The organism is Streptomyces sp. CB00455 (assembly GCF_001905445.1).
Lineage (GTDB): Bacteria > Actinomycetota > Actinomycetes > Streptomycetales > Streptomycetaceae > Streptomyces.
Genome location: NZ_LIVQ01000001.1, coordinates 392,492 through 448,013 on the forward strand (window position 1 = coordinate 392,492; position 55,522 = coordinate 448,013).

Below are 55,522 nucleotides of genomic sequence, written 5' to 3' on the forward strand. Positions count from 1 at the left end.
CGCTGTTCTCGCCGATGTCGTACACCCAGGCGCTGGGGTCGCACTGGTTCGCCTCCGGCTTGGGCCCCAGGCGCCCCAGGTGCCGGGAGAGGTGGGCGATGATGCGCTCGATGTTGGTGAAGACGGTGATCGGGTTGGCGTAGCCCTTGCGGCGCGGGACGTAGCAGTAGGCGCAGGCCATCGCGCAGCCGTTGGCGGGGCCGGGGGCGATCCAGTCCGCGGAACGCCCGTTGGGCCGGGTGGTGAGCGTCCTCTTCTCCCCCAGGACCAGGACCTCGCTCTTGATCCGGACCCACCGGTCGAGGTTGCCCTCGTTGCCGTGGAGCTCCGGGATGCGCCAGTGCGAGTCGACGGCGATGACTTCCGCATCGGGGAAGCGGGCGAGGACCTGGCGCCCCCGGGGGGAGGCGGCGGCGCCCGGTTCGGCGTGGATCTGGCGTACGGAGAGCAGCCGGCGCGCGGCGGCGGTTTCACGGAACAGCGCGTCCTCGCCGGGCGGGGGGCGGCGCCGGTCCCCCGTGTCGAGGTCCTCCAGGCCGAACAGGGCGTCCGCGTGGTCCGCGGGTTCGGCCGCATGCGGCTGGGTGCCCATGTGCGGGTGCTCCGGTTCCTGGAGGGGGCGACCGACGGGGACGGGCCCGGCGGGGAGGGGGACCTTCCACTGTAGGTGACCCGGGGCGGCCCCCGCCGAGTGCTCGCCCCGGCGCGGGGGCGGGGTCAGGGAGTGAAGAGCACCTTGACCGCCCCGTCGTTCTTCTTCTGGAACATCTCGTAGGCGGCGGGGGCCTCGGCCAGCGGCAGGCGGTGGGTGGCGAAGTCGTCCACACCGAGCACGTCGCCGTCCGTGAGCAGCGGCAGGAGGTCGTCGACCCAGCGCCATACGTTGGCCTGGCCCATGCGGAGCTGGATCTGCTTGTCGAACATGGTCAGCAGGGGCAGCGGGTCCGCCACGCCGCCGTACACGCCAGACAGGGAGATGGTGCCGCCGCGGCGCACCAGGTCGATGGCGAGGTGGAGGGCGGAGAGCCGGTCCACGCCGAAGCGCCGCATCATCCTGGCGGCCAGTGCGTCCGGCAGCATCGTGGTCAGGTGCTGGGCCCCCTTCGCCACGGGAGCGCCGTGGGCCTCCATCCCGACGGCGTCGATGACGGAGTCCGGTCCGCGGCCGTCGGTCAGGTCGCGCACCGCGTCGGCGAGGTCCGCGCCGTAGGTGGTCAGGTCGAGGGTGTGGACACCGTGCGCCGCGGCGCGGCGCAGCCGCTCGGGGACGAGGTCGATGCCGATGACGCGCCCCGCTCCGCGGTGGGCCGCGATCCGCGTGGCCATGTCCCCGATGGGCCCGAGGCCGAGCACGGCGACCGTGCCACCGGGCGGGACGGCGGCGTACTCCACGGCCTGCCAGGCGGTGGGCAGGACGTCGGAGAGGTAGACGAAGCGGTCATCGGGCCCGTCGCCCGGTACGGGGATGGGCAGGGTGTTTCCGAAGGGGACGCGGAGGTATTCGGCCTGCCCTCCGGGCACCTGTCCGTACAGCTTCGTGTAGCCGAAGAGGGATGCGCCGCTGCCCTGCTCGCGCACCTGGGTGGTCTCGCACTGGGAGTGCAGGCCGTGCCCGCACATGTAACAGGTGCCGCAGGAGACGTTGAAGGGGATCACGACGCGGTCACCGGGCCGTACGCGGGTCACTTCGGAGCCGACCTCCTCCACGATGCCCATGGGCTCGTGACCGAGGATGTCGCCGGGGTCGAGGAACGGACCCAGGACCTCGTAGAGGTGCAGGTCCGAGCCGCACAGGCCGGTCGTGGTGATCTTCACGATCACGTCGGTGGGGTCTTTGATCGCAGGGTCGGGCACCGTGTCCACGCGGACGTCGCGCTTACCGTGCCAGGTCAGGGCCTTCATGGGAACTCCTCGTACCGTCTGCGCGGCCGGCTTCCCTGTGCGCCCCCGGGCGCGGGGCGGGGGCGGCCGCTCACTGTCGCATCATCGGTCCCTGAGTCGGCTACCCCGTGTCGCGGCGCGCACCACACGCCGGATGCCGCCGGTGAGGGACCCGTACGGGCCCCGGGCCGGGACGGGGCGGGATACGGGAGGGACGGGCGGGTACCCGCAGTCCATGACCACGACAGGAAACACCCCGCTTCGCGCCGTAGCGCTCGTCTGTACCCTTTCGCCCTCCCCGTCCCCTTCGAGCTCCCAGCTGCTGGCGGAGCAGACCATGGCCGCCCTCGCCGGGCACGGGGTGACCGGGAAGACCATCCGGATCGCCGACCACGACGTGCGGCCGGGGGTGGAGACCGACATGGGCGACGGCGATGCCTGGCCCGGTATCCGGGAGACGATCCTGGCCGCCGACATCCTGGTCCTGTCGACCCCGATCTGGCTCGGGCACGCCTCCAGCGTCGCGCAGCGCGTCCTGGAACGGCTCGACGCGGAGATCTCCGAGACCGACGACGAAGGGCGCATGCTCACCTACGGCAAGGTCGCGGCGGTCTGCGTCGTCGGCAACGAGGACGGCGCCCACAAGGTCAGCGCCGACCTCTTCCAGGGCCTCAACGACTGCGGCTTCTCCCTGGCCCCGAACGCCGTGACCTACTGGGTCGGGGAAGCCATGCAGGGCACCGACTACCAGGACCTGGAGAAGACGCCCGAGGCAACGGCCGGCACGACCAGGACCCTCGCCGCCAACACCGCCCATCTCGCCCGTCAGCTGAAGGCAGCCACCTATCCGCCCTCCTCCTGACCGACCACCCCGGCCCCCGCACGAACTCGGCACGACGGAGAATCCGATGTCCTCTCAGGAAACCCCCCGCGTCCCCGACCCGGTGACGCGCTACCCCCGGCCCCCGTTCCCCGACCAGCAGCAGGACCATCCCGGCTCGACGCCCCGGATGGATCCGGCCCCCGACCACGGCGAGGCGAGCTATGAGGGGCACGACCTGCTCCTCGACCGGGTGGCGGTCGTCACCGGCGGCGATTCGGGAATCGGCCGGGCCGTGTGCCTGGCCTTCGCCCGGGAGGGCGCCGACGTCGTCTTCACGCACCTGCCCGACGAGACGGACGAGGCGGCGCAGACGGCGCGTCTGGTCCGCGAGGCGGGCCGCAAGGCCGTTCCCGTGAGCTGCGACATCCGGGACGAGGAGCAGTGCGCGGCCCTGATCGACCGGGCGGTGCGGGAACTCGGGCGCATCGACGTCCTCGTCAACAATGCCGCCTACCAGATGGCCCAGCCCGACGGGATCGAGGCCATCACCACGGAGCAGTTCGACCGGGTGATGAAGACCAACCTGTACGGGATGTTCTGGCTCTCCCGCAAGGCGCTGGCGCACATGGAGCCCGGCGGCTGCGTCATCAACACCACCTCGGTCCAGGGGTACCAGCCCAGCCCCCACCTGCTCGACTACGCGATGACGAAGGCCGCGATCATCTCCTTCACCCACGGGCTGGCACAGATGGTCGCCGAGCGGGGCATCCGTGTGAACGCGGTCGCCCCGGGGCCGGTCTGGACGCCGCTGATCCCCGCGACGATGCCCGACGTGAAGGACTTCGGCCGGCAGTCGCCCCTCGGGCGGCCCGCCCAGCCGGCGGAGATGGCACCGGCGTACGTCTTCCTGGCCTCGCCCCAGGCGAGCTACATCACCGGGGAGATCGTCAACGCCACCGGAGGCACGCCGCTTCCGTAAGCCGCTTCCGTCACGTCCCGGTCCGGCCCTCCCCCGCGGAGGGCCGGACAGCCGGGCTGCGGACAGCCGGGCTGCGGACCGCCGGGCTGCGGACCGCCGGGCTGCGGACCGCGCCCGCGGAGCCGTGCCCCGACGGCGGGTGCGTACGGTGGCATCGGCCGGCCGCCGGCAGTGCCGGGGCCGGGCAGTGCGCGGCATCAGCCGGTCAGGGGCGCGGCGTTGATCAGGTCCATCAGCCCCGGCAGTCCGCCCTCGGCCATGGCACGGCGCTGGCGGTCCGCGGGCGTGCCCTCCTGCAGCAGCCGGTGGACGAGGGAGCTCACCTCCCGGAGGTCGCCGGCGTCCTCCAGGGCGGGCGTGATGTGGAGCAGGAGCGCGCACAGCACGTCACCACTGCTGCGCGGACGGCCCTGCGGGTCGACCAGTGTGCCGTTCAGCCCGTGCCGGGCGGCGTGCCAGTTGGCGGCCTGCAACAGCTCCGGGGTGCAGGCGATCCGGGGGAGCCCGGCCTTCTCCTCGTCGATCGCCGTGGCGACCAGCGCACGGACGACTCCGGCGAGCAGGACGGCGTCGTCCGCCCGCAGCTGCACGTCCAGGCACCGGACCTCCACGGTGGGGTACCGGTCGGACAGCCGGGCCTGCCAGTACAGCTGTCCCGCGTCCGCGATCGCCCCGGATGCCAGCAGGCCCGCCACGCGCTGCTCGTAATCGGCGTGGCCGTCGAAGGACGGCGGCGGACCGCTGACAGGCCACCGGCCGAAAACGATGGTCCGCCAGCTCGCGAAGCCGGTGTCCCGTCCGTCCCATATGGGCGAATTGGCCGACATGGCCAGCAGCGTCGGCAGCCAGACCCGGATCCTGTTCAGCACCGCGACGCCCGTCTCCTGGTCGGGAATCGCGACGTGGACGTGCATGCCGCTGATCAGGTGCTCGTCGACCAGCTGCCGCGCCTCCCCCTCCATCTTCAGGTAGCGCGGGGTCGGGGTCACGGGTACGGGGCTGCTCCCCCGCACCGGCGCCGCTCCGGAGGCGACGATGCGGCAGCCGTTCGCCTCCGCGGCCGACGCCACGGCATGCCTCAGGCGCAGGAGGTGGCCGCCGACCTCCTCCAGGCTGGAACACACGGGGGTGGCCACTTCCACCTGGGCCTGCAACAGCTCGTCCTGGACCTCGTCCCGCTCCGCGAGCGGGCCGAGACCCGCGGTGCGGCGGACGTCCTCCGCCAGGGGCAGGGGCAGGCCCGTCACCGGATCGACCAACAAATACTCTTCTTCGACACCGACTGTGATCACGTTCTGCGGCTACCCGGTTCCCTCATGATCACCCTCCGGACGGATGCCGTCCCCTGGTGCTGTGCACGGCCTGTCCGGGCCGGGTCGCGGGGCGGTACGCGGACGCGGCAGCACCCCGGCGCGATGCCGGGGTGCTGCCGCGATCGGGCGGGACGGGTGGGGAAGCGGCCTCTGCGGTCGTGCCGGCTCCCTCACGCCGCACTGGCTCCCTCGCGTCGTGCCGGTTACTTCGGGTCGCGCTGGAACCTGGAGGCGGCCCAGAGGTAGCCGAGCACGGCCAGGCCCAGGCACCAGGCGACCGCGAGCCATCCGTTGTAGCCGATCTCGCTGCCGAGCAGCAGTCCGCGCAGGGTCTCGATGGCCGGGGTGAACGGCTGGTAGCGGGCGACGGGCTGGAACCAGCCCGGCATGGCGTCGACCGGGACGAAGGCGCTGGACAGGAGCGGCAGCAGGATCATCGGCAGCGCGTTGTTGCTGGCCGCTTCGGCGTTGGGGCTGATCAGACCCATGCCGACGGCGATCCAGGTCAGGGCCAGCGCGAAGAGCACCAGCAGCCCGAACGCCGCCAGCCATTCCAGCACCGTGGCGTGCGTGGACCGGAAGCCGATGGCCACGGCGACGGCGCCCACCAGGGCCACGCTCATGACCGCCTGCAGGACGCTGCCCGCGACGTGTCCGATGAGCACGGAGCCCCGGTGGATCGCCATCGTGCGGAAGCGGGCGATGACGCCTTCGGTCATGTCGTTGGAGACGGAGACCGCGGTCCCGACGACGGTGCCGCCGATGGTCATCAGCAGGATGCCGGGCACGAGGTAGGCGATGTACGCGGAGCGGTCCGCGCCGCCGCCTTCGATGCCCGCGCTCATCACGTCGCCGAAGACGTAGACGAAGAGCAGCAACAGCATGACGGGGGTGAGCAGCAGGTTCAGGGTGAGCGACGGGTAGCGCCGGGCGTGCAGCAGATTGCGGCGCAGCATCGTCGCGGAGTCGCGCACGGCCAGGGAGAGGGAACTCATCGGACTGACTCCTTGGGCTGGTCGGTGCCGGTCAGGGCGAAGAACACGTCGTCGAGGTCGGGGGTGTGCACGGTCAGTTCGTCCGCCTCGACGCCGGCGCGCTCCAGCTGGTCGAGGATCGCGCGCAGTTCGCGCTGGGTGCCGTCGGCGGGCACGTGCAGGGCCAGCGCCTCGTCGTCACGGGTGGCCTCGCGCAGGGCGCGCGCGGCGCTCCGGTAGGCGGCCGGGTCGCAGAAGCGCAGCCGCACGTGGCCACCGGGCACGAGCCGTTTGAGCTCCCCCGCCGTGCCCTCGGCGGCGATCCTCCCGTCGTGGAGGACGGCGATGCGGTCGGCGAGCTGGTCGGCTTCCTCCAGGTACTGGGTGGTGAGGAAGACGGTGACGCCGTCGGAGACGAGCTCGCGGATGATCTGCCACATCGTGTGGCGGCTGCGGGGGTCGAGGCCGGTGGTGGGCTCGTCGAGGAAGATGACGCGCGGACCGCCGACCAGCGTCATCGCGATGTCCAGGCGCCGCTTCATACCGCCGGAGTAGGTGGAGGCCGGCTTCTTCGCCGCCTCGGCCAGGTCGAAGCGCTCCAGCAGCTCGGCGGCGACCCGGCGGCCCTCCCTCTTGGACAGGTGGTGCAGGTCGGCCATGAGCAGCATGTTCTCCTCTCCGGTGATCAGGCCGTCGACGGCGGAGAACTGCCCGGTGACGCCGATCGCCGCACGTACCGCCTGCGGGTCCGCGGCGAGGTCGTGGCCCGCGACCTGGGCCTGCCCCCCGTCGGCGGCGATCAGGGTGGAGAGGATCTTCACGGCGGTGGTCTTGCCGGCGCCGTTCGGCCCGAGCAGTGCGAACACGGACCCGGCCGGGATCCGTAGATCGATGCCGTCGAGCACGGTCTTGTCGCCGTAGGACTTGCGCAGGCCGACGGCGGAGACGGCGACGGCCGGCGACGGGCGACCGTCGCCCTGCCTGGACGTGGGCATGACAGATGAAGGCATGGAACCCTCCTGTGAGAAGGCTGGACCAGCAGGACGATGAAAGTGGCGTGAGGGCGCGGTTCTCGCAGGTCAGGACCTGGAGCGGCGGACGTCGATGTTGCCGTGCCGGGTGCGGGCGCGGACCGTGACGGTGTCATCGGTCCCCGCGGGGGCCGCGGACGAGGTGAGCGTGTTGCGCACCTGCCCGGAGCCCGAATGGACGTCGAGCCAGGCGGCCGTCCCCTCGCGGACGCCGACCTCGATGGCGCCGTAGGAGGTCTCCAGGTCGATGGCGCCGCGGGCCACTTCGTCCACGCGCAGGGTGCCGTGGGCGGTGGTGGCGGTGACCGAGCCCTCGGCGCGCCGGATCTCGATGTCGCCGTTGGCGCCGCGCACCCGCAGCTCGCCCGTCGCGACGCCTACGGTCGTGGTGCCGTGCGAGTTCTTCAGGACCGCGGGGCCCTCCACGAGGCCGACGCGCAGGCTGCCGGAGCTGGTGGTGATCTCGGCCGCGCCCTCGACCCGGTCCACGGTGATCGAACCGTGCGACGCAGTCAGCTGGAGCGGCCCGGTCGTGTCGAGGCGGACGTCACCGGACGAGGTCTTCACCCGGACCTCGCCGAGCCGGCCCTCGCCGAGCACCTGGGCCCAGGCACCGGTCATGTCGACCCGCGAGCCCGTGGGCAGTTCGACCGTCACGTCGACGGTGCCGGTGCGTCCGAACAGGTTGGACTTGGGCGTCCTGATGGTCAGTACGCCGCTCGTGTAGGTGACCTCGGTCTGGTCGGCCGCCCGTACGTCCTGGTCCCGCTTCGGGTCGCGGGGGCGCACCTCGACGAGCGTGTCGAGGCGGTCGCCCGCGATGAAACCGATGGAGCCGGCGTCCACGTGGGCGGTGGCCGAAATCGGTTCGGGCGTGTCGAAAGAAGGCATGGCTGTCCCGTCCTCATGAGTCCTTGGAGCGTCCCCGCTGGTGGGACGTGGTGTGGGTGAAGTGGGGCGACCGGGCGCGGCTAGCGCACCCAGCCCGTGAAGCTCTGTCCGATGGTGCGGGCCCGCTCCGCCGGACGCGGCGCGCCACCGCCGTCGACCGCGGCCGACACGGCGCGGACCAGCCACGCGTTGACCGACAGGCCCTCGCGGCCGGCGGCCTCCTCGGCACGCGCCTTGAGGTGGGCCGGCAGCCGCAGATTGACGCGGGCGGTGCCGCCCTCGTCCCCCTCGGCGGGCGCCTGCGCCTTGAGCGGTTCGAGGGGCGCGGCCGGCTCCGCGGGGCCGCTCTCGGCGGCCGCCGGCGTCACCACGAAGTCCGGGTCGAGCCCGCGCAACCGTACGTAGACCGAGCCGGGTGCCAGCTCGCGGGTGATTTCGTCCATCGCCGCGGAGAGCACGTTGAGCATGGTCAGCCGCGTCGCCGACTCCAGGGGGGCGACGAGCCGTTCGGCCAGCTCGCGGGCGTCGTCCCCGCCGGCTTCGGCGGCCACCGCCAGTTCGCGGCGGAGGGTGTCGACATACGGGGTGAGGTCCATGACGCCATCATGGCACCACAACGACACCATTCGCAAGCCCCTTGGCACCACATGGCACCGAGTGGCACCACCAAGCGCCACACGGCGCCACTCGACGCCACGCCGGGCCACGCACCACAACGGGAGGCGACAGGGAGGCATGGAGGAGGCACGGCGGGAATGCGCCCCACCTCGCACAGGTATTCGAACACCTGATTGAATAAGTGGATGGAGTACCTCCCCTTCCCCGACGACCTCATCCGTCTCCAGCAGCGCTGGACCCGCGCCTACCACCTGCTCGCCGTCCGGCGCGAGCGGAGCGTGGCCGGGCTGCGCAGGGAACTGATCGACTTGTCCTGCCGGATCAGCGCGCACCCGTACTGGCGGGCCGCCGGCTACCGGTCGGTGCGGCTGGTGGAGCTGAGGCGGGCGGCCGCCGCGGTTCCCGCAGCGCGGGAGCCGTTGCCCTGCGTCGACGGGGAGTTCGTGATGTCCGGGCCGCTGGAGACGGGGACGCGGTCGGAGTGAACGAGCTGGAAGCCAGGCTCGCGAGCTGGCGGTCCGTCCGGGCCTGGCTGATCTGGCAGCAGCGGCAGGCCGAGCGGGCCATCAGGGCGCTGGAGGCCGAGCTCGCGGCCGCCCAGGCGCGCCGGCCCCCTCCCCCGCCGCCGGAGTGGAAGGTCGAGTCCATCCGGACGGGCGCCGGGCCCAAGGCCCTGCGGATCCACGTCGGCGACTGCGCCATGGGCAAGGGCAGGGCCACGGGCACCGAGCAGGTGCGCCGCATGCTCGCGGAGGGGGTGGAGGCGTGCCCCTACTGCAACCCGGACAACGCACTCGGCATGACCGGCTGAGCCGTCGCCCCGGACCCCCGGCGCCGGGCGGCGGGCCCCGGGCAGCGGGCGCCGGGCCGGACGCCGGGGGTCCGGGGCGACCGGCGGCGGGCAGCGGAGGTCCGGGGCAAACGGGGCGCCTGGCGCCGGGAGAAACGGGGGCCCGGCGCCTTGCGGAACCCGGTCCCGAGGGGACGGCGGCACCGCGCCGCCGGCCTCGTGGACCTCACGCCTCTGCGGCCCCCTCACCTTCCTCGGGCTCCCAGCCCAGGAGGTCGCCCGGCTGGCACCCGAGCACCTCGCACAGTGCGGCGAGCGTCGTGAAGCGCACGGCCTTGGCCCGGCCGTTCTTCAGCACCGCCAGGTTGGCGGGCGTGATCCCGACGCGTTCCGCGAGCTCCCCCACCGACATCTTCCGCCGGGCCAGCATCACGTCGATGTTGACGGTGATCGGCATCAGATCACCTCGTCCAGCTCCGCCTGCATCTGCGCCGCCTCGACGTCGCGCGCCACGGCCTGGGCGAGCAGCACGCGCAGCACGAGCACGATCAGCGCCACGCCCAGGAGCCCCACCCCGACCCCGCCCAGCAGGAGGACCGCGCCCGGCGGGACGGCCTCTCCCGGCGCGAGGACGACTCCGAGGGCGAACACCAGGAGGGCCGCCGTCACGACGGCGCCGATCACGACGTGCACGTACCGGAACGCCCCGTGGGAGAACACCGTCCCGCGCCTGACCATGCTGACCAGCCGCCACACGCAGACCAGGACGACCTGGGCCGTCAGGATGCCCAGCACCGTGATCAGGAGGATCGGCATGCGCAAGTACGCCAGATCCGCGTCCAGTTCCTCCAGGTCCTTCGCCAGCAGCGCCACCATCACCGTCTGCACGAACACCGAGCCGGCGAGCAGCGCCACGAGCACGGCGCGCAGTCCAAGCACTGTCAGTCTTCCCACTGCCCCTCCTTGACCAGGACACATCCGTCGCACCTATCGAACGACGACAAGAATCTATTGAATATCGATAGAACCCACAAGGTGCGGGATGCAAGAAGGCGGACCAGGTCCACGACCGGGTGGGCGGGGCCGGGGCGGGGCCGGGGCGCGGTCAGCCCTGCTCTTCTCCCGCGGAGCGGGGCACGCCGACCGCCAGGACGGCGGTGTCGTCGTCCACACCGGCGCCGAAGGTGTCGAGCAGGTCGCGGACGGCGGCCACGGCGTCCAAGGCGGTGGTGGGCGCCAGCGCCTCGGCGAACGCGAGCAGCGCCTCGTCGCCGTAACGTTCCCCGTTGCCGGCTGCGTGGGCCTCGGTGAGGCCGTCGGTGTACAGGAGCAGGGTGTCGCCGGGGTCGAGGCGGACCCGGGTGGTGGCGATGTAGGCGTCCGGCAGGACTCCGATGAGCTGGCCGCCCGTGGTCGGCAGGTACTCGGCCCGGCCGTCCGCTCGCAGCAGCAGCGCGGCGGGATGGCCGCCCCCGGCCAGGACGACGCGGAAGCCGCCCTCGTCGCCGTCGGGGGTGAGCAGGCCCGCGATGACGGTGCAGAACCGCGGGTCGTGGCCGTTGTACTCGTGGTTCAGGACGGTGTTGAGGTTGGCGAGTACGGCGGCCGGGTCCGGGTCGTAGACGGCGGCCGCCCGCAGGGTGTAGCGGGCCAGGGAGGTGATGGCGGCGGCGGGCGCGCCCTTGCCGCACACGTCGCCGAGGAAGAGTCCCCAGGTGCCGTCGGCCAGGGGGAACAGGTCGTAGAAGTCCCCGCCGACCTCGTCGGTGGAGGCGACGTGGTAGTGCGCGGCGACGTCGAGGCCGGGCACGTTGGCCAGCGCGGGCGGCAGCAGGGTGGCCTGGAGGACGGCGTTCAGCCGCTGGAGGCGTTCGCGCTCGCGTTCCGCCTGCCGGCGGGCCCGCAGGAGCTCGATCTCGTAGGCGCGGCGGTCACGGGCGTCGAAGACGGTGGTGCGGATGAGCAGGGGCTGCCCGTCGGCGTCCGTCCTGACGGTGGAGGTGGCCAGGACCGGCAGCCGGCTGCCGTCGGCGGCCTTGAGTTCCAGGGCGATGCCGCTGATCTCGCCCTGCATGAGCAGCAGCGGCGCGAAGTGGGTCTCGTGGTAGAGGCGGCCGCCGACGGTGAGGAGTTCGGAGAACTTGCGGCGTCCCACCAGATCGCCGCGTTCGTAGCCGAGCCAGTCCAGCAGGGTCGTGTTGATCTTCGCGATGGTGCCGTCGAGGAGGGTGGAGAGGTAGCCGCAGGGTGCGTGCTCGTACAGATCCTCCGCGCTGTCCGCCGGCAGCGCCGAGAGCATCGCCTCCTCGCCGGCCGACGGCCGCTGCGGGAGCGCTCCGCCCTGGTCGCCACCATCGGCGGCCCCGCACGTCATCGGCCCGCTGCGGCCGGGGATGCCGCCCGGGCGGCCACCGGGCCGCCGGGCCCGCCGGTCGCCCTCATGCGCTCCCCGCTCCGTACGTCCATAGGACTCATCCTCGCAGACCCGCCCCGGACCTGCGATGATCCACGGCCCGGGGTCGGCCGCTCTCGTGGCTCCGGGGGCCGGACCCGGGTCCGGACGCCGCTCGACCCGGTGAGCGGGGGCGCTCGCGTCGCACCGGCGCTGCGACCGCTGGTGGGGAGCACGGCGCGCGCCGGTCGGGCCACAGCCCGCGCCGGGTCCGGGGGGAAGGGACCAGAGTCCGGCAGCGGGGCCCGTCGAGCAGAGGCGGTGACGGCCGGGGGCTCGGCAACGGGGCACGTTTCGCTTCCACTTGTGACGGCGTCCGGCAAGCCGGCGGGTGAGGCCGCCGCCAAGCGGTCCGCGAGGCGGCTGCGTTGACCGGATATCGATCATCCGTGGAGCGGGAAGTGTGGGCGGTGTCCCCGCGGGGAAGTCCGGGATGCCACCGCACCACCTCTGCTGAAAGCAGGTGACCATGCACCATCCGCCGATGGCCGCACCCGCGGCCTCGCGCTCCACCGACCGGTTCCGTCGCACCCGGCGCAGGGGGTTCCGGTTCGGCGCCTTGCTCGCCGCCACGGCGCTGGCGGTGCTCGTCCCGGCCCCGGCCGCCCATGCCGATCCGCCGCACAACCTCCCGCAGAACGCCGACGGTTGGGAACAGACCTTCTCTCCCGCCTTCGACTACGACGGCGACGGCTGCTACGCCACGCCCGCCATCGGCCCGGACGGCACCCTCGCCCCCGGGCTGAAGACCTCCGGGGCGATCAACGGCAGTTGCCACGACCGCTCGGACCTCGACAACTCCCAGACCTACGCCCGGGCCAGGTGCAACAGCGGCTGGTGCGCGATCGTCTACGCCGGCTATTTCGAGAAGGACCAGGCCGTGCACGGCAGCGGCCTGGGCGGCCACCGCCACGACTTCGAGCACGTGATCTCCTGGGTGAACACCGCTTCCCAGCGCGTGGAGTACGTGTCGACGACCCAGCACAGCAGCGTCAGGACCTACCCCCGCTCCGACGTCCGCTTCGACGGCGCCCACCCGAAGGTCGTCTACCACAAGGACGGGGCCGGCACCCACTTCTTCCGGCTGGCCAACGGCAACGACGAGCCGCCGGAGAACCACTACCACGCCTGGCGCTACCCGCCGCTGGTCGGCTGGAACGGCTGGCCCGGCACCTGGCTGCGCGACCGGCTGATGAGCGCCGACTTCGGCGCGGCCACCATCAAGATCACCGATGGCCGGTTCCCGAACCTGCTCGACAGCGCCAAACCGTCGGGCATCGCCTTCGACCCCTGGGGCTGACCCCGCCCCCGGCCCGGCTCCGCCCGGCCCGCGCGCGGCAACGAGCAGCCGGGCTGGGGGCTCGGGCGGGGACCGGGCGGCTGACTCCACGGCACGGCCCCCTTCCTCAAGTCCGGGATCGCCGCCATACTCCGTTTCCGTCCTGTCGCTCCGAGTCTTCCGCGAAGGCGAACCCGCACCCGCAGGGGGACGCATGACCGCCACCGAGCAGCCCGCCGGCCCCCCGCCGACGCCCGAGCCGCCGCCCCTTGCGAACCGTCCCGCACCCAGCGAGGTGACCCGGCTGCTGTGCGCGGGCGTGTACTTCGACGGTGACTTCCGCAGGCGCGTCATCGAGCAGCTCGTCGAGCACGAGGAACGCCCCGCCCCGCCGTCGCTCGGGGTCGACGCCGTGCCCGTCCTCGCGCACGCGCTGCGCGCCCGGCGCCGGGAATGCGCGGCCGGGTTCGCACTGGGCGTCCTGTGGGCCCTGTTCATCGGGCTGGGCGTGGCCGGGGTCGGATCGCAGACCGCGGCCGCGGTGCCCCTCCCCTGGTTCCTGGCGTACGGGGTCGTCTGCGTCGTGTCGTGGGGGGTGGGCGGAGGCAGGGGGACGGCCTTCACCCTCGACCGGGCCGTCCTCAGGCGGGCCGTCCGGGGCAGCCTCAAAGCGGTCCTTCCGGTCGTGCCGCTCGCGGTGGGGCTCCTGTACTGGGGGCTCGTGGTGTTCGCGGTGATCGGCGGCGCCGACGCCTGGGCGGCCTTCGTGTTCCCGGCGCTGATGGTGCTGCCGGTGGCGGCGTACCGGGTGGACGTCGTCTCCGTCATGCGCCACGAGCTGAGCCGGGAGGCCCACGCGCGCTCCCCCCGCCGGGAACTGCCGGACAAGCCCCGCTACCGGCGGATCGGCGAGGCCGTCGACCGCGAGCAGTACGCGACGCTCGCGGTCCACGACCCGCTCCGGCCGTTCGTCGGGGTCGGTGAGCCGTACAAGCCGTGGTCACTCGTCATGGAGCTGGAGCGCAGGAAACCCCCGGCGCAGCGGCAGGACGGGGTGCGGGGAGACCCGCTGACGGGACGTGAGGTCCTCGACCTGATCAGGCCACGCCTGGAGGACCTGCGCACCTCCACCGCGGCCACGAGCCGGGACCGCCTGCGCTTCCTGGAGATCGACGAGATCGTCTACCTGTGCGTGGGGGCCGCGGGTGACCGCTTCACCTACCACGGCGTCGCCGAGCAGCACCTGGAGGCCGCGGCCGGCGAGGGCGACGAGGAACGCCGTCACTTCCTGCGGGTGCGGGTCGGCGCGTGGGACGAACAGATCGCGCTGTCGCTCCTGGTCGGGGTGCACACGCAGGGCGGCATGCTGGTCCTGGAAGTCCTGCCGCACGTGCTCAGACCCGTGCGCGCGGAATTCAGAGCGGCGGACGTGGTCGCGGCGCGGGCACAGGACGGTCCGCTGCGGGACGTGCTGGTCGCCGTGTTCGCCGGCGCGTCGGCGAACTGCGCGGCCGGGTTCTGCCTGGCGCATACGGCCCTCTCCGTCTTCCGTACGTGGCTGACCGGCCCGGAGTACGCCGAACCGGACGGACCTGTGGCCTCGGTGCGGGAACTGGGGAGCGCACGGGAGGTGTCCCTGCTCCAGGAGATGGACGTCAGCCGGTACGTGAGGACCCTCCAGGACCGCATCGCGAGCGGGGTGCGCGAAGCACTGCGGGCCAAGGGATACGAGACGGGCGAGTTCGAGCAGCACATCGTCACGGTGAGCGGGGGCGGGGTGTTCATCGGCGAGATGAGCGGGGGTGCGGTGGCGACGGGAGACCGGGCCTCGGCCAAGCACGTGCAGGGTGATGCGGAAGCGAAGAGGGGGCGGACATGAGCACGCCGGACGGGACCGAGGGGCCGCGGGCGGATCCCGACAGGACGGCGGCGCGGGAGGCGGGCGCGGACGCCGGCACGGGCGCGGGCGCGGACGCCGACACCGGCACGGGCGCGGGCGCGGACGCCGACGCCGACGCCCGTACGGGCGCGGACACCGGCACCGGTACGGGCGCGGACACCTCCGGCACCGGCACCGGCAGGGAGACTTCCGTCGGCGGGTCCGGCAGTGTCCGCGTCGGGTTGCTGACGGGCGGCGCCGTCGCCGCCGGAGCCCGTGCCCGCGCCGAGGACCGCTCCACGGGCCGCTCCGAGCGGACCGCGCTGCCGCCCGGAGTGCTGCCCGCCGTGCCGCCCGCGGCCGTCGCCGGGGACGTCGGCATCGGCGCGATGACCGCGGGCGCCGCGGCCGCGGGCCCGGATGCCATCGCCGTCGACGCGTCGACCGGGCCGGTGGGGACCGTCCAGGACCTGCGGGCGGCCGTGGGCGTACTGCGCGAGCAGCTGCGCCTGCTCGGCTCCGGCGCGGAGGCCGCCGAGATCGACCACCACCTGGCCGAGGCACAGGCGGAGATCGAATCCTCGGGGCGGGTGCGCCCCGAACGCCTCCAGTGGCTACGCGACCACCTCGAACTCGGAGCCACGGCGACGGCCGCGCTCGCCTCCGCGGCGACGGTGGCCCAGCAGATCGCCCAGATCCTCGGAGGCCCGGGCTGAGGGGGCCCTCGCGGCCCGCCGGGGTCCGCGCGGGCGCAACCGGTCATCCCCGGCGACGCATCACACCCCCGGGCCGCCGCGGGAGCATGCCAGGCCGAGCGGACACAGCCGGTCGCTCCCGGCGACCCGTCCCACCCCCGGGTCGCCGCGAAGCATGCCAGGTCCCTGCGAACGCAGCCGGTCGCTCCCGGCGGCGCAACACACCCCCGGGCTGCCGCGGGAGCGTTGCCAGGTACACGCGGCAGCCCGCCTGGCAACGAGCCGGGTCCTTCGCTCGCCCGTCGGCGGGAGCGCTCCGCGTCATCCGTCCTCTTGCGCCCTCCCCGTCGCGTGCCTCCGTTCGGCACGGGCACGAGCCGCGTCGTGGGCCGCGCGCAGGAGTCGCACGACGGTGTCCTGCGTCCGGGCCCCGGGATTGACGACGGAGATCCAGCCGAGCGCTCCGTACACCGGATGCGGCACGACCTCGTCCGCGGCCGCAGGGCCGGGCCGGCCGCCGGCGCCGCCCGGCTCCCCGGCGGCAAGCTCGCTCAGGGCTCGGCGCCCGGCGTTGACGTTCACGCGCCAGCGGCCGGGCGGATCGAGGTCGGACGCGGCGTCGTCCGGGTGGTTCTTCGTGATGATCGTGCCGTACGGCTGGACGTTCGCCGGCATCCGGCCGTCGGGGGCGTAATAGAAGAACGCGTCCCCCCAGGCGAGTTCGGGAAAGTCGCCTCCAGGCTCCGGGACGACCACGAGCGCCCCCTCGAAGGACCGCACGGTCGCGATGATCTGCTCCATACTCATGGTTCGAGCATGACCTTCAAGTGCTTGTGTGGGGTTCAGAGTATGGACGGGTTCGAAAGCGGTGCGCGGGGCGTACGGCTGCGCACGGTCGATGTGGCCGGACAGTCGGGGTACTCGGTGCAGCAGGTACGCGATCTGGAGCGGCTGGGGGTCATTCCGGCGGCCGCACGCGCGGACAACGGCTACCGCTCCTACACCGCGGTCCACGTCCGCGCCCTGAGCGCCTACCGGGGACTCGCCGGCGCCATGGGCCCGGCGGACGCCCGGCGGCTGCTCGCGGAGCTGCGCACGGTGACACTCACGGAGGTGGCCTCGGCGGTCAACGAGGTGCACGTACGGCTCGCCCGGGAACGGCACGAGGCCCTGCGCGCCCTCCGGGCACTGGAAGCGATCCGGGCGGATAAGGAGATTGCGGGGCCCGAGGAGGAGCGCGACACGATGACGATCACCGAACTCTCCACTGCGCTCGGCGTCCGCCCCTCGACGCTGCGGTTCTGGGAGCAGGAAGGGCTCGTCACGCCCGACCGGGTCACGTCACTGCGCGCGCGGCGCTACGGCCTGGCCGCCATCCGGGCGGCCCGTATCGTCGCGGCGCTGCGCGGCGCCGGTTACGGCATCCCGGCGGTGCGGGAGGCCGTGGACTGTCTGCACCGTCCCGACGGCCCGGCCGAGACCCGGCGCGTCCTGCTGCGGCGGCTCGACCGGATCGCCCTGCGCACCGTGGCCCTGCTCCGGGCCGGGGCGGACCTGGCGGAGGTGGCCACGTCTGCCGCCGCCTCCCCCGCTGCCCCCGATGCTTAACGGCGACCACGATGTGGAACCGATTGCTCCATGACTGAAAGTTCGAGTCCCTACCTCTCCTCGGCGCGGGTCACCGTCCTCGGGGTGCAGCCCGGCCATCCGCCCTTCCGGATCGTGGAGATCGACGGGGAGATGGTCGGCGCGGCCACGTCCATGACCGATGTCCTGCTGATCAGTGCGGCCTCGGGCGTTTCGATCCACGACCTGGACGATCCGGAGGCGGTCCGGTGGGTGGGCGGCGGCAAGTTCACCTGGGCCCTGCACTAGAGGGCCGGGGACGGCCCCGGTCCTCTGGAGAGAGGGCAGCATGACGGTCGATGGCACCGGCGCGCCGTGCGGGCGCGCCGCACGGCGGTGCGCGGCCGCGTTCGTCGGCGCCCCTGACGGCTCGCCGCCGCGCGCGCCATGACCACCGGTTTCCGCAAGCGGCTCACCGTCCGCATACCCCCCTCCCGGCCCGCGCCCCTGAGCCTCCCTGACCGTCCCTGAGCTCCCTGCCCCTCCCTGACCCTCTTGACCGCCCCGGACCGTCGCGCGGCGGCCGGACGGCCGGGGCCTGACGCCGTCGGTCCCGTCAGCCGGTGTCGCGGGCGAGGTCGATCGAGCGGACCTCGTCCAGTACGGCGAAGCCGGTGCTGTCGTAGAGGCCCATCGCCACGTCGTTGCCGCCGAAGACGTTGAACATCATCATCTCGTCGCCGCCCTGCCGGGTGGCCCACTCTCCGACGGACATCGCGGCACGGCCGTAGCCCTTGCCGCGGTGCTCCTCGTACACCTCCAGCGAGAAGCCGAAGGTCACGCCGGGCAGGAAGCCGTGGTTCACCCAGGCGGTACCGATCGCCTGCCCGTCGGCTTCCATAACGTAGAAGGCGTGGCCCGGGGTCCGGTACCCCTGCGGGAGGTAGCGGACGAAATCCTCGTCGGACTTCGCCTTGGCCTGCTGCGGGGTCAGGGCGCCGGCCCTGACGATGTCCGCGATGTACGCGGCCTCCTCGCCCGCGTACCAGGCCGGGTACTCCGCCTCGGTCAGCCGCCGCACCGTCAGGCCCGGGGGCAGGTCGGGCCGCTCGGCCGCCACACGCATCCGGTTCTGTCCCCGCACGGGGTAGTCGCCGAAGGCTCCCGCTCCGCCGGTGAGCCGGACCTCCACGCGCTGCGCACCGTGTTCGGCGCACCAGCGCTCGGCCCACTCGCGCCCCTGCGACAGCGTCAGGTCGTGGATGCGGCCGACGCTCGCCCCGCCGTCCTGCGTCACCGACACCGCGAGCCAGCCGGTGCCGTCGGTGGCCACCGTCCAGTCCTCGACGCCCTTCAGCACCCGTTCCAGGAGGGCCCGGGCCAGGGTCTGCGTGCACCCGGCCGCCCGGTACCCGGCCAGCACCCGCGCCTCGAATTCGGTACGCCACCGCGCGTGGTCGGCCACGATCCGTATCTCGCTCATCCGCCCACCCTAAGGGCTGTCCCGTAATCCCCGGTGGATCAGCGCACGGCGTCAGATGCGGTGCATCGCAAGGCGGAGGGGCGCCCCCATACTGGGCGTATGGGGGCGTTCCGACAACACGGCGAGGCGCCGTAGCTGGCGTCGTGCGCCCGCCGGGGATTGCGGGACAGCCCTTGGGGGGTGTCTTGCCGGCCAGGCCCGGCCCGGCCTGACCGGCAAGACACGCACGAGCGCCGCCGGGCAAGAGCACCGCAGCGCCGGCCGGCGGCCCGTCATCGCTCCCGCACGCGGAACGTCACCGCGCTACCGGGCGGCCCCGGCGGTGAAGGCCTGCGCCGCCGGTGGGCCGGCGCAGCGCAGGGCGTTGGCGGTGACCGGGGCGCCTTCGGCCCTGTTGCGGTCGTAGGTGACGGTCCTGACCCGGACGGGCCCGGTCCCGACGGTGACGTCGAAGGACGGGCCGTGGTGCGCGACGGCCTGCAGGCGGGCGCCGGGCAGCGCGGCCGCGAGGGTGGCGGCGTCCGCCTGCCGGTCCGGGGCGTAGCGGATGACCGCAGGGCCGGAGGGGCGCGCGGCGGGGGCGGACTTGGAGGTGTCGGTGACGGCGAAGCCGCTGCGCCGCAGGGCCGCCGCGACGGTCGGGTCGTCCACGCGTACGGCGATCCAGGCGGGGTTCGTCACGGCCACAGCTTCCGGGACGGGCTGGATGCGCGCGTCGCCCGTGACGGGTCGGTCGGCGCGCAGCGCGTTCCACAGGGCGGCGGAGCGGGCCTCGTCCCAGACCAGGGTGGAGCCCACGCCCGGTACGCGGTGGTCGAACAGGCGGATCGGCACGGTGGCGAACTCGGTGCGGTCGGCCCGCAGGCGCCCGAGGGCGAGGCCGATGCGGACCAGGTCGTCGAGGCCCGTGCGGTCGTCGGTGCGTACGGACTTCAGGAGCGTGCGCGCCGTGCGCGCCGTGCTGAGTGGACCGGAGAGCGCGCCCTCGGCCGTCAGGCGGGCGAGCAGGTTGGTGACCAGGCGCTGTTGGCGGCGGACGCGGCCGAGGTCACCGGGCGGTTGGACGTGGCGGGCCCGGGCGTAGCGCAGCGCTCCCCTGCCGTCGGTGCGGTGGACGCCGGCGGTGAGGTCGAGGCCGGAGTTCTCGTCCTTGAGCGGTTTGTCCGTGCACACGGTGGCGCCGCCGAGGTCGTCGACGGCCCGTTCGAAGCCGGTGAAGCCGGTCTCCAGGTAGTGGTCGATGTGCAGGCCGGTTGCCTTCTCGACGGTGCGGACGGTCAGCGGGCCACCGCCCAGGGCGAAAGCCCCGTTGATCTTCCCCCGGCGGGCCGGGCCGGACGCCTTGGCGGGGGCCTGCGCGTCGGCGTACTGGACGTAGGAGTCGCGCGGGATGGAGACGACGCTCGCCCGGCGGGTGTCCTCGGAGAGGTGGACGAGCATCATCACATCGGTGCAGTTGCATCCCTTCCCGCCCACGTTGAGCCGGCGCTTCTCGGCGGCGGACAGGCCCGCGCGGCTGTCGATGCCGACGACGAGGATGTTCGTACCGCGGCTCTTGTCCGGCGTGCTCCGCTCCGCGGAGACCGCTCGTGCGCCGGTGTAGGAACCCCCGACGAGGGTGGCCAGCAACGCGAGGGCAACGGTGAGTCGATGCAAGGCGCGTCCCCGATCCAGTCCGAAATGTCCTAGATCGCGAAGGTACGGTCGCGGTGCGCGCGGGAACGCGCCCCGCGCCGCACCGGGCCGGTCATGTCCCCCTGGTGGCGGGCACGCCCCTTACTTCAGACCGATCTCGTCGCACGCCGCCTTGAGCCGGTCGGTGCAGATCTCGGCAACGGTGTAGATACCGTCGTCGACGACCGTGGACTTGACGTTGGACCTGGTCAGCGAGATGCCGGGGACCAGCACCGAAGGGACGCGCGCGGTGGTCGGGCTGTCGACCGTATCGTTGATGATGTCGTCGATCCGCTCCTCCTTGGCGAGGGCGACGGCCATCTCCGCGGCGGCCGCGGCTTCGGGGGCGTACCGCTTGTAGACGCTCATGAACTGCTCGCCCGCGACGATGCGCTGCACACCGGCGAGTTCGGCGTCCTGGCCGGTGACCGGGGGCAGGGTGGACAGGCCGGCCGCCTTGAGGGCGGTGATGATGCCGCCGGCCATGCCGTCGTTGGCGGAGTAGACGCCGACGATCTTGCCCTTGCCGAGCGCCGTGAGCGCGGCCGCCATGTTGGCGTTGGCGTTCTCCGGCTTCCACTCGACGGTGTCGTACTCCTTGCCGACGTTCACCTTGCCGTCGAGGACGGAGTGCGCGCCGGACTTGAACATCTTGGCGTTCGGGTCGGTGACCGAACCGTTCATCATGACGATCTGGCCGTCCTTGGCCTTGTCACCCAGCGCCTCCAGCAGCGCCTTGCCCTGGACCTGACCGACGTCCTCGTTGTCGAAGGAGGTGTACGCGTCGATCGGACCTTCGGCCAGGCGGTCGTAGGCCACGACCCGGATACCGGCGTCCTTGGCCCGCTTGACCGCACCGGCGATCGCCTTGGAATCCACCGCGTCGACGATCAGGACGTCCACCTTGTTGGTGATCATCGTGTCGACCTGAGAATTCTGGGTGGTCGCATCCTGTTTCGCATTGGCATAGACCACTCGGGCCTTACCGCGCGTCAGTCTCGCGACCTCCTTTTCGATCAATGGCTTGTCGAACTTCTCGTACCGCGCCGTCTGGTTCTCCGGCAGCAGCAGACCGACCTTGATCGCATCACCCTTGCCGGCGCCCTTCGAGTCCCCGCCGGAATCCGTCGCGCCACACCCGGCGAGCGATACGGCCATGGTGGAAACGGCGACAACAACGGCAGCACGGCCCAGATGTGCGTTCACGATATAAACCTTCCTGACCAGGCCGAATCCTTGCGGCCGAGGTAGAGGCAGTCAACTCGGCCCTGCCGCACTCGTCAAGAAGTGAAGTATTAACGAGATGGCAACGTTGCCATCACCCTCCGCATCCGCAGGATCCTGCTTTTAGGGGATTTACGCCCCCCACCGATTTCCTGGCGAAGCTTCAACTCCTGAAGCACAAAAGGGAAACGGACCCGCAGCCCCCAAGGCACGCGGGTCCGCGACGGTGCGGTTTTCGGTCAGCCGCCGACGTACGCCGCGAGGTGCTCGCCCGTCAGCGTCGAGCGGGCGGCCACGAGATCGGCCGGGGTTCCCTCGAAGACGATCCGGCCGCCGTCGTGGCCGGCACCCGGACCCAGGTCGATGATCCAGTCGGCATGGGCCATGACCGCGGGGTGGTGCTCGACGACGACGACCGACTTGCCCGAGTCGACGAGCCGGTCGAGCAGGCCGAGCAGCTGTTCCACGTCGGCGAGGTGCAGGCCGGCGGTCGGCTCGTCGAGGACGTAGACGCCGCCCTTCTCGCCCATGTGGGTGGCCAGCTTGAGCCGCTGCCGCTCACCGCCGGACAGTGTGGTGAGCGGCTGGCCGAGGCTGAGGTAGCCGAGCCCGACATCGACGAGCCGGCTCAGGACCCGGTGCGCGGCCGGGGTGTGCGCCTCCCCGGCGCCGAAGAACTCCGCGGCCTCGGTCACCGGCATGGCCAGCACCTCGCTGATGTCACGGCCCCCGAGGCGGTGCTCCAGCACGGAGGCTTCGAACCGCTTGCCCTCGCACTCCTCGCAGGTGCTGGCCACACCGGCCATCATCCCGAGGTCGGTGTACACGACGCCCACGCCGTTGCAACCGGGACACGCTCCTTGCGAGTTGGCGCTGAACAGCGCCGGCTTCACACCGTTGGCCTTGGCGAAGGCCTTGCGGATCGGGTCGAGCAGGCCGGTGTACGTCGCCGGATTGCTGCGCCGCGAGCCTCGGATGGGGCTCTGGTCGACGGACACCACGCCCTCGCCGGGCTCCCCCGACCGGTGCGGCAGCGACCCGTGCACCAGCGAGCTCTTCCCGGAGCCGGCGACGCCGGTGACGACGACGAGCACCCCGAGCGGGATGTCGACATCGACGTCGCGCAGGTTGTGCGCCGTCGCGCCGCGGACCTCCAGCGCACCGGTGGGCGTACGGACCTTCTCCTTGAGGGCGGCCCGGTCGTCGAGGTGGCGTCCGGTGACGGTGTCGCCCGCCCGCAGCCCTTCGACGGTGCCCTCGAAGCAGACGGTGCCGCCCCCCGTGCCGGCGCCGGGACCGAGGTCGACGACGTGGTCGGCGATCGCGATCGTCTGCGGCTTGTGCTCCACCACGAGCACGGTGTTCCCCTTGTCCCGCAGTCGCAGCAGCAGGTCGTTCATCCGCTGGATGTCATGGGGGTGCAGCCCGGTGGTGGGCTCGTCGAAGACGTAGGTGACGTCGGTGAGTGAGGAACCGAGGTGGCGGACCATCTTGACGCGCTGCGCCTCGCCGCCCGACAGCGTGCCCGAGGGGCGGTCGAGCGAGAGGTAGCCGAGGCCGATCTCCCCGAACGAGTCGAGGCTGTGCCGCAGCGCGGCGAGCAGCGGCGCCACCGTGGCGTACCGGCCGCCCGAAGAGCCCGAGGAGCCCGGAGAGGAATCGCCCTCCAGAGCACGGACCCATGCCGCCAGGTCGCTGATCTGCATCGCGCAGGCGTCGGCGATGCTGATCCCCGCGATCTTCGAGGAGCGGGCGCCCTCGCTGAGCCGGGTGCCGTCGCACTCGGGGCAGGTGGTGAAGGTGACCGCCCGCTCGACGAAGGCCCGGATGTGCGGCTGGAGCGCCTCCTTGTCCTTGGACAGGAAGGACTTCTGGATCTTGGGGATCAGGCCCTCGTAGGTGAGGTTCACTCCCTCGACCTTCACCTTGGTCGGCTCCCGGTGGAGGAAGTCGTGCATCTCCTTCCTGGTGTAGTCGCGGATGGGCTTGTTCGGGTCGAGCAGGCCCGACTCGGCGTAGACCCGTACGGTCCAGAAGCTGTCCGACTTCCAGCCGGGGATGGTGAAGGCGCCCTCGGCGAGCGACTTGGAGTCGTCGTAGAGCTGGGTGAGGTCGATGTCGGAGACGGCGCCCCGGCCCTCGCAGCGCGTACACATGCCGCCGGTGCGGTTGAAGGTCGCCTTCACCGTCTTCTTCGCGCCGCGCTCGACGGTGATGGCGCCGCTCGCCCGGACCGACGGCACGTTGAAGGCGTAGGCGCTGGGCGGCCCGATGTGCGGGGTGCCGAGCCGGCTGAAGAGGATGCGCAGCATGGCGTTGGCGTCGGTGGCGGTGCCGACGGTGGAACGCGGGTCGGCGCCCAGCCGCTGCTGGTCGACGATGATCGCCGTCGTCAGCCCCTCCAGTACGTCGACCTCCGGGCGCGCCAGGGTCGGCATGAAGCCCTGCACGAAGGCGCTGTACGTCTCGTTGATCAGCCGCTGCGACTCGGCCGCGATCGTGCTGAACACCAGCGAGCTCTTGCCCGAGCCGGAGACACCGGTGAACACCGTCAGCCGGCGCTTCGGGATCTCGATGCTGACGTCCCTGAGGTTGTTCACGCGCGCGCCGTGCACCCGGATCAGGTCGTGGCTGTCGGCGGGGTGCGGTGTGGGCGGCTGCGTTCCCGTCCCCGTGGCCATGCTCATCGTGTCTCCATCTGTTGGGCGGGGGCGCCTTCGCGGTCTGTCGCGCGTGCGCCGCCCGGCACGGTACGACCGGCTGCGAGCGGTGCGTCCGTCCGGTTCTACTTCGCCGTCGCCGCCGGGGCAACGTTCCGCCGCGGCGCGGCCCGGCCCGCGGGACGCCCCTGCGGGCGCCGGGCCGCCCTCAGCGGTCCTGGAGCAGCCCGAGGACGTTGCCGTCGGGGTCGGTGACGGTGGCCACGAGACGGCCGCCACCGACGTCGTGCGCGGGCTCCTTCACCGTGGCGCCCGCGGCGGTCACCTCGGCCAGCTTCGCCTCGATGTCCGGTACGTGCCAGTAGGCCACCGGCGCGGTCATGCCCTGCTGTCCCGCGGTGGGCACGAGGCCGATGCTCTGGCCGGCGGCCTCGAAGCCGACGTAGTACGGCTCGTCGGTCTGCGGCGCCACTCCGAGCAGGGCGGCGTAGACCGCCTTGGCCTTCGCGAGGTCGGACACGGGGTGCAGCACGGTCTTGACGCCCTGGGTCGAAGAGTCGCTCATGATCACTCCTGGGGGATGCGTGGTTCGGGAGGGGAGAGGGAGGCGGGGCCCGTGATTCCCTCAGCCGTCACCCTAGGTGTCGGTGCGCGGGGACGCTTCTCGATTCCTGACCGGTCCCGGCCGGTACCGGCAGCAGGTGGGCCCCTCCCCCCGGGCTGCCGCGGATAATGGCACCGCCCGGGGCTTCCGCGCGGGGTGTGCACCGATCCGATACGAGGGATGAAGAGTCGATGACGCTGAAGGAAGGCCGGCGGGTGAAGCTGGCGGCGGATACGAGGCTGACCGATGCGGCCCTGGTCACGGAGGCCCCCTCGGCGGTGGCGGGGAGTGTCGTCGGGTCCCTGTCGCTGGCGGCGGGCACGGAGGGCGTCGTCGACCGGGTCGTGGAGCACCGGGACGAGAGCCAGGGGGTCCGCGAGTACGAGCGGCTGAAGTCGCTGCTCGATTCCTTCGGTCACCAGATGCCCACGGAGAGCAGGAGGCAGCTCGAAGAGCAGATCGGCTCCCTCGAACCCGAGTGGACCGCCCACCAGGAGCGGGGGAACCGTGTGACGGTCCGCGTCCGCTTCGACAACGGCTTCATCCTCGACGACGCGCCCGAAGCCGCCTTCACACCGGCCTGACGGGCATAACCTGCCACTTCAGCGTCACCTCACCCGCTGCTCCATCCGCCACTTCCCGCCGCTTCCCCGGACCGCCCCCGGCCCGGGCGCGGCCGGGCGGCGCACGTTCGGGGTCAGCGGGCGTAGGAGCCGATGCCGACCAGGCAGTAGACGTAGTTGTTCACGACGGCGCCGTTGATGGTGTAGCGGTAGGAGAAGGCGTGCCCCGGTCGCGCCCCGCCCGCGCCCGCGGACGGGGACGGGGATGGGGACGGGGACGGGGACGGAGCCGCCGTGGTCCCGGCCACCCGGATCCGCAGCAGCACTTCACGATCGCCGAGACGGGCCCGTACGAGGTCGCCGTCCCGGCAGGACGGGATGCGCAGGCGGGCGGAACCCGACGGGAGGGGGACGGTGAGGATCACACCGTAAGCGGCCTGTTCGGGCGTGAGCGTGAAGTCCATTTCCTGCGACACCGGTTGCTCCTCAGGGGTGTCCTGCCGGTCAGGTGTTCAGCGGATTGTCCCCGGGACACGTCGGCGGACGCAGCCATTCCGAGCGGGACGGACGCCATAGGGTGATGCCGCGTCAGGCACCATCCGCCCCGGCCGAGTAGAGGAACCGCGTGCCCCTGCTGCCCAAGCGACGTCTGGCCCTCGGGGCCGCCCTGCTGGCCGTCGTCGCCGGCGTGACGCCGGCCACCGCCGCCCGCGCCGCCGAGCCGCCCCGTACCGCGCGGAGCCCGCAGCCGCCGGCGTCCCCCCGGCCCGCCCCCGATCCGGAAGGGCTGCTCCGGGCCCTGCGGAAGACGACCGCGGCCGGGGCCCCGGGGGCGCTGGCCCGGTTCACCGGGCCGGAGGGGGCCCGGGTCAGCGCCGTGGGCGTCAGCGACCGGGCCACGGGCGCGGGCATGGACGCCAAGGCCCGCTTCCGGATCGGCAGTGTCACCAAGACCTTCTCGGCCGTCGTGCTGCTCCAGCTCGTGGCGGAGCGCAGGATCGCGCTGGACGCGCCGGTGGGCCGCTACCTGCCCGGTCTGCTGCCCGACGACCGGATCACCGTGCGCCATCTGCTGACCCACCGCAGCGGGCTGGCGGACTACACCGGAGCGATGTTCGAGCGGACGGTGCCCGGTTTCGAGGCCGTGCGGAACAAGGTGTTCACCTACCGGGAGCTCGTGGGGCTCTCCCTGCGGGAGCCGCGGACGAGCGGGCCGGGGCAGGCGTACGCGTACTCGAACACCAACTTCGTCGTCGTCGGCATGCTCATCGAGAAGGTGACGGGGAACCCGGTCGCCACGGAATACCGCCGTCGCGTCATCGAGCCGCTCGGCCTGCGGGACACCTCCTACGTCCACCCCTCCACGGCCGTGCGGGGGCCGCACACCCACGGGTACCTGCACTCGGACGAGGAGGGGGCGCCCCTCGTCGACGCCACCGAACAGACGGTGTCGTGGGCGCAGTCCGCCGGGGCGATGATTTCCAGCCCGGCCGATCTGAACACCTTCATGTCGGCGCTGCTGGGCGGCAGGCTGCTGTCCGCGCCGATGCTGGAGGCCATGCTCGCCGTGACCCCGACCGATGGCACGCGTACCCGCTCCTACGGGCTGGGCCTGCGCCGCTACGACCTGGCCTGCGGCACGTCGGTGTACGGCCACACGGGCACCGTTCAGGGCTTCTACACCTACGCGTTCGCGACCCGCGACGGCCGTCGCAGCCTCGCGGCCATGGCCAACACCTCGAACAGGGCGGCGGCGAACACGGCGCTGGGCGGCACGCTCGAAGCCGCGTTCTGTGGCAGAACGGCCCCGGAGGCCACCGCCCGCGGCTTCGCGGTGAGCGCCCCGGCGGAGGCGGACCTCCCCGAACGGGACGCCCGCTGACCCGTGGCCGCGAGCGGCGCCCCGGGCAGCCCGGCCCGCTCGCCCGGGAACTCGCCCGGGGCTCGCCGGGTGGCTGCCGGGAGGGCGCCGTATCCTGAACGAAGTACCCGGTGGGAGCACCTCGCCACAGGAGGGTCAGGCCCATGGCGAAGACGGCTGACGCCCGCGGCCCGGGCAGGGTGGCGCAGTTCCTGGAAAGCCCGTTCGTCGGGCTGTCCCCGTGGATCGTCTTCTCACTCCTGGTCGGGCCGGGGCGGTTCGAGTGGGCGGTGGGCCTGGCCCTCGCCATCTCCGTGGCCCTGGTCGTGGTCGGCAGACTGACCGGCTCCGGCGGCTCCGTGAAGATCCTCGAAGTCGCCGACGTGGTGTTCTTCGCGATCCTGACCGTGGTCGGTGCCTTCGCGAGCGACGGTACGCGCCGGTGGCTGGAGACCTATGCGGGCGAAGTGGCGAATCTCGCGCTGGTGGTCATCGCCCTGGGCTCCATGGCCGTACGGATGCCCTTCACGCTCCAGTACGCCCGGGAGCAGGTGGACCCGCAGCACTGGCAGGCTCCGTCCTTCATACGGACGAACTACGTGATCACCGGGGTGTGGGCACTGGCCTTCATGATCAACGCGGCCGTCGGGGCCTATGGCGACCTCGTGCTGCACAATCCCGACAACATCTGGACCGGGTGGATCATCCAGGTCGTCACGATCATCGGGGCGCTGCGCTTCACCCAGTGGTATCCGGACGTCGTCCGCGCCCGGGCGGGCACCGGGCGCCCGCCCCCGCCGCTGTCCTCGATGCTGCTGCCGCTGGCGGGCCTGCTGGTGCCGGTGGGGATCGCCGTGCTGATCTTCGACAGCCATCTGTGGTGGCTGGGAGTCGCGCTCGTCGTCATCGGCGGATGGCTGAGCCGGCTGCTGAAACGCCAGGAGGCGACGGCCGCCGCCGATGCGCGGGGCGACCCGCTGAGCTGAACCCGCGCGCCTACCCGTCCCGCTTCGAGCGCAGGTCCAGCATGTCGAGGAGCGCGGCCAGGTCCGCCGGGCCGGTGGCGCGGGAGGTGACCGTCCCCCGTGCCAGGTCGCCCTCGTCACCGCGCTCGGGGAGTGCGTCCCCGAGTCGGTGGGGGCCCGTAGGGGCCTGCGGCGCCGGTTTTGCCGGCCCGGACGCGCCCCACCGGCCCGGGTACGAGCGGGGCTCGGCGGCGGCCGGACAGACCGGACCCGCGCCCCGGTACCTGCGCCGCCGCCGAGAGCGGGCGGCCACAGCGGTCCGCGCCGTCTCCCACAGGCCGGAGCCGTCCTGCGACGGCCAGGGCAAGCCGAGGGGGGTGTGCTGACTCATCCACCGTGGCATCCGGAAATCCTCCTCCTCGGTCGTGCGCTGTCCGGGCCGGCCGCGGTCGGGTGCCGCCGACCGGGTGCTGCCGGTCCGGTGGAGTGTGCCCATCCGCCCGCGCCCGAACCCCGGGAGGCACATCCGGCGCGGGGGATCACTCGCGATCAGGCAGCACGGCCCGGCCCGATCCTGCCTGATCGGCGGTGCACCCGCTAGGACCGGCCGTCGACGGCCATCTCGCCGAGCAGGGACCAGTCGTCCTGCGGCACCTTCATGTTCACGATGCGCGGCGTGGCGGCCAGGTGGCGCGGCAGGGTCTGCTGCGCGGCCTTGAAGTGGTCGGACCGGACGTGAGCCGCTCCGGCCTCGTCGTCCCGGAAGGCCTCGACCAAGACGTACTCCGTCGGGTCCTCGACGCTGCGCGACCAGTCGAAGGACAGGCAGCCGGGCTCGGCGCGGGTGGCGGCGGTGAAGTCGGCGGCGATCTCGGGCCACTGGTCCGCGTACTCGGGGCGGACGGCGAACTTGGCGGTGATGAAGATCATGAAGACTCCTTGGTACGGGTGGGACATCGTGCGCGGCGAGCCTTTCACATCGCGAAGCGCGACGGCGCTCACGCCTGCGACCGACTGCCGACCTCCTGCCGACCGGCTGCCGGGGCCGCGGGACGTGCTTCACGGTTGCTCGCGCCGCCATCCGGGCGACGTGCCGCGCGGGCCGGAGCGGAACCGGGGGCTGGACCGTGACCGTCCGCCCTGCCTCAAGTCGCCTGCGCCTGCGGCTCGTTGCGGATCCGGGCTCATCCGGTAGGTTTCTGGAGACTGATTCCAATTCTGACGGGACTGACGTGTTAGAGCTCAGGGGGAGCGGGGCCGAGCCGCTGGAGGCCGGGGACCCACGTCTGATCGGGTCGATCCCGCTGGCGGGCCGGCTCGGGGCCGGCGGTATGGGGCGGGTGTACCTCGGCGTGCAGGACGGCCGGTACGTCGCCGTCAAGCAACTGCTGTCCTCCGTCGTCGGGGAGGACGCGGACTTCCTGCGCCGCTTCGGGCACGAACTGGACAACCTCTCGCGGCTGCCCGCGGAGGCGACCGCGCCACTGCTCGACAGCGACCGTACGGCGATGCCCCCGTGGTTCGCCACCGCCTACATCCCCGGGGTCACCCTGCGCGAGGCGCTCGCCCTGCACGGTGGCCCGCTGCCGGCGCAGGCGCTGTGGCTGCTGCTGCGGGAGGCCGCGGCGGGGCTGGCGGCGGTGCACGCGCTGGACATGGTCCACCGGGACCTCAAGCCCTCCAACGTGATGCTCACCCTCGACGGTCTCACCCTCATCGACTTCGGCGTGGCGCGGGCGGCCGAGCAGAGCCGGCTGACCCGGACGGGCATGGTCGTGGGCACCCCCGCCTACATGGCGCCCGAACAGGCTTCGGGCAGGCGCCGGCCCCGCAGCGCCATCGACGTGTTCGCGCTCGGCTCGGTCCTGGCGTACGCCGCGTGCGGTGAGCCGCCCTTCGGCGACGAGTCGGGGCACGGCGTGCTGTACCGCATCGTCCACGAAGAGCCGGACCTGGAGCCGTTGCGGGAGGTGGAGCCGGAGCTGGCCGAACTCGTCGCGACCTGCCTCGACAAGGATCCCGAGGGGCGGCCCAGCGCCGCCGAACTCCTTGAACGCGCCTCCCGGCAGGGCCCGTTCACCCGTCCGCTGTGGCCGGCGGCCGTCACCGAGCGGCTGGCCGACCGCGCCGCCTTCGCCGCACACGTGCAGGAGATCGACGTACCGACGGTCCCGCTCGCCGGCCCGAAGCCGGGAGCGGTGAAGGGCCGGGATCCGAAAGCGGGACCGACGGCGGGGCCGGACTCCGCGCCGACGCCCGGGCCACAGCCGCAGCCGCAGCCGCAGCCGGGGCCGGAGGCCGTTCCGGGGCCCCGGACCGGGGACGGCTCCGGCCCGCGGGGAACGGACCGGCCCCGGGGATCCGAGCGGCCCGATCGGCGCCGCCGTACCCGTGTCCTGCTGGCCGTCGTCCCCGTCGTCGTGGTGGCGGGCGGCACCACCCTCGCCCTCCAGCACCTCCCCTACACGACCGCGCCCGGGGCGCGGGCGCAGGCCACCCCGTCCGCCTCGCTGCCGGCGCCCTCCGCCCCCGCGCCGGCGGGCGGCGCCGGCCCGTCGGGCGCGGCGTCGCCGGGGCAGTCCCCGGCCGTGGGGCAGGCCGAAGGGAACCCGCCGGACCAGGGGCCGGGAACGGCGGGCGGCGTCCAGGTCCCGGCGGCCGGGGGCGCCGGAGCCGGCTCGGGGCCCGGATCCGGCCCCGGTGCCGGGCCCGGCACCGGGGCCGGATCCGGGCCCGGTGCCGGGCCCGGCTCGGGCGGTCAGAACGGCCCGGGCAATCCCGCGGGCGCCGGCGGCGCGGGCGGTACCCGCCCCTCCGCCCCCTCCGGTGGCGGCACGACCGCACCCGCCCCGCCGCCCGCCTCGGGTACCTACCGCTACCGCAACGGCAACAACGGCAGCTGCGTCACCCAGGTCTTCGGGGCTTCGGACCACGGCGACTGCTCGGACGCGTCCGCCCGCTGGACCGTCCAGGGCAGGCCGGACGGCAGCTTCAAGCTCGTCAACAAGCAAAGTGGCCAGTGCCTGTACTCCAACGGTCTCGGGCAGGCCGTCTTCGTGGGCGACTGCGCCCAGGACACGGGCCGGCTGTGGCGTGCCGGTTCGGGCGGCAGCCTGCGGAGCGACTACGGCGGCGGCTGCCTCGACCTGGGCATGAGCGGCGGTCTGCTGACGAAGACCTGCGGCGGGGAAGCCTCGCAGCGCTGGACGCGGCAGGCGTAGGACCCGTCGTGCGGTCTTGGCGCCGGGCCGCCCGGGCCCGGGCGCAGGAGACCCCGGCCGAGGAGACCCCGGCCGATGGGCCGACCGGCTCGGACCGGTCCGAAGACGACATAGACGTCGGCGCGCTGGGCAGCCGCGTCCCATGAAGCCCTCATCCCACTGGCAGGACGACGTCCTCGCGGGCCCCGGCGGCGCCATGACCGACGAGGTCGGCGTCATCACCGGCCCGCTCACCCTCCGCACCACCTGGGAGGACGACGGAGACGTCCGGCTCGAAGTCCAGTACACCGGCGCCGACGAGTGGTACACCCTCACCGGCAGCCCCCTCCCCGCGATCCGCGAGAAGGACGCCCACGCCCTGCACACGGCCACGCTCACCGCCGTCAAGAACGGCCACGGCGCGACGGCGCCCGCCACTTCCGCCTGAGCCCGGCCCCCGCCCGGCCCGCGGCCGCGGGCGGGGCGGGGCGGGCCGCGGCTGGGCCGGGCGGGTCAGTGTCCGGCTGCCGTCTTCACGACCGCGACCGCGGTCCCGATGGCGGCGTCGATCACCCCTGCCAGCAGGGCGAACACCGTGCCCCCGCCCATCCGCAGTCCGCCGTAGCACCCCCAGGCGAACAGGGTGGCGACATTGACCCCGGCGGCCGTGAGCAGGGCCGTGCCCAAGCCCATCAGCCCGAGCGCGGAGCTCGCGATCATCAGGAGCGGGCCCAGCGCGGACAGCAGCAGCGGGCTGCTGACGAAGAGCATCGCCCGCAGGTGCCGCCCCGAGGCGAGCGTCCCGTGCGTCACGCGGTGGGCCTGCTGGTCGGCGACCAGCGCGGCCAGCCACAGGCCGACCGAGGTGGTCACGACGGTGGCCGCCGCGCCGGCTTCGGTCAGGCGGTCACTGGCGGCCAGGCCGATGACCACCGAGATCATGGTGATCGTCGCGTAGAGCCGCTCCTTGAGCCGGGCCGCCGCCATCTCCGTGTCGACCGCACGTTTCATCACGGAAGCCACGGTAGGGCGCACCCGTGCCGGGGGCGGGCAGCAACATGTCCGGGCCGCGGCGGCAAGCCGAGCATGGTGGACCTGTCCGCGCTCGCGCCGCCCGGCACGTGGGCGAGGGACCGAACGGCCGGTGCGCCAAGTGGCTGACACGGCCCGGCTCGGTGTGCAGAATCGGGGGAACTGACGTCGGGGGGCGCTGATGGGTCGGTCACTGAAGGTGGGGATACCGCTTCTCCTCGCGGGATTCGCACTGTGGTACGCCTCCTACGTCACCACGATCGTGGTGTGGGAACTGCGCAAGCTCCTGTCCTGGCTGGCCCTGCCGCTGCTGGTCGCGGGGCTCGTCGCCCTGCTGTGGCTGGTGGTGCGCTCGCTCCGCCGCGACCGGCGGGTACGGGACGGCGGGGGCATGGCGGTGGCCCTCGGCTGGCTCGGCGTCCTCCTCGGGCTGGGCCTCACGGTCTGCTGGCTGGTGTACGGCTCCTACCTCCAGGACCGCGCGTACATGGACGGCGTGCGCATCGTGAGCGACCCGGTGCCCGAGCTGACGGCCCGGGCGCCCTACGTGGTGGGCAAGGCCCAGGCCGCCCCGCACCTGGGTGATGTCACCGGCGAGATATCCGACATCACCTATCTGCCGGACTCGGACAGGTTCGCCACGCTGGTCGAACGGCGCGGCTGGCTGGCCGGGTACGAGGTGGGCCTGGTCCAGGACGTCCCGCTCGGCGGCAACGGACGCAGCCAGCAGCGCTGTGCGTTCGACGTGGACGTGGCGGACGCGCGCATCGGCGGCTGGTTCGGCCACAACCTCGGCCGGAAGATCTCCGCGCAGCGGCGCTGGGTCCGCTTCGAGCCCGGCGACGTCTATGTGACCTGCCGGGGGGACACTCCCGTCGTGGTCGTGCCGCTGAAGCGCCAGACCGGGATCCTGGTGGTGACCGAGCGGCCGGCCGGCCTCGCGCTCTACGACGGCCGCACCGGAAAGCTCACGATCACCGCGGACACCGCGGACACCGCGGACACCTCGTCGGTGCCCGGTCCGTCCTATCCGCTGAGCATCGCGGCCCGGCAGCGGGAGGCGACGGCCGCGGTCGGCGGCGTCGCCGACTGGTGGTTCGAGCGCAGCGGCTGGGACGCGTCGCAGGACGGCGCCAACGAGGGCAACGAGTCGGAATTCGCCCTCCAGTACCGCGACGGCAGCGGGCGCAGCGCGTACGTCACGCCCCTCACGCCGCAGGGGGAGGCCAGCTCGGTCGTGGCCGTGGCGACGGTGCCGACCCGGCACCGGGGTGGCGGGCTCGCCCCGATGACCGTTCACCGGCTCACTCCGACCTGGTCGTCGCCGAAGGCGATCGTCGCGTTGATCAAGGCCGAGTACCGGGACGTCTGCTGCTACAACGACGACCGGGTGTTCGAGGTGGTCCCGACCGGCGGCAGCACCTGGACGGCCACCGTCGGCAGCGAGCAGAACATCCGGTACCGGGTGGAGGGCAAGGGCCAGGTTGGCGGCCGTGAGGCGACCTGTCTCAAAGCCGCGGACGGGGCGCTCATCCGGTGTGCGTTCGCGGCGCCGGGCTCGGCGGAAGAGGCCGAGCTCATACGCAGGGAGCAGGAGAAACAGCAGGGCGGTGCGGGGGCGAAGCCGGGAGACGTCGGCGACCTCGGGGCGTACAGCTCCGAGCAGCTGGCCGAACTGGAGCGCCGCGTGTCCGAGGAGGTCGTGCGCCGTCTGAAGGGCGGCGGTTAGCGGCTGCGGCGTGACGCGGGCGCGCCCGGGACGGGGGTCCCGGGCGCGGGCGGGGTCACCTCAGGCAGCCAGGGTGCTGTCGTCGGCGTCCGTCGACGTCCGCGCGGCCAGACCCGGGTGCGGGCCCGGGGCCGGGGCCTTCGCCGCCGCCGACTGCTCCAGGTAGGCGTCGGCGGCCGCGAGCGCGTCACCGATCGACCGGGAACCGGTCGCCACGCACAGCGTGTACGTCACGTCGTCCAGTTCCTGCTCCCACTGCGGCCCGCTGTCCTGCGCCAGTGCGATGCGGGCGGTCGCGTACCTGGCGAGGAGCGTCCTGACGAACTGCGGATCCGGCATCAACACGAAACCAACCTTCCAGCGAGCCACCACGAATGTGTTGTCCGTATGCCCCGGTTGCGCAGTCTGATGCACGGGACATCAAAATCGGCGTCACACGGGTGCCCGGCGCACCGGCGCGCAGGGTGATGCTTCGTCACTTCTCCGGTGCGTCGGCTCGCTCGGGAGCGGCGCATCACCCAGGGTGATGATCACCGGAATCCCACCCGCCCCCGCCCCGGAGGACCCGTATGCCGTTCACCCGCCGGACCGTCGTACGGGCGGGGGCCTGTGCAGCGGCCGCGTTCGCCGCCGGCACCCCCGCGGCCGGGGCCACCGCCGCGGCCCCCGCCCCCGCGGTCGCGCAGACCGACCTCCCGCTGCGGACCGACACCACCACGCAGGGTGACATCCTCGCGGGCTTCCGCAAGGACCACGCGTGCCTGCTCCTCGTGCACTTCCACGACGTCGGCGGGGCCCGCGGCTGGCTCGGGCGGCTCCTGCCCGAACTCTCCACCACCGAGGAGGTCACGCGCTTCAACGCCAAGTTCAGCGCCGCCCGCAACCTCCGCAAGGGCGTCGACCCGACGACGATGTCCGTGCTGTGGACCGGTCTGAGCCTCACCCACGCCGGCCTGGGGACCCTCGCCCAGAAGGACCCGTTCCCGGCCGTCCCGGCCGGGAGCACCGCCGAGGCCTTCCGTGACGGGCCGGCGGCCCGCGCCGGACTGCTCGGTGACACGGGCTCCAGCGCCCCCGCCTCCTGGCTGTTCGGCACGGCCGAAGACGGGGTCCATGCCGTCCTGACCCTCGCCGCCGATGACGCCGGACGCCTCACGGAGGCCGTCGCCCGCCACCGGGAGGCCCTTGAGCGGGCGGGCGCGGAAGTGCTCTTCCGTCAGGACGGCGCGACCCTGCCAGGTGAGCTGCGCGGGCACGAGCACTTCGGCTTCCTCGACGCCATCAGCCAGCCCGGTGTGCGCGGTTTCGACGCACCCGACCCCGCGACCGGTACGACCGTGCAGGGCAGGCCCGGGACCCGGCTGGTGCCCGCCGGCGAGTTCCTCGTCGGACACGAGCGGGTCGGACAGCGTCCCGCCGCCCTGCCCGCCTGGGCCACCGGCGGTTCCTTCCATGTGGTGAGGCGCCTGGCGCAGGACGTCCCCGGGTGGTGGGACCAGGCCGGCGAGTGCCTCGCCGCGCTGAAGAAGTCGGGGGCGGCGCCGGCCGGCGCGGGCCCCGAGTGGCTCGCCGCCCGCATGGTGGGCCGGTGGCCGGGCGGCGCCCCGGTCGCCACCTGTCCGGCGGCCGAGCGCATTCCCGTGCCGGGTGAGGACGTCGACGGCCCCCTCGACTTCCACGACGACCTCCAGGGGTGGACCACCCCGCTGTTCGCGCACATCCGCAAGAGCAATCCGCGGGCCGGGCTGACGCCGGCGCCGGGGCGGCCGCCGGTACCCGCCGCCGAGATCGACTCGCGCCGCATCATCCGGCGCGGCATCCCCTTCGGGCCGCCCTACCGGCCCGGCGCCCGTCCGGCCGACCGGGGGCTGCTCTTCGTCAGCCACCAGGCGGATCTGGTCGGGCAGTTCGAGTTCATCGCCGCCCGCTGGAGCAACAACGCCGACTTCCCGCCCGGCCGGCACCCCCGGCCCGGTACCGACCCGGTGATCGGGTCGGGCTCGCCCGCCGCCTTCGAGTCGCCCTCCCCCGGCGGCAGTCGCGCCACCACCCTCGTCTTCGAGCGCTTCGTCCGCACCGAGGGCGCCGTGTACGCCTTCACCCCCTCGATCCCCACGCTGCGCGCCCTGGCCGCCGGGCACCTCGACAACGCCATCGAGGTCCACCCCGGCACCGTGCTGCGGGCCGGCGACACCCTGGACGCCGGGTCGGTGCGGCTGCGTTTCGACGCCGGCGGCGACCTGGTCCTCCAGGACGGTGACGGTCACACCCTGTGGAGCGCCGGCACCGCCGGCTCCGGCGCCGACGCCCGTTTCTCCGGTGACGGCGAACTCACCGTCCACCGGGCCGACGGCCGTACCCTCTGGTCCTCGAAGACCGGCGGCCGAAAAGGTGCCCGTCTCCTGGTCCGTCCTTCGGGCGACGCCGTCATCGTCCAGGACGGTCACACGCTCTGGCGGGTCCCCGGCCGGCGCCCCGGCGCCCCCGGAACGAGGTGACTGCGGCCCGACCCGGGCGAGTTGGGGGATCGGCCTCCGGTAGCGGTCCGACCAGCGGAAACGTTCCGCATGGACGGGGGACGGCCGGGTACGCGAGGCGCGCGGAGCCGTGTTCACCCTGTTGGATCCGCCGACAGGCTCCGCCGTGCCGGAGCCCTCACAATCGGAGACCGGCGACGTAGCGGGAACCAGCCAGAGAGGCCGACAGCATGGCAGGACCGTCACGGGCCCCCGGACCGGGGAGCAGGCCGCAGCGCAGCGGTCATCCGGCGACCGACCGGATGCTGCGCACCTTGCTGCGGCGCCGGAAGAAGACGCTCAGCAGCGAGGACGTGACCGTGGCCGACCGGCCACAGGTGCGCCGTGCGGTGACCGCCGCCGCGCTGGGCAACACCATGGAGTGGTTCGACTTCGGTGTGTACGCCTATCTCGCCGGAACGATGGGCAAGGTCTTCTTCCCGTCCAGCTCCCCCGGCGCGCAGGTCGTCTCCACCTTCGCCACCTTCGCCGCCGCGTTCCTGGTCCGCCCCTTGGGCGGCCTGGTCTTCGGGCCGCTCGGCGACCGCATCGGGCGGCAGAAGGTGCTGGCCGCGACCATGATCATGATGGCGGTGAGCACCTTCGCGGTCGGCTTCCTGCCCACGTACCACTCCGTCGGTTTCCTCGCCCCGCTGCTGCTCTTGCTCTGCCGTCTGGTCCAGGGCTTCTCGACGGGCGGTGAGTACGCGGGCGCCACCACCTACATCGCCGAGTACGCGCCGGACCGCCGGCGCGGCTTCCTCGGCAGCTGGCTCGACTTCGGCACCTTCGTCGGCTACGCCCTGGGCTCCGGCCTGGTCACCGTCCTGACCCTCGCCCTCGGCTCCCAGGGCCTGGAGGACTGGGGCTGGCGCATCCCCTTCTTCGTCGCGGGTCCGCTGGGTCTGATCGGGCTCTACATGCGCATGAAGCTGGAGGAGACGCCCGCCTTCAAGAAGGAGGCCGCTTACGCGGCCGCGGAGGGCGAGGAGGACGTCGACCCGGTCGACGCGGCCCGCGAGTCCGGCAAGGGGCGCCTGCGGGAGATCTTCACGCAGCACTGGCAGGCCGTTCTCATCTGCATGGGGCTGGTCCTGCTGTACAACGTCACGAACTACATGGTGACCTCGTACCTGCCGACGTACATGACCGTGACGCTGGGCGAGAGCGACACCACCGCGCAACTGCTGGTCCTCGGGACCATGCTGCTCGTGGTGCTCACCATCACCGCCGTCGGCCGGTCTTCGGACCGCTGGGGCCGCCGGCCGATGTTCCTCGCGGGCAGCGTCGCCCTGGTGGTGCTGGCGGTGCCGGCCTTCCTGCTGATCCGGGAGGGCGGGATCGTGCTGCCGGCCATCGGCTGCGTCGTCCTCGGCCTGCTGCTGGTCGTCTTCGCGGGGACGTCGGCTTCGACGCTCCCCGCGCTGTTCCCCACCCGGATCCGCTACGGCGCCCTGTCGATCGCCTTCAACATCTCCGTCTCGCTGTTCGGCGGCACCACCCCGCTGTTCACCTCGGCTCTGGTGGAGGCGACGGGCAATGACATGGTCCCGGCGTACTACCTGATGGTGGCCGGTGTCATCGGCTTCGTCTCGACGCTCTTCCTGCACGAGACCGCGGGCAAACCGCTGCGGGGCTCGGGCCCCATGGTCGAGACGGAGAGCGAGGCGGACCGGCTGGTGGCGGGGAGCCGCACGGCCGCCGGGCGCCAGGCCAGGGACGTCTGGATCCGGCTGCGGCACCCGTGGGCGCACCGCGGCCCGGGGGACCACGACAGCTGACGCGGCTGACGGCTGACGGCTGACGGCACATCGCTGACCGTTCCCCGCGCACCGCGCACATGCGTGTGGCGTGCGGCCCAGGGCCGCACGCCACGCGCATCACGTATGTGGTCCGCGGTGTGCCGGAGGCACTCCGCGGTCACACGGGGAGCCGGATCAGCGCTCCCCGTGACCGGTTCGGTCGTCGCGGGTGATCGAGTCCTTCATGCCGGCCGCGGTGTCCTTGGCGTTGCCGGCGGCTTCCTTCGCCTTGCCCTTGGCCTGGTCGGTTCGGCCTTCGGCCTTCATCCGCTCGTTCCCGGTGAGCTTGCCGACGGCCTCCTTGCCCTTGCCCTTGATCTTGTCCGCAGCGCCCTTGTTCTGGGCCATGGTGTTCGCCTTTCGTAGGGGGTCAGGCGTCCAAGTTCTCCCGGACCGCGGCCGTGCGCATCCCGGGTTGGTCCCAGTGGGCGACGGCGCCGACGGGGCGGCGGGGCGCGGGTACGCCAACGGACCGGTGGCCCGGCCCCGTTCCGGCCCGTCGGGCGGGCGGTGTGACGAGATGGCTTTGCGGGCGTTCGGGTGGTGGCGCGGGCTCGCCGGAACCGTCACCGGCGTTCCCCGGTTCTCCTGGGACGTCTAAGACACAGCGGACCTGGGAGGTTCTTGTGGAGTCCTGGCACCATTCCCCGTCGGCGATCACCGTTCCACGACTGACGGTCGACCCGTACCGCTTCCCCGGCGCCGAGACGCTGGAGCTGGATCCCCCGTTCTGCGACGGCCTGCCGTACGAACCCGCCGACGCCGACTGGCGGCTGCCCGCCGCCGGCGCACGGGGTGCGCAGGCCTCCTGGCCGGCGCCGGACGCCTCCCAGCGGCTCGCCTCGCCCCTCACCCCCTGGGACCGCAGGCGCCTGGACCTGCACGCGGCGCTGACCACGGCGGGCATCGCACCGCGCCCGGGCGACCTCGCGGCCATCGACGCGCTGTCCGTGCTCGACGACACCACCCACGCGGTCCTCACCCGGTGGATCACCGCAGGCCGCTGAGGACGGCTCGCCCTGCCGGACCCCGGGCACCCCGGCCGCGGGAATGCGTCTGCGGAAGACGGCGTTTGCGGACACATGAACGCTGCGCCCCGTTCTCCCTCACCTGCCGAGCTCCCGCGCGCAGCGGTCCGCGAGCGACTGGCCGCCGAGCGCGCCGGCACGCTCGGGCAGATCGAGGCGCTGCAGCGCGATTTCGACGGGATCGTCGCGGCGAACGCACTGGTCGCCGTCGACGACGAGCACGATCCGGACGGATCGAGCACCGCCTTCGAACGGGCCCACGTCGCCTCGCTGCTGGCGCGGGCACACGACCATCTGGACGCTCTCGACCGGGCACTGGAGCGGCTGGAGCAGGGCGGCTACGGGCTGTGCGAGCGGTGCGGCCGGCCGATCCCGGCAGAGCGCCTGGCGGTACGCCCGGCGGCCACCACCTGCGTGACCTGCGCCGCGGCCGGCCCCCGCTGACCGTTGCGGCGGGGAAGGCGCCGAGCCGGCCGGCTTCTCCGCCGGTCCTCCCCCACCGGGGCCGGCCCGGCATCGCGGCCTTCGGCCCGGCATCGAAGGGCGGCTTCGCGCGGTCGGCCCGGCCCGCCCCGCACCTGCCGGTGCGGCCCCCTCCCCACCCCGCCTGCTCCGCCGCCTCCCGTACCGCTGACGCGCCTTCCTGCCCGCTCGCCGTACGCGTGCGCCACCCGCGCGTACGGTGGCCGATCGAGGGCATCCGCACTGCGTGGCGCCGAGGGGCCGAAGGGCCGAGCGGCGTACCGGCGCCGTGCAGCGCTCCGGCGGGGGAAGTCCTGCGGGCGCGCGGTACCCGGCCGGTCGGACACGCAGTGCTGCAACGAGAAGAAGGAACCCGCGGTGAACCCACCCCGATCGCTTGACCCGCGCGGATGGCTCGGCCGCGCCAAGGAGGGCGTCGCCGGCCTGAGCGAGCGCCGGGCCCAGCTACACGCCCGTCAGGAAGCGGCGTACATCGAGGCGTGGGACGACGCCATCCACATCGAGGAGCAGCGCTCGGATCGGATCGCTGCGCGGGACGCGGCCGCCGCGGTGCCGTGGGGGGTGCGCGTGGCCGCCGAGGTGGGGTGGCGGCTGCTGGTGCTGGCCGCGACCGTCTGGGTGCTGATGCGCGTCATCGGCGCCGTGCGGCTCGTCGTCCTCGCCTTCGCCGTCGCCCTCCTGATCACCGCGCTCCTGCAGCCGACCGTCGCGCGGTTGCAGCGGCGCGGGCTGCCGCGCGGGCTCGCCACCGCGGTGACCGCGATCTGCGGGTTCGTCGTGCTCGGCCTGGCCGGGTGGTTCGTCGTCTGGCAGGTTCTGGACAATCTCGACAACCTGTCCGGACGCGTACAGGAAGGCATCGGCGAGCTGAAGCAATGGCTCGTCAACAGCCCGCTGCACGTCACGGAAGCGCAGATCAACGACATCGCCGACCGGCTGAGCAGCAGCATCGGGACGAGTACGAGCGAGATCACCTCGACCGGCCTGCAAGGCGTGACCGTACTGGTCGAGATCATGACCGGACTGCTGCTGGCCATGTTCTCCACGCTCTTCCTCCTCTACGACGGCAAGCGCATCTGGGAATGGACGCTCAAGCTGGTCCCGGCCGCAGCCCGGCCGAGCATGGCGGGCGCCGGCCCGCGCGCCTGGCGGACGCTCACCGCGTACGTCCGGGGCACCGTGCTCGTCGCCCTGATCGACGCCGTCTTCATCGGCGTGGGCATCTACTTCCTCGACGTCCCGCTCGCCGTCCCGATCGCGGTCGTGATCTTCCTGGCCTCCTTCGTGCCGCTGGTCGGCGCCGTCGCCTCGGGTGCGCTGGCGGTCGTCGTCGCCCTCGTCACCCAGGGGGTCTTCACCGCGCTGATGGCGCTGGTCATCGTCCTGGTGGTCCAGCAGATCGAGGGGCACGTGCTGCAGCCCTTCATCCTCGGCAGGGCCGTTCGGGTGCATCCGCTGGCCGTGGTCCTGGCCGTCGCCACGGGCGGCATCGTCGCGGGGATCGGCGGAGCGGTCGTGGCGGTACCGCTCGTCGCGGTGGGCAACACCGTGGTCGGATACCTGCGGGCACGCGTGGCATCGGGGCCGGCCGCTACGGCGCCCGGGCCCGTGCCCGTCACGGACGGCGGCGTCGATACCGATGCCGATGCCGATGCTGGTGCGGGCGCCGGTACGAGTGCTGGTACGGGCGCCGTTACGGGCGTCCCCGCCGACGGCGGTGGGGAGCCGGGCCCCCGGTCCGGCGGCGACGACCCGCAGTCGCGGCGCTGAGGCGTCCCCCTGGCAGCTCGCCGCCCGGGCACGCACCGAGCCGGTGGCGCCGTCCCCTCAGCGGGGCAGTGCCACCGGCTCGGTGCGTGCCCCGGCCGGACGGACGACCGGGGCGCGGCCACCCGCCCTACGAGGGCAGGGACAGCGACCAGCCCGCGACGTCCGCGAGGCGGCCGCGCCACAGGGCGAAGTGCATCGTCTGGTTGGCCGCTCCGGTCAGGAACGTGGCGTCCCGCAGGTGCACCCACCGGGGCAGCCGGTCCGCCGGGCCGGATCCCACGGCGCCGTCGACCGCCTCCCGGAGCAGCCGGGGCACCCGGGCCAGCGCCTCCGAACCCGGTCCGGGCAGGTCGCGCAGGCTGGTCTCCCACTCCTCCTCGTACGCCCTGCGGCTGATCACCTGGCCGTACAGGACTCCCCCGGGGATGTTCAGCGAGACCCCGAAGCGGGACTGGTGGGTCTCGTCGTCGTCGAGCATGCCGACCAGCATGCTCAGGTCGAGGTCGAGGTCGAGGCCGGAATCAGGGGCGGGAGCCGCCTCGGCCCCGTCCGGACGGACGGCGTCGTCCTGGTGGGCGGCCGCACGGGCTTCACGTTCAGGCATCTGGGCTTCTCTTTCGGCCTCGGCCGGCCGCGCGGAGCGCCGCCGGACGGCGGGTGGGGACGCGCACCGCCGGCGTGCCGCCGAATGCGCCGTATCACCGCCTACCCCGGCCCCACCCCCACAACCGACCCCCGCCGCGGGGCCACCCGGGTGCTCGTGTCGGGGTCGGGTGGCGGTGAACCGCCCTGTCCGGTTGTTCGGCGCACCGAAGATCGGGCACACGCGGGCAAGACCGGGACACGGCCCGGTCCGCGGTCGTGGACGAGCGACTCGACCGGCCCCGGCCTACGCTAAGGACACCCTCATGCCTCATTCGACCCAGCGGTCCGCCCCGTCCCACAGGGCCCGCCGCCTCCGTCCCCGAGGGCGCTGGGCCGCCGGTGCGGTGGCGGTCGGCGCGGCGGTCGTCCTGTGCGCCACGGGTCTGAGCGGAAGCGCGCAGGCGATCGTGGGAGGGCGGGAGGCGACCGGGAAGTACCCCTTCATGGTGTCGATCCCCATGACCTTCGACGAGACCGCGTCCGACGGCGTGTGCGGCGGCGCCCTCGTCGCCCCGCAGTGGGTCGTCACCGCCGCCCACTGCGCGCAGGAGAAGGACCCCTCCCGTCCGACCGGGACGGTACGGATCGGCAGCGACCGGCGGCACTCCGGCGGAGCGGTGCGCACCATCGTCGAGAAGGTGGTCCACCCGGGCTACGTCGTCAAGGGCGACAAGCGCGGCTTCGACGACATCGCGCTGCTGCGCCTGGACCGGCCCGTCGGTCGCCGCCAGCCGATCCGCATCGCCGACCGCGACCCCGAGGTCGGCGCCCCGACGCGCATCATCGGCTTCGGAACCACGGTCGACGCCTCCACGCCGGCCGGATGGAAGTTCCCCGAGCGCCTGCGCCAGCTCGATACCCGCAGGGCTCCGGCCGGCCAGTGCCTCGACATCGACGCCAAGGGCGAGCTGTGCACGCGGAGCCGGGTCCCGGGCGCGATGGCGTGCAGCGGCGACTCGGGCAGCCCGCAGATCCAGCGCGTCGGCGGGCGCTGGCAGCTCGTCGGCACCACGTCCGGCGACGGGGACTACGCGGTCGATCCGAAGTGCTCCGGGGGGACCGGCATCTGGACCTCGGTCCCCGCCCACAAGGAGTGGATCGGCAAGACACTGGCCGCGCACCACTGACCTCCGACCGGCGCCGCTCCCGACCCGAGCCGGCACCCCGGCACCCCCGGCACCCCGCACCCCGCACCCCGCACCCCGGCACCCGGTATCGGCACCGGGACCGGACTGGCACCCGTATCGGTCCGGGCCCCGGCCCGGACCGTCAGTGCTCCGCGCGGGCGTCCCCGTCGGCGGGCGGCGGCCCGCTCTCGTTGTAGCGCAGCAGACAGGCCGCGAAGCGCTCCAGGTCCTCGCCGGACCAGTCGGCGAGCCGCTCCTCGAACATCGCGCGGCGGTTGCGCGTCGCGCCCGCCAGGGTCTCGGTACCGGCGGGCGTGAGGGTGAGCACGTGGACGCGCTGGTCCTCGGGGTCGGGGTGTCGCTCGACCAGACCCGCCCGCTCCAGCACGGCGACCTGCCGGCTGACCGTCGACTTGTCCAGGGCGTAGTGCGCGGCCAGGTCGGTGGCCCGGCAGCCCTGACGCTCCTCCAGGTGGCTGAGCAGGGTGAAGGACACCAGTGACAGCTCGGGATGCATCCGGGCCGCGGTCGCCCTGGCCCGGCGCGCGAAGGTCGTCATCTCGCGCTGGATCGTTTCGACGGCCGCCTCGCGGTCGGCCCCGGGCGGCCGCTGTCCTCCGGCGGGGTTCTTCGCGGTCATGTCCCACCTCCCATTTAAGTGTATGATACAACTGAATATGAAGTTGTATTTGCCAACGATTGTCGCCGAGCAGGGCCCGCCCGCCGCGGGCGACCCGCCGACCAGGAGGTTCCCCCGCATGTCCGGTAGTACATCCGCGAGCCACCGCGCCCACGGCACGGAGCCGCACGGTCCGGTGGGCCACGTCGCGGGCGGCAGCGCAGTCGCCGGCCTGCGCGACCCGGCGCTGCGCCACGTCCTCGCCCACCTGCTGACCCCGCTGCTGATGTGCCTGGGCATGGGTCTCGCCTACATGGGCGCCTTCGTACACCCGCAGCCGCGCCACCTGCCCGTCGCCGTCGTCGCCGAGGGTCCGCAGGCCAAGGCCTTCGCCCAGACCGTCAAGGACGAAGCGGGCAGCCGACTGGACGTCCGCACCCTCGCCCAGCGCTCGGCGGCCGTCGAAGCGGTCAGGCACCGCAGCGTCACGGCCGCCTACGTGCCGAGCGACTCCGCGCCCGAGCTGATCGTGGCCACGGCCGCGTCCGACACGGGCGCCACGGTGGCGGAGAAGATCTTCACGCCGGTCGCCGCCGGACAGGGCGCACCGCTGAAGGTGACCGACGTGGTGGGCACGGTCGAGGACGACCCGACCGGCCAGGGACTGTTCTTCCTGCTGGTGGCGGTGAGCATCGGCTCGTACGCCTCGGTGGCCGTCCTCGGCGGCGCCGGCGCCGCGCTGCGCATGCGCACCCGGTCCCTGCTCGTGGTGGCCGTCTCCGGTGTCGTCAGCGCCATCAGCGCACTGCTCGCCGGCCCCGTCTTCCACCTCGCCCATCACGACCTGGCCGGGATCTGGGGGCTGAGCTGGCTCTACTCCGCGGGCATCCTCTTCATCGGGGTCGCACTGCACACCTTCCTGAAGCGGTGGACCACGCTGGCCATGATGGTGCTGTTCGTGATGCTCAACTTCACCAGCTCCGGCGGTCTGTTCCGCCCCGAGCTGCAGAACGGCTTCTTCGGCTCCCTGCACGCCTTCTGGAACGGCGCGGGTTTCCTGGAGGGCATGCGCAGCCTGCTGTACTTCGGCCGGGACGGGATGGGCCACCAGGTGTGGACCCTGGTCCTGTGGCTGCTGGCCGGCCTCGTGGTGACCGCCGCCGCGGCCCGGGCCGAACGCCGCCGCGCGGTCGTACGGACCACCGGTGCGCAGCCGGCCACCGCCCCCGGTACCGCCTGCCCCCGCCCTCCGGCTCCCGTGGCGCAGGAGCGGGGCGCGGACCGCGATCGGGCCGCGGATGCCGAGGCGGAGGAGGAGATGGAAGAGGCGGTCGCCGTCTGACCCTGCCGCCGTCGCGGGCCTCGCCGGACACCCGATCCGCGGGTGCCGGAGGACCGGGGCCGCACCCGCCCGTCTTCCGGGCGGGTGCGGCCCCGGTCCGCGCTCGTCGCCGGGGGGTGCCTCGCCGATCGCCCCGGGCCGGCCTGACCGGCAGGCAGGACACCGCCTAGTGCTGTGGCCGGGAAGATTTGCCGGGCGGCGGTGTCCGGCACGGCACTAGCGGCGTCTCGCGCACGTCCAGGCGCCCATGCCCTGCATCGAGGCCAGCCTCCTGGCCGTCCTGATCTGCTGTTGCTTCGTGGCGAGGTCAGCGCGCCTGGCGTACCTGCGGCCTCCCGCAGCTCTCCAGCTCGACTGGGTGAACTGCAGGCCGCCGTAGTGGCCGTTGCCCGTGTTCGCGTGCCAGTTGCCCCCCGACTCACACCGGGCGATGGCGTCCCAGTCCGCGCGCGGTTTGGAATGGAGCTCGGCGGCATGGGCCCCGGAGGCGTTGAACAGTACGACGGGCAAGGTGACCGCTGCGAGGAGCAGCGCCCTGACGGCGGTCTTTCCGGTGCGGCGGCTGTCCTGGTGACGAGACATCAGTACTCCTTCGCTGTGCGAGCGGGGCCGCCTTGGACAGCGGGCGGCCCCGCGCACGGCCGTCCGGCCGTGCGGCCAGCACAGCACGCACCTGCGTGCGCGCACGACGCCTGCCGACCGGCGAAGGGGAAACGCCACCCGAACGGAGGCGTCCCGGTCCCGCATATATGCGCCGGAAACCGGACGTTCGGGTGACGTCAGCGCCTCCGGTCGCCGTGCGGGGTCCGGAAGGGGCCCTCCAGGGCAGCCCATTGCAGCAACATGATGGTCTTGGCGTCCACGATGGACCCGTCCCGGATCATCCCGAGCGCTTCGGAGAAGGTCAGTTCGACGACGGTGATGTCTCGCCCTCCTCGGCGATCCCGCCGCCCCCGGAGGCGGCGACCGGCCCGACTCCCGGTGGGTCTCACCGGCCGCACAGCACGGCATCGGCGGCATGCAGGCGCACGGCGACGGCTTCGAGGTGCGCACCGGCGAGGCGATCGGTCCCGTACCGGACCGCCGCGGGCAGCAGGCCGGTGGGCCGGGATCCGGACGGAATCGTACGGACCGGGCGCCCGGGCCCACCGGGTTCAGTAGCGTGATCCGCCCCAGGACGGCGGGGGCGCGGCGAGCGGCGGCGCGCCCCGACAGGAGGCGGTCATGCAGGGCGGAACGGTCGCGGTGGTCGGCGGGAGCATCGCGGGCTGTGCCTTCGCCACGGCGCTCGCGCGGGCGGGCGCCGGCGAGGTCGTGGTGCTGGAGCGTACGCGCGGGAGACTCGCCGACCGCGGCGTGGGGCTGTGCGTCAACGACGAACGGGCCGTCGAACTCGCCGCGAGCGGGGCGCTGCCCGCGGGTATCGCGGCGCACCGGCTGGAGCGGCGGCGCTGGGTGGTCCGGGACCCCGGCGGGGCAGGCGGGGCAGGCGGGCGGCTGATCTGGGAGCAGCCGTTCCCGTTCCACTCCTATCACTGGGGCCTGCTCTGGCGGGGGCTGCGCGAGGCGGTCCCCCCTGGCGTGGTCTACCGGCAAGGGGAGGCGGTGACGGGCGTCGCGAGGACCGGGACCCCGGCTCCCGGTGCGGGGGCCGGTGCCGGGGCCGGTGCGGCGTTCGCGACCACGGCGGGCGCCCGCGGCGAAGGCGCCGAGGTCCGGCTCGCGAGCGGCGCGGTGGAGCGGTACGACCTGGTGGTCGGCGCGGACGGCTACCGGTCCGTCGTGCGCGCCGCCGTCTGCCCCGAGTCCCGGCCGCACTTCGCGGGGTACGTCTGCTGGCGCGGGAACTTCGACGCGGCGCGGCTCGCCGAACTCGGCGGCGCGGCGGACCCGGTGCCGGAGGCGGTGACCACCGTCTGCTTCCCCGGGGGCACCTGCGTCATCTATCACATTCCGGGCCCGGAGGGTCTCCGGGTGAACTGGGTGCTCTACGCGGCGCCGCCCCAGGACGGGCGGTTGCGCTTCGACGACCCCACGAGCTTCCCGCCGGGCGCCCTGACCCCGGAACTGGCCGCGCAGCTGGGTGCGTTGCTGGAACGGGAGTTCCCGCCGTACTGGGGGCGGGCGCTGGCGCTCACGGATCCGGCGGACACCTTCGTCCAGCCCATCTACGACCTGGAAGCCGCGCGCACCACGGCGGGCCGTCTGCTGCTGGCCGGGGACGCGGCCAGCGTCGTACGGCCGCACAACACGAGCGGCGCCGCCAAGGCCCTCCAGGATGCGACCGCCCTCGCCGACGGCTGGCGCCGCTCCGGCTCCTTCGACGAACTGGTACGCCGCTACCAGCGCGCCCGGGGACCGGCCGGCCGGGAGCTCGTCGCCCTGGCCCGCAGGCTCGGCCGGGCCCAGGTCGAGCGGACGCCGGACTGGGCCGCCATGAACGCCCGCCAGATGGCGGCGTGGTGGCAGGAGCAGCTGGCCGGGGCGCCCGGCATCGGCGGCCAGGCCATGGCTCCGTGACCCGGCGCCCCGGGCCGGCGCCGCCGCCCGCACCCGGCCGGACACTCCACGGTCCCCCGGGAGGGTGGCGGACGAGCGGATCGTCCCCCGGCACGGTGACAGGCGCCCGCGTGTCGGTGTGAGCCCGGCCTCACGGGGGAAGCCAGCGGTGGCCGGTGGCGAGGTGTCCACCGCCGGCACCACCGGAACGACCGAAGGAAGTGTGCGATGCGCAGGTCCGTGCGTAGTGCCGTGATGGCGGCCGCCGTGACCGCCGTGGGCGTGGCGGCTCTGACCGGGTGCGCCCAGAAGGAGCCCGCGCAGCCGGAGCCGGTTTCGGCACGGTCGGTGGCGACGCCTTCCGCGGCGCCCCCCGCGTCGTCGTCACCCCCGGCGTCGCAGTCGCCCCCGGCGCCGGCGCGGCCCCCGGGGGCCGCACGGAAGACGGCCGCGGTGCTGCCGCCGCAGATGCCGACCCCGCACGCCGAGCCCAGCGGGAGCCGGGCCCCGGGGAAGCCCGCGGTCAAGCTGACGAATGATCCGGGGGCCGCCTCCCGGGAGTTGCGGCGACTGCGCACCACCGGGTGGTGGAACCCGAACAAGATCGAGTACGCCGACGACGCGGTGATCGCACTGGGGCAGTTCAAGCGGTGGCTGGACAAGGACTACGTGGCCCCCGGGGGCGGGTGGAGCGCCAAGGGCGAGGCCGCCGTGAAACGCGCCAACCAGGGCGGCGCCCCGCTGTGACCCCCCGGCCGGAACCGGCCGGCATCGCACCGGCCGCCGCCGCCCCGACCGGCGCCGTCCCGGCTGTCGCCCCGGCCGGCCCCGTCCCGGCCCCCGTCGGAGCGTTCCTGGGCGCGCTCCTTGCCCCCGGTCCCTGCCGACGCCGGTGCCTCGCGAGCGGCTCCCGCCGCGCCGGCGCCTGCGGGCCCAGGTAGACCACGGTCGTCACGGCGTCGGCCGGCACGACATCCCTCATCGGCCACGCAGGCGGTCGGTCACGGTCGGCCCGGACGGCGGCTGACTCCCCCCGGCGCCACGCCGGGGGCGCCGCCCGGTGCGTCACCGGGGCCGGTGGACCTGGCGGGGCCAGGGTGGCGACGGGGGCCGACCGGGTTGCACGGGAAGGGTGTTGTCCACGACCGCCCAGCCCCTGCCGCCGTCGGGGGCGGCGAGCTCGATCAGGCGGTGATCGAGGTGACCTGTGATCATGACTGCCATGAGGGAGAGGTACTCCCGTTGCAGGGCCGGGGCCAGCTCACGCTCCCCGGGCACCTCCAGTACGGCTTCGTGGCCATCGCCCAGCAGGGCGCAAGTCGTCTGGACCGCGCGGATGAGCACCTCGAACTCCTCTGCGTCCAGGCGCGCCCGCAGGACCTCCAGGTAGGAGCCGAGGACATCGGGCTGCCGGCCCTCCTCCGGCTCGGCCGGATGGTGCTCGCTCATGCGCCCACCCCTCCCCCCGGACGGCCGTACCCTCTCGCAGTGTAGGCAGCGCCCGCGACCTCCACGGCGTTCTTCGGCCACGGTCCGCGCGGCCCGGCGGCGCCCGCTGCGGTCCGCCCGCCCCGGACACGTGCGTTCCAGGCGCCCGCACAACTGGCCGGAAGCGGTCTACGGTCGGGCACGCCGGTTCAAGCGCCCTGACGGCACGGGGAGGGGAATCCGCTCCCCCGGACACCACCGGGCCGGCCTCCGCTGAGCCGAGTATGCCGATCGCATATTCAAAAATGAATACACTTTCGGTACTTTCGGGATGAATTCATCATCTCCTCTCACCCTACGTTGACAGCCCGCTGCGCCCTGAGAGTTAATTACTTCACGGGTGGCCGGATGTGGTCGCCCGCAGGCGCGATCCGGTCGCTCCGCGACCGGATCGGTTCGACCACCGCAGCCTGTCGCCGTGGGGGTGCAGAGCAGAGAGGTGTCCGCGTCGCGACATCAGAGATTGCGCATTGGGCGGGTATCAGCCAATCAGACTCTTTTACGGGGGGATCAATGACCCAGCTCAATTCTTTCTCCGTTCCCGATTTCCACCTTCCGTTCGGGAATTCGAAGCACCCGCAGGCCGCACGCGCCAATGCCGACGCCACGTCCTGGGTGGTGCGCCACGAACTCGTCACCGATGCCGTGGACCAGTTCGCGGGCATCGGTTTCGGCCATCTCGCGGGCCGCGTGAGCGGCGACGTGCCGTACGAGACGGTCGTCCTGCTCGCCGAGTGGATGGCCTGGTCCTTCGTCCTGGACGACCAGCACGACCACCTCATCAGGACGGGTGAGCTCGAAGCCTGGCGGCCCGTCGCGGGCGCGATCACCGAATACCTGGAGACCGGCAGGACCACCCAGGCACCCGGCCGCCGCAATCCCCTGGTGTGCGGATTCATCGACCTCTGCGACCGCATCCTGGCCGGCATGTCCGAGGGGACCGCGGCCCGCTACCGGGCCCACGTACCGCTCATGCTGGGCTCATTGGACCAGGAGGCGGGCAATCGCGGAACCGGGGGCCTGCCCTCGGTCCAGGACTACATCCTGATGCGCCGCCACAGTTCCCAGCTGTTGCCGATGATGGACATGGTGGAGGCCGGCCTGGGCATCGACCTGCCGCAGCGCATCCACGACCTTCCCGGCTTCCAGTCGCTGATCGCGAGTGCGGTGGACGTCATCTCCTGGGGCAATGACGTCTTCTCCCTGCCGAAGGAACACTCCTGCGGGGACAACAACAACCTCGTCTCTCTCATCTCCCTCCGGGAGGGGCGCTCACTGCCCGAGGCGGTCCGGGCGGTCGAGACGCGCATCCAGACCCGCATCGAGGAGTACCTGGCCGACGAGGAGCGCCTGTTCCTGGCCCTGGACGCCGACCCGGCCACGGACCCGGCCCTGCGCGCGGCGGTTTCCCGCTGCGTGCGGAGCTACGAGGACTGGATGATCGGCGCGGACCTTTGGCAGCGTTACGAGTGCACGCGGTACAGCGACGAACGGTTCGCTGCCGGGCTGGAGTCTGCGTACACCCGCCCGGGCCTGGTCTCGGTGGCATGACAGGGAGTCGGTCCATGGCGCATGTGGTGAATTCCGGCCCTGCGGTCGACGCCCCCGTCGCACCGGGGCGGTTACCGCTCCTGGGCCACGTGCTGCAGTTGTGGCGGCAGCCGATCGGTTTCCTGGAGTCCTTGCGGGAGTACGGCGGGGTCGTGCGGCTCGACATCGGCACGTGGCCCGTCCACGTCCTCACGAGCCCCGAGCACGTCCACGCCGTACTGGTCGGCCAGGCCCAGCAGTTCGGCCGCGGCAGGGTCTTCGACCGGCTGCGGCCCATGTTCGGCAACGGCATCGTGACGACCGACGGCGAGTTCCACCGCAAGCAGCGGCGGATGATCCAGCCGGCCTTCCACCGCGGCCACATAGCCGAGTACGCCGAGGTGATGTGCCGGCAGGCCGAGTCGATGTCCGCGTCGTGGACGGCCGGCCGCGAGGTCTCGATGGTCAACGAGACCCGCCAGTACGCGCTGTCCTCGGTCGCGGAGATGATCTTCTCGGGGGACCTGAGCCGGCCCGCCGTCGCGGAGGTGCACCGCTCGCTGCCGATCGTGCTGGAAGGCATGCTCGTGCGGGCGGTCATGCCCAAGTCCCTGGACCGGCTGCCCATCGGGCTGAACCGCCGGTTCGACGAGGCCGCCGCGCGGTTGCGCCGGATCATCGACCAGGTGATCGCCCAGTACCCGGCGCAGGAGGGCGCCGGGGAGCGGCACGACCTGCTCTCCCTGCTGCTGTCCAGCGTGGACGCCGACACGGGCGCGAGGATGAGCCCCGAGCAGGTGCGGGACGAGGTGATCGCCATCATGTTCGCCGGGACGGAGACCTCGGCGACGACCCTGGCCTGGATATTCCACGAACTGGGGCGCCACCCCGGGGTGGAGGAGCGCCTGCACGCCGAGGTGGACGCGGTGGTGGGTCCCCGTTCGGTCCAGCCCTCCGACCTGCCGAAGCTGACGTACACGCACCACGTCTTCCAGGAGGCACTGCGCCTGCACTCGCCGCTGCTCTTCACGCGGCGGGCGCTGGCGCCCCTCACCCTGGGCGGCGTCGCGATCCCGGCCGGAGCCGAAGTGGCCTACAGTCCCTACGCGTTGCACCGGGACCCCGCGCTCTTCCGCGACCCCATGGCATTCGATCCGGACCGCTGGCAGGAGGATGCGAAGGACCGGCCGCGGGACCACCGCTACGTCCCCTTCGGGGCGGGCCAGCACAAGTGCATCGGAGACTCGTTCGCGGTGGCGGAGATCCTGACCGCGGTGGCGACCGTCGCGTCCCGGTGGCGCCTGACCCCTGCGCCGGGCGTCACCGTCCGCGAGGTTCCCGCCGGCATACCCCAGCCCAGCGAGCTCCCCATGATTCCCGTGGCCCGGCATTGACGGACATCCGCGCGATCCCGCTCATTTCCGGGCGGGTTCGCGCCAATCCTCTGGAATCACTACGCAATTGAGTCAGCCGAGGGTACAGCATTGTCCCCGTACGAGTGGCGAGCTGCCGGAATAATAACTTTAAGCAGCAATATCTCGCCCCTGAGCCGTACACTCGGCCGCACGCGCAGGAGGGGGCAAGATGTCACATGTCACGGAACCGAGAGGGTGGGCTTCACCTCTCCCTCTCGAACGGGAATCCGAAATTCTCGCGATCCACCGCGCGGTGGACGATCTCCACGGCGCCGCCGACACCAGCGCGGCCACCCGCCGCGGAGGCGTGCTGACCTTCGCGGGGTCGGCCGGCATCGGCAAGACCACTCTGCTGGCCGAAGCCCGCCGGTACGCCGGCGAACGAAGTTGCACCGTCCTGTTCGCCCGCGGCGGCGAGCAGGAGAAGCAGGTGCCGTTCCACGTGATGCGCCAGCTCATCCAGCCGTCGTTCGCCGCCATGAGCGAGGACGAGCGGCGTGAGGTCCTCGGTGCCTGGTACGGGATCGTCGCCCCGGCGCTCGGCCTGACCGCCGCCCCGGACGGCGCGGCGGCACCCGACCCCCAGGGCGTGCGGGACGGCCTGGACTGGGTCGTCACGCATTTAACCGTGCGCAGCTCCCCCGTGGTCCTGGTCCTCGACGACGCGCACTGGGCGGACGCGGAGTCCCTGGCGTGGCTGACCGCTTTCGCGGCGCGCGCCGAGGAACTGGGCATGCTGATCATGGTGGCGTGCCGTCCTGACGAGATCCCCGCCGACGCCGGCTCCCTGCGCGCCCTGATGGGGCGCCAGGGAACGCGCCCGTACGAACTGGCGCCGCTCACCACCAGCGCGGTCGCCCGCATCGTGCGCGACACCATGGGCGAGAGCGCGGACGACGTGTTCTGCCGGGAGTGCTGGGCCATCACCGGCGGAAACCCCTTCGAGGTCGTCGAGCTGGCGCTCAAGGGACGCGCCCGCGGTCTCACGCCGCACCAGGAGAACATCCCGCAGCTTCGGGATCTGGCCTCCGCCGTCAAGGGCAGCGGCCTCATCGACCGTCTCGAACAGCTCGGGCCCTCGACGGTGCGGCTCGCCTGGGCGGCCGCCGTCCTCGGCACCGCCGTCCCGCTCGGCATCGTCAGTGGCGTCGCCGCGCTCGGTGAGGCCCAGGCCGCCGACGCCATCGACCAGCTCCGCAGCGCCCGCATCCTGACCGTCCTCACCAGCGTGCGGCGCAAGGAGGTCGTGGAGTTCTTCCACCCGCTCATCGCCACCGCCGTCTACCGCTCGATCCCGCCCGGGGTCCGCGTCGCCATGCACGGCATGGCCGCGCAGGCGCTGGTCGACGACGGCCAGGGGTCCGCGGCCGCCGCCCGCCACCTGCTGGAGATGCACCCCGACGGCGATCCCTGGGTCGTGCAGCAACTGCGCCAGGCGGCCCGCGAGAGCTTCTCCGCCGGAGCTCCCGACGCGGCACGGCGCTACCTGGCGCGGGCGCTGCGCGAACCTCCGGACGTGGAGGACCGGGCCGAGGTGCTGTTCGAACTCGGCTCCGCCAACCTCCTGCACGACCCCGCGACCACCATCAACCAGCTGCGCACCGCGCTGGAGGAGCCCAAGACCGAACAGGGCCTGCGCGAGGCGATCACCTACCGGCTCGCGCAGGCCCTCGCCCACACGGGTCAGCTCGCGGAGGCGGCCGGGCTGCTGGCCGACGAGGCGCGCAGTGCCACGAGCTCCCGGACCCGGCTGCGCATGCAGGCCGAGCAGTTCAAGTGGAACTCCGTCCGCGTCGACGAGGAGAACTCGCCCGCGCGCTCGCGGCTCCTGGCCCAGTTCGCCAAGCGGCTCGCCGGGCGCGGGCTGGCGGAGCGTCACATCCTGGGCCTGCGGGCCTGGGACGCCGCCATGCGCGGTGAGCCGGCCGCCATCGCCGTGGACTACGCGGAGCAGGCGATGGACGGGGGCATGAGCTGGACGGACCAGGACTTCGGGTTCGAGGTGCCGGCCGTCGTGGCCGTCACCCTGATGTACTGCGACCAGCCGGGCCGCGCCGAGGAGCTGTTCAACAGCGGCATCGTCGAGTTCGAGGCGAAGGGCTGGCGCGGATCGCACCTGTCGTTCGTCTACACCTTGCTGGGTTACGTCCGCTATCGGCGCGGGCGGCTCGCCGAGGCCGAGGACTTCGTACGCAACGGCCTGCAGATCGCCGACCGCATCGGGCAGGGCATCCCGGCGCAGCAGTACGCGATCGGCACCCTCATCGAGACGCTGATCGCGCGGGGCGATGTCGCCGAGGCCAGGAAGGTGGCCCGGACCTACAAGTGGGGTGACGGTTTCCCGAACGCGGTCGTCTACCCCGACCCCCAGGCCGTGTGGGGCAAGCTGCTCCTGGCCCAGGGCAGGATCGAGGATGCCGAGCGGAACCTCACGGAGGCGGGGAAGCGTCTGGACCTGCGCGGTACGCGCAACCCGTCGTGGAGCCCCTGGCAGCTCGATCTGGCTCTCGCGCAGGCCACGCACGACACCGAGCAGGCCCGCGCGACCGCTTCCGAAGCCCTGGCACGTGCCCGCGCGTTCGGGGCGTCGAGCGTGATCGGGCACGCCCTGCGCGTCGCCGCGGCGACGGTGTCGGATCCCTCCCGGGCGGCCGTGCTCCTCCAGGAGGCGGTGGACCGTCTCGAACAGTCGCCTGCCGCCTTCGAGCTCGCGCACGCACTCGTCGACCTCGGCACGGTCCTGCACACGGTGGGTGATCCGCACCAGGCGGCCCAGCAGCTCTACCGGGGCATGGAGACCGCGGCGGCGTGCGGCGCCGACGCGCTCGCGGGCCGCGCCCGTGCCCAGCTGGTGTCGGCCGGGCTGCGTCCCCGCCGGCTCCACACCTCCGAGCAGGACACGCTGACGGTCGCCGAGAGCGCGGTGGCGCGCCACGCCGCGCTGGGCCTCGACAACACGGCGATCGCCAGGGAGACGCACACCGACGCCCAAGTCGTCTCGGAGCTGTTGGCGGCGGTCTTCACGAAGCTGGGCACCGACCGGCTCGGACTGCGCAGGGCCCTCGGGCTCTGAGCGTTGGACGGCACGCGGA

General features: G+C 73.0%; 53 protein-coding genes and 1 pseudogene (1 of these 54 only partly in view). 27 read left to right on the plus strand and 27 right to left on the minus strand.

All coding sequences use genetic code 11. From position 1 onward, the window contains the following. On the minus strand, positions 1 to 592 hold the 5' end (the start) of the coding sequence (locus tag AMK16_RS01825; protein WP_073907627.1) for a spore photoproduct lyase family protein. 599 nt of this gene lie to the left of the window's left edge; 592 of the gene's 1,191 nt are visible here — the first part of the coding sequence; its start codon is at positions 590 to 592; its stop codon lies beyond the left edge, outside the window. Positions 593 to 717: 125 nt separating this feature from the next. Next, the gene (locus tag AMK16_RS01830; protein WP_073907629.1) at positions 718 to 1,902 is read right to left on the minus strand and encodes a zinc-dependent alcohol dehydrogenase; all 1,185 of its coding nucleotides are present in this window, start codon (positions 1,900 to 1,902) and stop codon (positions 718 to 720) included. Positions 1,903 to 2,116: 214 nt separating this feature from the next. Between AMK16_RS01830 and AMK16_RS01835 the strand changes: the two genes are divergently transcribed. Beyond that, positions 2,117 to 2,743 (plus strand): flavodoxin family protein, encoded by a 627-nt coding sequence (locus AMK16_RS01835; RefSeq protein WP_073907631.1) that lies wholly within the window; start codon positions 2,117 to 2,119, stop codon positions 2,741 to 2,743. A 46-nt stretch (positions 2,744 to 2,789) separates the two neighbouring features. Then, a complete protein-coding gene (locus tag AMK16_RS01840) occupies positions 2,790 to 3,683 on the plus strand; it encodes an SDR family oxidoreductase (RefSeq protein WP_073907633.1) in 894 nt (297 codons plus the stop codon). A 197-nt stretch (positions 3,684 to 3,880) separates the two neighbouring features. Here AMK16_RS01840 and AMK16_RS01845 read toward each other — a convergent pair whose 3' ends face one another. The 5 genes from AMK16_RS01845 to AMK16_RS01865 all read right to left on the minus strand — a co-directional run bounded on the left by AMK16_RS01845 (position 3,881) and on the right by AMK16_RS01865 (position 8,488). Continuing rightward, positions 3,881 to 4,975, minus strand: a complete 1,095-nt coding sequence (locus tag AMK16_RS01845; RefSeq protein WP_073907635.1) for a carboxylate-amine ligase — start codon at positions 4,973 to 4,975, stop codon at positions 3,881 to 3,883. A gap of 224 nt (positions 4,976 to 5,199) precedes the next feature. Beyond that, positions 5,200 to 5,991, minus strand: coding sequence for an ABC transporter permease (locus AMK16_RS01850; protein ID WP_073907637.1), 792 nt, complete (start codon positions 5,989 to 5,991; stop codon positions 5,200 to 5,202). Further along, positions 5,988 to 6,980 carry an ATP-binding cassette domain-containing protein gene (locus AMK16_RS01855; RefSeq protein ID WP_443333523.1) on the minus strand — a complete coding sequence of 331 codons (993 nt, stop codon included), beginning with the start codon at positions 6,978 to 6,980 and terminating at the stop codon, positions 5,988 to 5,990. The genes AMK16_RS01850 and AMK16_RS01855 overlap by 4 nt, the downstream gene beginning before the upstream one ends. Positions 6,981 to 7,049: 69 nt before the next feature. Then, positions 7,050 to 7,892 (minus strand): DUF4097 family beta strand repeat-containing protein, encoded by an 843-nt coding sequence (locus AMK16_RS01860; RefSeq protein WP_073907641.1) that lies wholly within the window; start codon positions 7,890 to 7,892, stop codon positions 7,050 to 7,052. 80 nt (positions 7,893 to 7,972) lie between these two features. After that, entirely contained in the window at positions 7,973 to 8,488 is a 516-nt protein-coding gene (locus AMK16_RS01865; protein ID WP_073907643.1) for a hypothetical protein, read from the minus strand. 207 nt (positions 8,489 to 8,695) lie between these two features. Here AMK16_RS01865 and AMK16_RS01870 point away from each other — a divergent pair, with 207 nt between their 5' ends. Together AMK16_RS01870 and AMK16_RS01875 are read left to right on the plus strand one after the other, a co-directional pair. Beyond that, positions 8,696 to 8,995, plus strand: coding sequence for a hypothetical protein (locus AMK16_RS01870; protein WP_073907645.1), 300 nt, complete (start codon positions 8,696 to 8,698; stop codon positions 8,993 to 8,995). Continuing rightward, complete coding sequence (locus AMK16_RS01875; protein ID WP_073907647.1) at positions 8,992 to 9,321, plus strand: DUF6233 domain-containing protein; 330 nt, start codon at positions 8,992 to 8,994, stop codon at positions 9,319 to 9,321. The genes AMK16_RS01870 and AMK16_RS01875 overlap by 4 nt, the downstream gene beginning before the upstream one ends. Before the next feature lie 205 nt (positions 9,322 to 9,526). On the opposite strand, the gene AMK16_RS01880 is transcribed toward AMK16_RS01875, so the two are convergent. The 3 genes from AMK16_RS01880 to AMK16_RS01890 all read right to left on the minus strand — a co-directional run bounded on the left by AMK16_RS01880 (position 9,527) and on the right by AMK16_RS01890 (position 11,599). Next, positions 9,527 to 9,757 carry a helix-turn-helix domain-containing protein gene (locus AMK16_RS01880; RefSeq protein ID WP_073907649.1) on the minus strand — a complete coding sequence of 77 codons (231 nt, stop codon included), beginning with the start codon at positions 9,755 to 9,757 and terminating at the stop codon, positions 9,527 to 9,529. Further along, positions 9,757 to 10,254: a DUF2975 domain-containing protein gene (locus AMK16_RS01885; RefSeq protein ID WP_073907651.1), complete on the minus strand. Its 498-nt coding sequence runs from the start codon at positions 10,252 to 10,254 to the stop codon at positions 9,757 to 9,759. Before AMK16_RS01885 ends, AMK16_RS01880 begins: the two co-directional genes overlap by 1 nt. A gap of 151 nt (positions 10,255 to 10,405) precedes the next feature. Beyond that, complete coding sequence (locus AMK16_RS01890; protein WP_242438630.1) at positions 10,406 to 11,599, minus strand: SpoIIE family protein phosphatase; 1,194 nt, start codon at positions 11,597 to 11,599, stop codon at positions 10,406 to 10,408. 622 nt (positions 11,600 to 12,221) lie between these two features. Between AMK16_RS01890 and AMK16_RS01895 the strand changes: the two genes are divergently transcribed. The 3 genes from AMK16_RS01895 (at position 12,222) to AMK16_RS01905 (ending at position 15,626) form a co-directional block, all read left to right on the plus strand. Then, positions 12,222 to 13,052 carry an NPP1 family protein gene (locus tag AMK16_RS01895; protein ID WP_073910203.1) on the plus strand — a complete coding sequence of 277 codons (831 nt, stop codon included), beginning with the start codon at positions 12,222 to 12,224 and terminating at the stop codon, positions 13,050 to 13,052. A 193-nt stretch (positions 13,053 to 13,245) separates the two neighbouring features. Beyond that, positions 13,246 to 14,910 carry a hypothetical protein gene (locus tag AMK16_RS01900; protein ID WP_073907655.1) on the plus strand — a complete coding sequence of 555 codons (1,665 nt, stop codon included), beginning with the start codon at positions 13,246 to 13,248 and terminating at the stop codon, positions 14,908 to 14,910. Further along, positions 14,907 to 15,626: a hypothetical protein gene (locus AMK16_RS01905; protein WP_079191256.1), complete on the plus strand. Its 720-nt coding sequence runs from the start codon at positions 14,907 to 14,909 to the stop codon at positions 15,624 to 15,626. The genes AMK16_RS01900 and AMK16_RS01905 overlap by 4 nt, the downstream gene beginning before the upstream one ends. 300 nt (positions 15,627 to 15,926) lie before the next feature. Here AMK16_RS01905 and AMK16_RS01910 read toward each other — a convergent pair whose 3' ends face one another. After that, a complete protein-coding gene (locus AMK16_RS01910; protein WP_073907657.1) occupies positions 15,927 to 16,406 on the minus strand; it encodes a DUF6194 family protein in 480 nt (159 codons plus the stop codon). Between the two features lie 48 nt (positions 16,407 to 16,454). Between AMK16_RS01910 and AMK16_RS01915 the strand changes: the two genes are divergently transcribed. Both AMK16_RS01915 and AMK16_RS01920 read left to right on the plus strand, forming a co-directional pair. Beyond that, on the plus strand, positions 16,455 to 17,213 hold the full coding sequence (locus AMK16_RS01915; RefSeq protein ID WP_073907659.1) for a MerR family transcriptional regulator: 759 nt from the start codon (positions 16,455 to 16,457) through the stop codon (positions 17,211 to 17,213). A 30-nt stretch (positions 17,214 to 17,243) separates the two neighbouring features. Further along, on the plus strand, positions 17,244 to 17,480 hold the full coding sequence (locus AMK16_RS01920; RefSeq protein ID WP_073907661.1) for a hypothetical protein: 237 nt from the start codon (positions 17,244 to 17,246) through the stop codon (positions 17,478 to 17,480). 307 nt (positions 17,481 to 17,787) lie between these two features. Here the strand turns inward: AMK16_RS01920 and AMK16_RS01925 are convergent, their stop codons facing one another. The 5 genes from AMK16_RS01925 to AMK16_RS01945 form a co-directional block, all read right to left on the minus strand. Further along, positions 17,788 to 18,654: a GNAT family N-acetyltransferase gene (locus AMK16_RS01925; protein WP_073907663.1), complete on the minus strand. Its 867-nt coding sequence runs from the start codon at positions 18,652 to 18,654 to the stop codon at positions 17,788 to 17,790. A 303-nt stretch (positions 18,655 to 18,957) separates the two neighbouring features. After that, on the minus strand, positions 18,958 to 20,310 hold the full coding sequence (locus AMK16_RS01930; protein ID WP_073907665.1) for an LCP family protein: 1,353 nt from the start codon (positions 20,308 to 20,310) through the stop codon (positions 18,958 to 18,960). A gap of 120 nt (positions 20,311 to 20,430) precedes the next feature. Beyond that, positions 20,431 to 21,486, minus strand: coding sequence for a sugar ABC transporter substrate-binding protein (locus AMK16_RS01935; RefSeq protein ID WP_073907667.1), 1,056 nt, complete (start codon positions 21,484 to 21,486; stop codon positions 20,431 to 20,433). Positions 21,487 to 21,791: 305 nt separating this feature from the next. Continuing rightward, positions 21,792 to 24,239, minus strand: a complete 2,448-nt coding sequence (locus tag AMK16_RS01940; protein WP_073907669.1) for an ATP-binding cassette domain-containing protein — start codon at positions 24,237 to 24,239, stop codon at positions 21,792 to 21,794. Between the two features lie 181 nt (positions 24,240 to 24,420). Further along, the gene (locus AMK16_RS01945) at positions 24,421 to 24,777 is read right to left on the minus strand and encodes a VOC family protein (protein WP_073907671.1); all 357 of its coding nucleotides are present in this window, start codon (positions 24,775 to 24,777) and stop codon (positions 24,421 to 24,423) included. A gap of 230 nt (positions 24,778 to 25,007) precedes the next feature. Between AMK16_RS01945 and AMK16_RS01950 the strand changes: the two genes are divergently transcribed. Next, entirely contained in the window at positions 25,008 to 25,400 is a 393-nt protein-coding gene (locus AMK16_RS01950) for a hypothetical protein (protein ID WP_073907673.1), read from the plus strand. A 113-nt stretch (positions 25,401 to 25,513) separates the two neighbouring features. On the opposite strand, the gene AMK16_RS01955 is transcribed toward AMK16_RS01950, so the two are convergent. Continuing rightward, entirely contained in the window at positions 25,514 to 25,855 is a 342-nt protein-coding gene (locus AMK16_RS01955) for a hypothetical protein (protein WP_242438521.1), read from the minus strand. Positions 25,856 to 26,004: 149 nt separating this feature from the next. Between AMK16_RS01955 and AMK16_RS01960 the strand changes: the two genes are divergently transcribed. Together AMK16_RS01960 and AMK16_RS01965 are read left to right on the plus strand one after the other, a co-directional pair. Continuing rightward, a complete protein-coding gene (locus AMK16_RS01960; RefSeq protein WP_073907676.1) occupies positions 26,005 to 27,261 on the plus strand; it encodes a serine hydrolase domain-containing protein in 1,257 nt (418 codons plus the stop codon). A 143-nt stretch (positions 27,262 to 27,404) separates the two neighbouring features. Continuing rightward, a complete protein-coding gene (locus AMK16_RS01965) occupies positions 27,405 to 28,226 on the plus strand; it encodes a hypothetical protein (RefSeq protein ID WP_073907678.1) in 822 nt (273 codons plus the stop codon). Positions 28,227 to 28,236: 10 nt separating this feature from the next. Here the strand turns inward: AMK16_RS01965 and AMK16_RS01970 are convergent, their stop codons facing one another. Next, positions 28,237 to 28,596, minus strand: coding sequence for a hypothetical protein (locus tag AMK16_RS01970; protein WP_143196777.1), 360 nt, complete (start codon positions 28,594 to 28,596; stop codon positions 28,237 to 28,239). A 206-nt stretch (positions 28,597 to 28,802) separates the two neighbouring features. Then, positions 28,803 to 29,135 carry a putative quinol monooxygenase gene (locus tag AMK16_RS01975; RefSeq protein WP_073907683.1) on the minus strand — a complete coding sequence of 111 codons (333 nt, stop codon included), beginning with the start codon at positions 29,133 to 29,135 and terminating at the stop codon, positions 28,803 to 28,805. 302 nt (positions 29,136 to 29,437) lie between these two features. Between AMK16_RS01975 and AMK16_RS01980 the strand changes: the two genes are divergently transcribed. Together AMK16_RS01980 and AMK16_RS01985 are read left to right on the plus strand one after the other, a co-directional pair. Continuing rightward, complete coding sequence (locus tag AMK16_RS01980) at positions 29,438 to 31,426, plus strand: serine/threonine-protein kinase (RefSeq protein WP_073907686.1); 1,989 nt, start codon at positions 29,438 to 29,440, stop codon at positions 31,424 to 31,426. A 142-nt stretch (positions 31,427 to 31,568) separates the two neighbouring features. Next, positions 31,569 to 31,853 (plus strand): hypothetical protein, encoded by a 285-nt coding sequence (locus AMK16_RS01985; protein WP_073907689.1) that lies wholly within the window; start codon positions 31,569 to 31,571, stop codon positions 31,851 to 31,853. Between the two features lie 65 nt (positions 31,854 to 31,918). Here the strand turns inward: AMK16_RS01985 and AMK16_RS01990 are convergent, their stop codons facing one another. Further along, positions 31,919 to 32,416, minus strand: a complete 498-nt coding sequence (locus AMK16_RS01990) for a hypothetical protein (protein WP_073910206.1) — start codon at positions 32,414 to 32,416, stop codon at positions 31,919 to 31,921. 202 nt (positions 32,417 to 32,618) lie between these two features. On the opposite strand from AMK16_RS01990, the gene AMK16_RS01995 reads away from it, so the two are divergent. Beyond that, the gene (locus tag AMK16_RS01995) at positions 32,619 to 34,166 is read left to right on the plus strand and encodes a hypothetical protein (RefSeq protein ID WP_073907691.1); all 1,548 of its coding nucleotides are present in this window, start codon (positions 32,619 to 32,621) and stop codon (positions 34,164 to 34,166) included. A gap of 60 nt (positions 34,167 to 34,226) precedes the next feature. Here AMK16_RS01995 and AMK16_RS02000 read toward each other — a convergent pair whose 3' ends face one another. Continuing rightward, positions 34,227 to 34,505: a DUF5133 domain-containing protein gene (locus AMK16_RS02000; protein ID WP_242438632.1), complete on the minus strand. Its 279-nt coding sequence runs from the start codon at positions 34,503 to 34,505 to the stop codon at positions 34,227 to 34,229. A 230-nt stretch (positions 34,506 to 34,735) separates the two neighbouring features. Here AMK16_RS02000 and AMK16_RS02005 point away from each other — a divergent pair, with 230 nt between their 5' ends. Continuing rightward, positions 34,736 to 36,664 carry a peroxidase gene (locus AMK16_RS02005; protein WP_107417030.1) on the plus strand — a complete coding sequence of 643 codons (1,929 nt, stop codon included), beginning with the start codon at positions 34,736 to 34,738 and terminating at the stop codon, positions 36,662 to 36,664. 281 nt (positions 36,665 to 36,945) lie between these two features. Continuing rightward, entirely contained in the window at positions 36,946 to 38,463 is a 1,518-nt protein-coding gene (gene proP, locus AMK16_RS02010; protein WP_073907699.1) for a glycine betaine/L-proline transporter ProP, read from the plus strand. A 156-nt stretch (positions 38,464 to 38,619) separates the two neighbouring features. Here the strand turns inward: proP and AMK16_RS02015 are convergent, their stop codons facing one another. Further along, the gene (locus tag AMK16_RS02015) at positions 38,620 to 38,832 is read right to left on the minus strand and encodes a CsbD family protein (RefSeq protein WP_073907702.1); all 213 of its coding nucleotides are present in this window, start codon (positions 38,830 to 38,832) and stop codon (positions 38,620 to 38,622) included. Positions 38,833 to 39,110: 278 nt separating this feature from the next. Here AMK16_RS02015 and AMK16_RS36515 point away from each other — a divergent pair, with 278 nt between their 5' ends. The 3 genes from AMK16_RS36515 to AMK16_RS02030 all read left to right on the plus strand — a co-directional run bounded on the left by AMK16_RS36515 (position 39,111) and on the right by AMK16_RS02030 (position 41,765). Further along, the gene (locus AMK16_RS36515) at positions 39,111 to 39,491 is read left to right on the plus strand and encodes a hypothetical protein (protein WP_079191258.1); all 381 of its coding nucleotides are present in this window, start codon (positions 39,111 to 39,113) and stop codon (positions 39,489 to 39,491) included. A gap of 75 nt (positions 39,492 to 39,566) precedes the next feature. Beyond that, positions 39,567 to 39,956, plus strand: a complete 390-nt coding sequence (locus AMK16_RS02025; protein WP_073907704.1) for a TraR/DksA family transcriptional regulator — start codon at positions 39,567 to 39,569, stop codon at positions 39,954 to 39,956. Positions 39,957 to 40,352: 396 nt separating this feature from the next. After that, positions 40,353 to 41,765, plus strand: a complete 1,413-nt coding sequence (locus AMK16_RS02030; protein WP_073907707.1) for an AI-2E family transporter — start codon at positions 40,353 to 40,355, stop codon at positions 41,763 to 41,765. 127 nt (positions 41,766 to 41,892) lie between these two features. Here AMK16_RS02030 and AMK16_RS02035 read toward each other — a convergent pair whose 3' ends face one another. Then, positions 41,893 to 42,369: a hypothetical protein gene (locus tag AMK16_RS02035; protein ID WP_079191259.1), complete on the minus strand. Its 477-nt coding sequence runs from the start codon at positions 42,367 to 42,369 to the stop codon at positions 41,893 to 41,895. Between the two features lie 304 nt (positions 42,370 to 42,673). Between AMK16_RS02035 and AMK16_RS02040 the strand changes: the two genes are divergently transcribed. Further along, positions 42,674 to 43,537, plus strand: a complete 864-nt coding sequence (locus AMK16_RS02040) for a S1 family peptidase (RefSeq protein ID WP_073907710.1) — start codon at positions 42,674 to 42,676, stop codon at positions 43,535 to 43,537. 142 nt (positions 43,538 to 43,679) lie between these two features. Here AMK16_RS02040 and AMK16_RS02045 read toward each other — a convergent pair whose 3' ends face one another. Further along, a complete protein-coding gene (locus AMK16_RS02045) occupies positions 43,680 to 44,177 on the minus strand; it encodes a MarR family winged helix-turn-helix transcriptional regulator (RefSeq protein WP_073907712.1) in 498 nt (165 codons plus the stop codon). Positions 44,178 to 44,388: 211 nt separating this feature from the next. Here AMK16_RS02045 and AMK16_RS02050 point away from each other — a divergent pair, with 211 nt between their 5' ends. Next, the gene (locus AMK16_RS02050; protein WP_073910218.1) at positions 44,389 to 45,498 is read left to right on the plus strand and encodes a hypothetical protein; all 1,110 of its coding nucleotides are present in this window, start codon (positions 44,389 to 44,391) and stop codon (positions 45,496 to 45,498) included. Between the two features lie 216 nt (positions 45,499 to 45,714). On the opposite strand, the gene AMK16_RS38010 is transcribed toward AMK16_RS02050, so the two are convergent. Next, a complete protein-coding gene (locus AMK16_RS38010; RefSeq protein ID WP_073907715.1) occupies positions 45,715 to 46,080 on the minus strand; it encodes a transglycosylase family protein in 366 nt (121 codons plus the stop codon). Positions 46,081 to 46,277: 197 nt separating this feature from the next. Further along, positions 46,278 to 46,456 (minus strand): annotated as a pseudogene (locus AMK16_RS38465) (NUDIX domain-containing protein); the annotation flags it as partial. 266 nt (positions 46,457 to 46,722) lie between these two features. Between AMK16_RS38465 and AMK16_RS02065 the strand changes: the two are divergent. Then, positions 46,723 to 48,018 carry an FAD-dependent monooxygenase gene (locus AMK16_RS02065; protein WP_073907718.1) on the plus strand — a complete coding sequence of 432 codons (1,296 nt, stop codon included), beginning with the start codon at positions 46,723 to 46,725 and terminating at the stop codon, positions 48,016 to 48,018. Between the two features lie 432 nt (positions 48,019 to 48,450). Next, positions 48,451 to 48,744: a hypothetical protein gene (locus tag AMK16_RS35670; protein ID WP_143196778.1), complete on the plus strand. Its 294-nt coding sequence runs from the start codon at positions 48,451 to 48,453 to the stop codon at positions 48,742 to 48,744. A 318-nt stretch (positions 48,745 to 49,062) separates the two neighbouring features. Here AMK16_RS35670 and AMK16_RS02075 read toward each other — a convergent pair whose 3' ends face one another. After that, positions 49,063 to 49,446, minus strand: a complete 384-nt coding sequence (locus tag AMK16_RS02075) for a hypothetical protein (RefSeq protein WP_073907728.1) — start codon at positions 49,444 to 49,446, stop codon at positions 49,063 to 49,065. Between the two features lie 552 nt (positions 49,447 to 49,998). Between AMK16_RS02075 and AMK16_RS02080 the strand changes: the two genes are divergently transcribed. From AMK16_RS02080 to AMK16_RS02090, 3 genes are all read left to right on the plus strand, one after another. After that, entirely contained in the window at positions 49,999 to 51,036 is a 1,038-nt protein-coding gene (locus AMK16_RS02080) for a terpene synthase family protein (protein WP_073907731.1), read from the plus strand. 14 nt (positions 51,037 to 51,050) lie between these two features. Continuing rightward, positions 51,051 to 52,409: a cytochrome P450 gene (locus tag AMK16_RS02085; RefSeq protein WP_073907734.1), complete on the plus strand. Its 1,359-nt coding sequence runs from the start codon at positions 51,051 to 51,053 to the stop codon at positions 52,407 to 52,409. 190 nt (positions 52,410 to 52,599) lie between these two features. After that, positions 52,600 to 55,503, plus strand: a complete 2,904-nt coding sequence (locus tag AMK16_RS02090; protein ID WP_073907737.1) for an ATP-binding protein — start codon at positions 52,600 to 52,602, stop codon at positions 55,501 to 55,503. The last annotated feature ends 19 nt before the right edge of the window (positions 55,504 to 55,522 follow it).

Coding starts and splice junctions, on each gene's coding strand:
- AMK16_RS01910 (WP_073907657.1), bottom strand. CDS start 16,406: ATGGAGCAGATCATCGCGACCGTGCGGTCCTTCGAGGGGGCGCTCGTG.
- AMK16_RS01945 (WP_073907671.1), bottom strand. CDS start 24,777: ATGAGCGACTCTTCGACCCAGGGCGTCAAGACCGTGCTGCACCCCGTG.
- AMK16_RS01915 (WP_073907659.1), top strand. CDS start 16,455: ATGGACGGGTTCGAAAGCGGTGCGCGGGGCGTACGGCTGCGCACGGTC.
- AMK16_RS01870 (WP_073907645.1), top strand. CDS start 8,696: ATGGAGTACCTCCCCTTCCCCGACGACCTCATCCGTCTCCAGCAGCGC.
- AMK16_RS02075 (WP_073907728.1), bottom strand. CDS start 49,446: ATGAGCGAGCACCATCCGGCCGAGCCGGAGGAGGGCCGGCAGCCCGAT.
- AMK16_RS02035 (WP_079191259.1), bottom strand. CDS start 42,369: ATGCCTGAACGTGAAGCCCGTGCGGCCGCCCACCAGGACGACGCCGTC.
- AMK16_RS02000 (WP_242438632.1), bottom strand. CDS start 34,505: ATGCCGGATCCGCAGTTCGTCAGGACGCTCCTCGCCAGGTACGCGACC.
- AMK16_RS01975 (WP_073907683.1), bottom strand. CDS start 29,135: ATGATCTTCATCACCGCCAAGTTCGCCGTCCGCCCCGAGTACGCGGAC.
- AMK16_RS01920 (WP_073907661.1), top strand. CDS start 17,244: ATGACTGAAAGTTCGAGTCCCTACCTCTCCTCGGCGCGGGTCACCGTC.
- AMK16_RS38010 (WP_073907715.1), bottom strand. CDS start 46,080: ATGTCTCGTCACCAGGACAGCCGCCGCACCGGAAAGACCGCCGTCAGG.
- AMK16_RS01895 (WP_073910203.1), top strand. CDS start 12,222: ATGCACCATCCGCCGATGGCCGCACCCGCGGCCTCGCGCTCCACCGAC.
- AMK16_RS01990 (WP_073910206.1), bottom strand. CDS start 32,416: ATGAAACGTGCGGTCGACACGGAGATGGCGGCGGCCCGGCTCAAGGAG.
- AMK16_RS02040 (WP_073907710.1), top strand. CDS start 42,674: ATGCCTCATTCGACCCAGCGGTCCGCCCCGTCCCACAGGGCCCGCCGC.
- AMK16_RS01880 (WP_073907649.1), bottom strand. CDS start 9,757: ATGCCGATCACCGTCAACATCGACGTGATGCTGGCCCGGCGGAAGATG.
- AMK16_RS02045 (WP_073907712.1), bottom strand. CDS start 44,177: ATGACCGCGAAGAACCCCGCCGGAGGACAGCGGCCGCCCGGGGCCGAC.
- AMK16_RS01985 (WP_073907689.1), top strand. CDS start 31,569: ATGAAGCCCTCATCCCACTGGCAGGACGACGTCCTCGCGGGCCCCGGC.
- AMK16_RS01830 (WP_073907629.1), bottom strand. CDS start 1,902: ATGAAGGCCCTGACCTGGCACGGTAAGCGCGACGTCCGCGTGGACACG.
- AMK16_RS02065 (WP_073907718.1), top strand. CDS start 46,723: ATGCAGGGCGGAACGGTCGCGGTGGTCGGCGGGAGCATCGCGGGCTGT.
- AMK16_RS01995 (WP_073907691.1), top strand. CDS start 32,619: ATGGGTCGGTCACTGAAGGTGGGGATACCGCTTCTCCTCGCGGGATTC.
- AMK16_RS01835 (WP_073907631.1), top strand. CDS start 2,117: ATGACCACGACAGGAAACACCCCGCTTCGCGCCGTAGCGCTCGTCTGT.
- AMK16_RS01965 (WP_073907678.1), top strand. CDS start 27,405: ATGGCGAAGACGGCTGACGCCCGCGGCCCGGGCAGGGTGGCGCAGTTC.
- AMK16_RS01900 (WP_073907655.1), top strand. CDS start 13,246: ATGACCGCCACCGAGCAGCCCGCCGGCCCCCCGCCGACGCCCGAGCCG.
- AMK16_RS01970 (WP_143196777.1), bottom strand. CDS start 28,596: ATGAGTCAGCACACCCCCCTCGGCTTGCCCTGGCCGTCGCAGGACGGC.
- AMK16_RS02085 (WP_073907734.1), top strand. CDS start 51,051: ATGGCGCATGTGGTGAATTCCGGCCCTGCGGTCGACGCCCCCGTCGCA.
- AMK16_RS02005 (WP_107417030.1), top strand. CDS start 34,736: ATGCCGTTCACCCGCCGGACCGTCGTACGGGCGGGGGCCTGTGCAGCG.
- AMK16_RS01890 (WP_242438630.1), bottom strand. CDS start 11,599: ATGCTCTCGGCGCTGCCGGCGGACAGCGCGGAGGATCTGTACGAGCAC.
- AMK16_RS01905 (WP_079191256.1), top strand. CDS start 14,907: ATGAGCACGCCGGACGGGACCGAGGGGCCGCGGGCGGATCCCGACAGG.
- proP (WP_073907699.1), top strand. CDS start 36,946: ATGCTGCGCACCTTGCTGCGGCGCCGGAAGAAGACGCTCAGCAGCGAG.
- AMK16_RS01855 (WP_443333523.1), bottom strand. CDS start 6,980: ATGCCTTCATCTGTCATGCCCACGTCCAGGCAGGGCGACGGTCGCCCG.
- AMK16_RS01940 (WP_073907669.1), bottom strand. CDS start 24,239: ATGAGCATGGCCACGGGGACGGGAACGCAGCCGCCCACACCGCACCCC.
- AMK16_RS01935 (WP_073907667.1), bottom strand. CDS start 21,486: ATGGCCGTATCGCTCGCCGGGTGTGGCGCGACGGATTCCGGCGGGGAC.
- AMK16_RS01925 (WP_073907663.1), bottom strand. CDS start 18,654: ATGAGCGAGATACGGATCGTGGCCGACCACGCGCGGTGGCGTACCGAA.
- AMK16_RS01950 (WP_073907673.1), top strand. CDS start 25,008: ATGACGCTGAAGGAAGGCCGGCGGGTGAAGCTGGCGGCGGATACGAGG.
- AMK16_RS01865 (WP_073907643.1), bottom strand. CDS start 8,488: ATGGACCTCACCCCGTATGTCGACACCCTCCGCCGCGAACTGGCGGTG.
- AMK16_RS02080 (WP_073907731.1), top strand. CDS start 49,999: ATGACCCAGCTCAATTCTTTCTCCGTTCCCGATTTCCACCTTCCGTTC.
- AMK16_RS02025 (WP_073907704.1), top strand. CDS start 39,567: ATGAACGCTGCGCCCCGTTCTCCCTCACCTGCCGAGCTCCCGCGCGCA.
- AMK16_RS01850 (WP_073907637.1), bottom strand. CDS start 5,991: ATGAGTTCCCTCTCCCTGGCCGTGCGCGACTCCGCGACGATGCTGCGC.
- AMK16_RS02090 (WP_073907737.1), top strand. CDS start 52,600: ATGTCACATGTCACGGAACCGAGAGGGTGGGCTTCACCTCTCCCTCTC.
- AMK16_RS01860 (WP_073907641.1), bottom strand. CDS start 7,892: ATGCCTTCTTTCGACACGCCCGAACCGATTTCGGCCACCGCCCACGTG.
- AMK16_RS02015 (WP_073907702.1), bottom strand. CDS start 38,832: ATGGCCCAGAACAAGGGCGCTGCGGACAAGATCAAGGGCAAGGGCAAG.
- AMK16_RS01840 (WP_073907633.1), top strand. CDS start 2,790: ATGTCCTCTCAGGAAACCCCCCGCGTCCCCGACCCGGTGACGCGCTAC.